The following is a 54,102-nucleotide window of genomic DNA, read 5'->3' as shown; positions in this document are numbered from 1 at the left end:
TGCCCAGCCATTGCAGGTGGTCGAGTTTGTTGATCAGGCCGCGCAGGTCGCCGTAGCCGTCGCCGTTGGAATCGGCGTAGCCCCGGACCGACACCTCATAGAACACCGCCGTCTTGAACCAATGCGGATCACGCGGGGTCTCGGTGCGGAATGCGTCCGCGACCGGTTCGGAGAGGGTGGGCAGGGCCTCCTGCGGGATCTCGGAGGGAGGGTGTGGCTCGTGGGATCCGCTCAACTCTCGTCACTCTCCGAAGGTGAGGATGTGGGCGGGCTGTACGTGTGGATCCAGCCGGACGTAGTTGGATCGCCGCCAGGTGTAGGCGGCGCCGTCCAGTTGGTCTGTGACGGTGAAGGAATGGTCGGGGTCGTCGGGGAGTCCGAGTGCGGGCAGATCCAGATGGACGGTCGCCTCCCGTGCCTGGTGGGGGTTGAGGTTGACGATGACCAGGACCACGTCGCCCGCGTGCCGTTTGGAGAACGCGAGGAACTCGGGCTGGTCGATCGTGTGGAAACGCAGATTGCGGAGCTGCTGGAGCGCGGGGTGGGTGTTGCGGAGGGTGTTGAGCCGGGTGATGAGGGGCGCCAGGGTGTCGGCGGTGTCCCAGTCGCGGGGGCGGTACTGGTATTTCTCCGAGTCGCGGTATTCCTCGCTGCCGGGGCGGACGGGGATGTTCTCGCAGAGCTCGTAGCCGGAGTAGACGCCCCAGGTCGGTGAGAGCAGCGCGGCCAGGACCGCGCGGATGACGAAGGCCGGGCGGCCGCCGTGCTGGAGGTATTCGTGGAGGATGTCGGGGGTGTTGGTGAACAGGTTGGGGCGCATGTAGGCGGCGGCGGGGCCGGCGAGTTCGCTCATGTATTCGCGGAGTTCGTCGGCGGAGTTCTTCCAGGTGAAGTAGGTGTAGGACTGGTGGAACCCGATTTTGGCCAGGGTGTGCATCATGGCGGGCCGGGTGAACGCCTCGGCCAGGAACAGCACGTCGGGGTGGGTGGCGTGCACGTCGGCCAGCAGCAGTTCCCAGAACGGGACGGGTTTGGTGTGGGGGTTGTCCACGCGGAAGATGCGGACGCCGTGGTCGATCCAGTGGTGCACGATCCGCCGCACCTCGGCGGCCAGCCCCTCGGGATCGTTGTCGAAGTTCAGCGGATAGACGTCCTGGTACTTCTTCGGCGGGTTCTCGGCGTAGGCGATGGTGCCGTCGGCGCGCGTGGTGAACCATTCGGGATGCTCGGTCACCCAGGGGTGGTCCGGCGAGCACTGCAACGCCAGGTCCAACGCCACCTCAAGGCCCTGGCCGTTCGCGTACTCGACGAACGCGTCGAAGTCGTCGAGCGTCCCGAGGTCGGGGTGGACGGCGTCGTGGCCGCCGTCGGGGGAGCCGATCGCCCAGGGCGTTCCCGGGTCGTAGGGTCCGGCGTCCAGCGTGTTGTTGGGGCCCTTGCGGTTCGTGGTGCCGACCGGGTGGACCGGCGGCAGGTAGACCACGTCGAACCCCATCTCGGCGATCGCGGGCAGCCGCTTCATCGCCGTCCGGAGCGTTCCGGACATCGGGCCGCGCCGCCCCATCGGGTCGAAGGACGCGCCCTCCGACCGCGGGAAGAACTCGTACCAGGAGCCGAACAGGGCGCGCTGCCGGTGCACGACCAGCGGGAACCACTCGGTGACGGTCAGCAGGTCGCGCAGCGGGTAGTGCTCCAGCGCCTCCGCGACGTCGGGGTCGCGGGCGGCCTCCATCCGCTCCGCCACCGGGGCGGTCCTGTCGGCGAGATGGCGGGCGAGCCGGTCGAGTGTGGCACGGTCCTTGCTCGGGACGCCGTCGGCCGCCCGGGCGAACAGCAGCGCCCCCTCGGCCAGCACCAGGTCGACGTCCTGGCCGCGCGGCACCTTGATCTCCGCGTCGTGCAGCCAGTGGGCGACCGGGTCGCCCCACGCCTCGACCCGGAACGCCCACGTCCCGGGCTCGGTCGGCGTCACCCGCGCCGTCCAGCGGTCCAGGCCCTCGCCGGTATCGCTCATCCGGACGCCGGGCAGCTTCTCGCCGTCCGGGGTCCGCAGGACCACGGCCGCGCCCAGCATCTCGTGCCCCTCGCGGAACACCGTGGCGCTCACATCGATCGTCTCGCCCGCCACCGCCTTGGCGGGCCAACCACCGCCCCCCACCACGGGGAAGACGTCGAGGATCGGTACTCGACCGAGCCTCGGAATGCCGGTTTTCTGGGAGTTTCCGGACTCGCCGCGCATGTGCCATCCCCTACCCGACCGGGACGCGTGAAACGTCCGGAGCGCGTGAACCCAGGTCTCACCGCCTCGCACTCTCCGCCGCCTCGTACTTTCCACCGGCTCGTACTTTCCACCGGCTCGTACTTTCCACCGGCTTGGGCGAACGACCCGCCGATCGGGCGCCAGGGTCGGCGGACGGTCGAGCGCGGGCAAACGGCCGGCAGTGGAACGGGCCACCGGGTGAGGCTCGGGTCCCCGCCTCGCGTCCACCGGGGTGCCTCGCCTAGCGTGGAGTCGCGTGAAGGCAATCCGACGTTTCACGGTACGCACCGTCCTTCCCGAGCCGCTCAGGCCGCTTGAGGAGCTCGTCCTCAACCTGCGCTGGTCGTGGCACCACGAGACGCTCGACCTGTTCCGCGACGTCGATCCGGCGCTGTGGGAGGCCGTGGGCCGCGACCCGGTGCGGCTGCTCGGCGAGGTCGCGCCGGAGCGGCTCGCGCGGCTGGCCGCCGACCGCCGGTTCCTGCGCCGCCTCCACGACACGGCCGAAGATCTCCGCGAGTACCTGACCGCCCCGCGCTGGTACCAGGCGCGCGGCGCGGCGCCCGCCTGCGTCGCCTACTTCTCGCCCGAGTACGGGATCGCCGCCGCGCTGCCGCAGTACTCCGGCGGGCTCGGCATCCTGGCGGGCGACCACCTCAAGGCCGCCAGCGACCTCGGCGTCCCGATCATCGCGGTGGGGCTGCTCTACCGGCACGGCTACTTCTCGCAGTCGCTGTCGCCGGACGGGTGGCAGCTGGAGCGCTACCCGCCGCTCGACCCGAACGGGCTGCCGCTGACGCTGCTGCGCGAGCCCGACGGGACGCCGGTGCGGGTCCGCGTCGGCCTGCCGAAGGACCGCGAACTGCGCGCGCAGGTGTGGCTCGCGCGGGTCGGCCGCGTCCCGCAGCTCCTGCTCGACTCCGACGTCGAGGACAACGACCCCGAGGCCCGCGAGGTCACCGACCGGCTCTACGGGGGCGGCGGCGACCACCGGCTGCTCCAGGAGATGCTGCTCGGCATCGGCGGGGTGCGGGCGATCCGCGCGTACTGCCGGATCACCGGGCACGCCGAGCCCGAGGTGTTCCACACCAACGAGGGCCACGCCGGGTTCCTCGGCCTGGAGCGCATCCGCGAGCTGGTCACCGGGCACGGGCTGGGGTTCGGCGAGGCGCTGGAGGCGGCCCGCGCCGGGACGGTGTTCACCACGCACACGCCCGTCCCGGCGGGCATCGACCGGTTCCCCCGCGAGCTGGTCGCCCGCTACTTCGGCGGCGCGAACGAGGATCCGGACGTCCCCGTCGAGCACGTCCTCGCGCTCGGCGCCGAGGACTACCCCGGCGGCGACCGCACCGTGTTCAACATGGCGGTGATGGGGATGCGGCTCGCGCAGCGGGTGAACGGGGTCAGCGCGCTGCACGGCCGGGTCAGCCGCGAGATGTTCGGCGGCCTGTGGGGCGGGTTCGACACCGCCGAGGTCCCGATCGGGTCGGTCACCAACGGCGTGCACGCCGGGACGTGGGTGGCCCGGGAGGTCTTCGACCTCGCGGCCCGCGAGGTGCCCTCGGTGGTGGAGTCCTCGCGCGGCTGGGAGGGCGTGCTGGAGGTCGAGGGCGGCGAGATCTGGCGGGTGCGGCGGCTGCTGCGCGAGCGGCTCGTCGTGGACGCGCGGCGCCGGCTCCGCGAGGCGTGGCGGCGGCGCGGCGCGAGCGAGGCCGAGCTGTCCTGGACCGAGGACGCGCTCGACCCGGACGTGCTGACGATCGGGTTCGCGCGGCGCGTCCCGTCCTACAAGCGGCTCACGCTGATGATGCGCGACGAGCGGCGGCTGCGCGCGCTGCTGCTCGACCCCGACCGGCCCGTGCAGATCGTCATCGCCGGGAAGGCGCACCCGGCGGACGAGGGCGGCAAGCGGCTCATCCAGGACATCGTGCGGTTCGCCGGGGACGAGGAGGTCCGGCACCGCATCGTGTTCCTGCCCGACTACGACATGGCGCTCGGACGGCTGCTCGTGCAGGGCTGCGACGTGTGGATGAACAACCCGCTGCGGCCCCTGGAGGCGTGCGGGACGTCCGGCATGAAGGCGGCGCTGAACGGCGGTCTGAACCTGTCGATCCTCGACGGCTGGTGGGAGGAGTGGTACGACGGGCGGAACGGCTGGGCGATCCCGTCCGCCGACGGCCTCGCGAGCCCCGAGCGCCGCGACGAGCTGGAGGCCGCGGCGCTGCACGGGCTGATCGAGGACCAGGTCGCCGTCGCCTTCTACGACCGGGACGCGGCGGGCCTGCCGCGCCGCTGGCTGGAGATGGTCCGGCACACGATCGCGACGCTCGGGCCGAAGGTGCTCGCGTCCCGCATGGTCCGCGACTACGTGGAGGGCTACTACGGGCCCGCCGCCGCGTCCGCCCGCGCGATGGCCGCCGACGGCTTCGCCGGGGCGCGCGGGCTGGCGGCGTGGAAGCGGCGGGTCCGGGAGGCGTGGCCGCGCGTCGCCGTCGAGCACGTCGAGGGGAGCGGTGAGGAGTCCCCGCAGGTGGGGGCGCGGTTGGCGGTGCGGGTCGTCGTGGACCTCGGCGCCCTCGACCCCGGCGACGTCGCGGTGGAGGTCGCCTACGGCCGGGTCGATGACACCGACGCGCTGGTCGAGCCGTCCTACCTGGAGCTGGAGGCGGCCGGGCCCGCCGGGGACGGCAGGGTCCGCTACGCCGGGGAGGTGCCGCTGGCGCGCAGCGGCGCGTTCGGGTACGGGGTCCGGGTCGTCCCGAGCCATCCGGCGCTGCCGGTGCGCGCCGAGCTGGGCCTGGTCGCGCTGCCGCCCGCGCCGGAGGGGATGACGAACGGCGACCTGCGCTAGTCGTCGCGGTCCGGGGTCTCGGCGGCGAGGGCCTCGTAGGCGGGGGCCAGCACGTCCGGCAGGTCGCGGCGGCGGATCCGCACCGGCGGCGGCGTCGCGACCTGGAGCACGAACCCGGGCGGCACGGGCACGGCGCGGCGGCGCTCCCGCAGCCGCGCCAGCCCGGACGGCGGCGTCCAGAACCCGGTGGCCGACAGCGGCTCCGCTTCCATCTCGAACGGGTCGGGCTCCACCGCCGACTCCCGCCGCAGCGCCGCCAGCAGTTGCTCGCGGGGGCGGCCGTTCCACTCCAGCACGAGGAACGGGTCGTCGTCGAACGCCTCGGCCAGCAGGTACAGCACGGCCGCCGCGTGCTCGCACGGGTCGCCCCAGCCGGGGCAGCCGCACATCAGGTGCAGGTCGGCGGCCGTCTCGGGGAACAGCGCCAGCCCCAGCTCGGCGAACTGCCACTCGATCTCCGGCGGCAGCTCGCCCGCGAGCAGCCGCGCCCGGAACACCGCGTGGGAGGCGAGCCTCGCCTCCGCCGCGCGCCATCCCAGCGTGTCGATGCCCTCGGTGCCGACCGCCACGTCGTAGGGCTCGCCGTCGGGCCCGCGCACCTTCGCCGTCACCTCGTAGGGCCCGACCCGCAGCCCGGCGACCTCGCCGGTGCGCGCCAGCTCGCGTCCGGCCCGCAGCCGCTCCGGGTCGGCGCCGGTGTCCAGCAGCGTCGTGAACCGCCGCGACCACCAGCGCAGGCCGATCGGCACCTCGCCCATCAGTCGCTCACCGCCTCGGGGGAGAGCCGCAGCACGTCGCGCAGCTCCGCCACCGACAGCTCGGTCAGCCACTCCTCGCCGGTGCCGACGATCGTGTCGGCGAGGGCCTTCTTGCGCTCGATCATCTCGTCGACCCGCTCCTCCATCGTCCCGACGCAGATGAACTTGCGGACCTGGACGTCGCGGGTCTGCCCGATGCGGAACGCCCGGTCGGTCGCCTGGTCCTCGACGGCCGGGTTCCACCACCGGTCGACGTGGACGACGTGGTTCGCGGCCGTGAGCGTCAGGCCCGTCCCCGCGGCCTTCAGCGACAGCAGGAAGACCGCGGGCTCCGGGTCGCCCTGGAAGTGCCGGACGAGGTCGTCGCGCGCCTGCTTGGACGTGCCGCCGTGCAGCCACAGGACGGGGCGCTCCAGCCGCGCCGCCAGATACGGCTGGAGCATCGAGCCGAACTCGGCGTACTGCGTGAACACGAGAGCCTTCTCGCCCCGCGCGACGACCTCGGCGCAGATCTCCTCCAGCCGCTCCAGCTTCCCCGAGCGGCCGGGCAGCCGCGAGCCGTCCTTGAGGAGCTGCGCCGGATGGTTGCAGACCTGCTTGAGCCTCGCCATCGTCGCCAGCACGAGCCCGCGCCGCTTGCGCGGCTCGGCCTCGGCGATCCGCGCGAGCATGTCGTCGACCGTGGCCTGGTACAGCGACGCCTGCTCGGTGGTCAGGTTGCAGTAGACCTTGATCTCCTGCTTGTCGGGCAGGTCGGAGATGATCGACCGGTCGGTCTTCAGGCGCCGCAGCACGAACGGCTGCGTCGCCCGCTTCAGCGCCAGCGCGGCCTGCTCGTCGCCCTCCCGCTCGATCGGGATCGCGAACCGCTCCCGGAACGCGGCGCGCGGGCCGAGCAGCCCCGGGTTCGCGAACTCCATGATCGACCACAGCTCGGTCAGGTGGTTCTCGACCGGCGTGCCGGTCAGCGCGATCCGGCTGCGCGCCGGGATGCTCCGCACCGCCCGCGCCTGCCGCGTCCCGCTGTTCTTCAGCGCCTGCGCCTCGTCGCAGACGACCCGCCCCCAGGTGAGGGCGGCGAGGTCATCGGCGTCGCGCGCCGCCGTGCCGTAGGTGGTGAGGACGAGGTCGGCGCCCGCCACGGCCCGCGCCAGCTCCGCGCCGCGCGGGCGGCCCGCGCCGTGGTGGACGTACACGCGCAGCTTCGGCGTGAACCGCGCCGCCTCCCGCTGCCAGTTCCCCACCAGCGACATCGGCAGGATCGCCAGCGTGGGGTCGGGGCGCGCGCCGCCCTCCCGCTCGTGGACGAGCAGCGACAGCACCGCGAGCGTCTTGCCGAGCCCCATGTCGTCGGCGAGCAGCGCGCCGAGGCCGAGGCCGTCCATGAACGCCAGCCACGCCAGCCCGCGCTCCTGGTAGGGGCGCAGCTCCGCGTCCAGCTCCTCGGGCGTCGCGAGCGGCGCGAGCCGCCGGTCGGCCTCGCCCGACAGCAGGTCGCCGAGCGTGCCGCCCGCGTCGACCTCGACCAGGGGCAGCGCGGCCTCGCCCGCGTGCAGGACCGCGCGGACCGCCTCGGCGGCGGGCATCCGGCCCCGGCGCGGGCGGCGCAGGAAGTCGAGCGCGGCCTCCAGCTGCTCCTCGTCCAGCTCGACCCACTGGCCGCGCAGCCGGACGAGCGGCGTCTTCAACCGGGCCAGCTCCTCCAGCTCCGCCTCGTCGACGCGTTCGTCGCCGATGGCGAGGTCCCAGCGGAACTTGACCATGCCCTTCAGGTCGAAGCCCGAGGGCGCGGCGGCGCCGGACGAGGCCTCCGGGTCGTCCGGGCGGGTGGTGAACCGCATGCCGAGCCTGGCCCTGCCCGCCCACTGCGGGAGCAGGACGCCGAACCCGGCGGCGGCCAGCATCGGCGCCGCGCGCCGCAGGAACCGGAACGCGCCCGCCGTGTCGAGGAGGAGCCCGCCGGGCTCGGGGTCGTCGAGCGCGGGCGCGAGGTCGGGGAACAGCCGCAGCGCGCGGCCGAGGCCGTCGAGCAGCGTCTCCTCCGCGCCTGTGACCGACGTTGCCTCGCCCGCCCACACCGTCGCGGCGGGCACGTACAGGCTCGGGTCGTCGATGCCCTGGAGCGCGAACTCGACCCGCCAGGCGTCCTGTTCCTCGGCGCCCTTCGCGCCCTTCTCGCCCGGCTCGGGCTCGAACTCCTCCGCGCCCGGCTCGGCGAGCCGGAAGCACACGCGCAGCGGGCCCGACGGGCGGCGCGCGGCGGCGGCCCACGCGTCCAGCTCGGCGATCAGTTCGGCGGAGTCGTCGCCGGGCTCGCGCGCCACGTCCGGCGCCGGGCCGGTCAGCGCCTCCACCCAGCGTTCGGCGAGCGGGATCCGCTCGGGCGCCCTGCCCCGGCGCGGCGGCAGCAGCGGGTGCGGCACCACGCCGCGCACGGCGGTGTCGACCAGGCCGTGCAGCGCCTCGCGCAGCACCTCGGCGGCGGGCCGCCCGCCGTCGGCCGCGCGGCACGCGGCGGGCATCGCGGCGGCCAGCTCCCGGAAGCGCGGCGGGTCGTCGATGACGGGACGCCAGCGGGCGACGAGGTCGCCGTCCTCGCGCAGCAGCGCGGGCAGGACCTGGCCGCGCCCGGTCAGGTGGACGGCCTCATCCGCGAGCAGGCACAGGAACCGCAGGTCGCCGCCGGGGACGACGTCGCCGCTGTGCTCGGCGGCCTGGAGCAGCGCCATCGCGGGGAACGGCTCAAGCACGAGCGCCGGCACCCTCCAGGGCCGCAGCTCCGGCTCGCCGTCGATGGGCTCGGGCCCGAGTTCGGCGGACGGCAGCGGGTGATCGCCGTGTTCCCGGTCGACGCGGGTCGGGAGCGACATCGTCAGCTCGACGCGGGCCGCGCCGCGCACGAGCGGCTCGTAGGAGGTGCCGGAGAAGTCGCGGGACGCGAACGGATGGACACCGGGGACGGGATCACGCGCAGGTGCTGCCTGCGGGGGGACGCCCCCCGGCTCCTCCCGGAGCCGCCTGGTGCGTTCGGCCCACAGACAGAGCGCACCGCCGTGCCAGGTGGCGTGGGCGACGAGCATGGTCCCCGAAGCTACCAGCAGCCTCGGACGTTTCCGCGCGTCACCGTGGCCCGCCCCTCCTCCGGCGCCCCCGTGGATCACGCGGACGCCCGCTGGTTAGGCTCGGTGCGTTCGCCGCCGAGTTCGAGGAGGGTCGCCGTGGGCGAGTTCGTACGGGTCGAGGTCGAGGACGGGATCGCGACGATCAGGCTGGACCGCCCGAAGATGAACGCCCTCAACTCGGCGGTGCAGCGCGAACTGATCGACGCGGCCCGCCAGGTCACGGCGGACGACGCCGTCGCGGCCGTCGTCCTGTACGGCGGGGAGCGGGTGTTCGCGGCGGGCGCGGACATCAAGGAGATGGCGCCGATGTCGTTCCCGGAGATGTCGGCGGGCCTCTCGCACCTCCTCCAGGACTTCGCGAAGGCGCTCGCCGCGATCCCGAAGCCCGTCATCGCCGCGATCACCGGGTACGCGCTCGGCGGCGGCCTGGAGCTGGCGCTGACCGCCGACTTCCGGGTCGCGGGCGAGGGCGCGAAGGTCGGGCAGCCCGAGATCCAGCTCGGCGTGATCCCCGGCGCGGGCGGCACGCAGCGGCTGGCCCGGCTGGTCGGCCCGGCCAAGGCCAAGGACCTGGTGTTCTCCGGACGGCACGTCGCGGCCGAGGAGGCGCTCGCGATCGGGCTCGTCGACCGGGTCGTCCCCGACGCCGAGGTCTACCCGGCGGCGCGGGAGTGGGCGGCGACGTTCGTGGGCGGCCCCGCGGTCGCGCTCGCCGCCGCCAAGCGGGCCATCGACGCGGGCCTGGAGGTCGACCTCGACACCGGCCTGGAGATCGAGCGGCAGCACTTCGCCTCGCTGTTCGCGACCGAGGACCAGGCGAACGGCATGAAGAGCTTCATGGAGGAGGGGCCCGGCAAGGCGACCTTCACGGGCCGCTGACCGCCGCGCCCTCCCGCTACCGGCCGCGCTCCTGCGCGGCCAGTACCTCGTCGGCGTGCCGTTCGGTCCAGCGGCCGAGGGCCGACAGCGCCTCCAGCAGCCCCCGCCCCGGGCCGGTCAGCTCGTACTCGACGCGCGGCGGCGCCTCGGCGTAGCGGCGTCGGGTGACCAGGCCGTTCTGTTCGAGGCGCCGCAGCGTCCCGGTGAGGACCTTGTGGCGGATGCCGCCGATCCGCGCCTGCAACTCGCCGGGGCGCAGCGGGCCGTCGCGCAGCGTCCAGAGCACGACGCCCGTCCAGGTGCCCGACAGCACGTCGAGGGCGAGCCGGGTCTGGCAGTCGGCGCCGAACGCGCTCGTCGGGAGATCTGTGGTTCGCATGGGTATCGCCGACATCCTGCCCTCCCCGATACGCACCGGGCGGTGCGGAACGGACCGCCTAGCGTCCCGTCCGACGGTAATCGAACGGGAGGTCGTCATGCGTATCGGAGTACTCGGCGCGGGCAACATGGCGGACGCGCTCGCCACGCGGTGGGCGCGCGCGGGCCACGAGGTGCGGATCGGCGCGCGGACGCCCGCGAAGGCGGTCGCGCTGGCGGAGCGGATCGGCGCCGGGGCCGCCGGCGGCGGGATCGCGGAGGCGGCGGCGTTCGGCGAGGTGGTGCTGCTCGCCGTCTGGTACGAGGGCGTCCAGGACGTGCTGCGCGAGGCCGGGCCGCTCACGGGACGGGTGCTGATCGACTGCGTCAACCCGATGGAGCCGCCGTTCGAGCGGCTGAAGACGGGCGAGGGCCCCTCGGTGGCGCGCCGGATCGCCGACGCGAGCGGGGCGCGCGTGGTCAAGGCGTTCAACCTGGCCCACGAGAGCGTGTGGCGGATGGCGCCGCCGTCCTTCGGGGGGCGCCCGCTCGGCGTCCCGCTGTGCGGCGACGACCCGGCCGCGCTGGCCGCCGCGCGCACGCTCGTGGCCGACCTCGGCTGCGTCCCGCTGGACGGCGGGGGCCTGGAGCGCGCCGCGCTGCTGGAGGCGACGGCCGCGTTCCTGGTCGGCCTCTGGTCGGCTGGCGAGGACCCGGCCACGATGATCACGCCGGTCGAGTACGCGGGCGGGGACCCGCGGCGCACCTCGGAGCCCGCGGACGCGTAGGCGCCTCGCGAACCTCCTTCACGATTTGGTCGAGCGGCCGTGGCGGGCGGGGCGCCGCGGCTAGCATCGGCCGCCATGCGAGCGGCCACGAGACAGGCGTACCGATCCGCGCTGGTGACCGGCGCGTCCGGCGGGATCGGCGCGAGCTTCGCCCGGCTCCTCGCGGCCCGGGGCGCCGACCTCGTGCTCGTGGCGCGCCGCCCCGGACCGCTGGAGGAGCTGGCGCGCGAGCTGGTCGAGCGGTACCGGGTCGCGGTGGAGGTGGTCGCCGCCGACCTCACCGACGGCGCGCGGTGCGCGGAGGTCGAGCGGCGGCTCCGCGCCGACCCGGTGGAGCTCCTGGTGAACAACGCGGGACGCGGCGCGCCCGGCGCGTTCGCCGGCCTGCCGCTGGAGGACCACCTCGCCGGGATCGAGCTGAACGTGACCGCGCTCGTGCGGCTCACCCACGCGGCGCTGCCCGGCATGGTCGGCCGGGGCCGGGGCGGTGTGCTCAACGTCGCGTCCATGGCGGGGCTCGCGCCGTCCCCGGGCGGCGCCAGCTACGGCGCGACGAAGGCGTTCGTGATCGCCTTCTCCGAGAGCCTGCACGCGGAGGTCGCGGCCGAGGGCGTGCACGTGACCGCGCTGTGCCCCGGCTTCACCCACACCGACGACGGCGCGCCGCCCCATCCGCTGTGGCTGCGCCGCGACGCCGTGGCCAGGGCGGGGCTGGACGCGGTCGAGGCCGGACGCGCGCTGTCCGTCCCGGGAGCCCAGTACAAGGCGGCGCTGCCCGCGCTGCGGCTCGTCCCGAGACCGCTCCTCAGGGCGGCGGCCGGACGCGTGTGGCAGCAGGTCGCGGGCGGAGGGTGACGGCCGGGCGCCGCGGTCTTCGCCCCGATCTACAAAACAAGCACGGTCCCGCTTGTGAGGCCGCCGCCTTGACGGGGTCCCGCCCCGCTGGCGACGATCGAACCTACGCTTGAGTAGGTTGCGTGTCGGGCCTGCTCGGCGAGCTGATCAGCGCGCCGCGGGCACGGCGGCGCGCCCGGTAGTCCCGTCGTCCAGTGAAGGAACGGTATGTCCGTCACCCCCGAAGACAAGTTCCAGACCGGCCTGCTGCTCGACCTGGAACAGGTGGTCGAGAAGGAGCTCGACCGGCACATGTCGATGGCCAAGGAATGGTTCCCCCACCAGTACGTGCCCTGGGGCCAGGGACGCGACTTCGACGGCCCGCTGGACGGCGAGGCGTGGTCGCTGGAGCAGTCCAAGCTGAGCCTGGAGGCGCGCGAGTCGCTGATCGTCAACCTGCTCACCGAGGACAACCTCCCCGGCTACCACAACGCGATCGCCACCGTCTTCGGGCGCGACGGCGCCTGGGGCACCTGGGTCAACCGGTGGACGGCCGAGGAGAACCGGCACGGCATCGTCATCCGCGACTACCTCACCGTCACCCGCGCCGTCGACCCGATCGCCTTGGAGCGCGCCAGGATGCTCCACATGGAGACCGGCTACGAGCCGACGCACGGCGACTCGTTCCTGCACGGCGCCGCGTACGTGGCGTTCCAGGAGCTCGCGACCCGCGTCTCGCACCGCAACACCGGCCGGGCCTCGGGCGACCCGATCTGCGAGCAGATGATGGCGCGCGTCGCGGCCGACGAGAACCTCCACATGATCTTCTACCGGAACCTGCTCGGCGCCGCGCTGGAGCTGGCGCCGAACGAGACGATGCGGGCGATCACCGACGTCGTCAAGGCGTTCGAGATGCCCGGCGCGGGCATCGAGGGGTTCATGCGCAAGTCCGTCGTGATCGCCAACGCGGGCATCTACGACCTGCGGCTGCACCACGACGACGTCCTGACGCCGGTCCTGCGCAAGCTGGGCGTGTTCGAGCTCACCGGCCTGGACGGCGGCGGGGAGAAGGCGCGCGAGGAGCTGGGCGAGTTCCTGGCCCATCTCGACGCGTCCGCGACCAAGTTCGAGACCCGCCGCGAGGAGCGCCGCGCCCGGAAGGCCGCCCGCGAGGGCTGATCCGGGGCCGTTCGCGATCCTTTCGTGACCGTTCCGGGGGAACGGGAACGCGCTGGGTGACGTCAAACGGGGCTCGGCCACGGGGAACGCGAGCCCGATTTCCGGCGTCAAAAGGGTCATGGGAACGCATCGGCGGCTGGCCGGGTATCGGTTGCTGGACGAGATCGGCCGGGGGAGCACCTGCGTCGTCTACCTGGCGATGGACGCGACCGGCCGCGAGGTCGCGGTCAAGGAGCTGCTCCCCGGCCTCGCCGCCGAGCCGGAGGCGATCGCGCGGCTGGCGCGCGAGATGTCCGCGCAGGCGCGGGTGCACAGCGACCACGTGGCCCGGCTGCTGGACGGCCGGGTCACCGCCGACCGGCCCTACGTGGTCATGCAGTACGTGCCCGGCTGCCCGCTCGGCGACCTGGTCTCCGACTACGGGCCGCTGGAGGGGGACCGGCTCGCCCGGTTCGCGCGGCGGCTCGCGCTCGCGCTCGCCGACGTGCACGACGCGGGCGTCCTGCACCGCGACGTCGCGCCCGGCAACGTGATCGTCCTGGGCGACCGGCCGACGCTGATCGACTTCGGCATCGCGCACGAGTCGGGCATGGAGCAGATCACCCGGCGCGGCATGGTGGTCGGGACGCCCGCCTACCTCGCGCCCGAGCTGATCGAGGGCGAGCGCGCCACCACCGCGTCCGACGTGTTCTCCTGGGCGTCCACCGTGGCCTACGCCGCGACCGGCCGGCCGCCGTTCGGGCGCGGTTCGCTGCACGGCGTCTGCTTCCGGATCCTGCGCGGCCAGGTCGACCTGGACGGCGTGCCCGAGCCCGTCGCGGGCCTGCTGCGGCTCGCGCTGCGGCGCGACCCGTCCCGCCGTCCCGCCGCGCGGTGGTTCGCGGGCGCGCTCGCGCCGCGTCCCGGCGACGCGGCAGGCGGTGCGCACAGGGGTGCGCACAGGGGTGCGCACAGGGGTGCGCACGGCGGGGGGCAGGCCGGAGGCGGAGGCGGGCGCCAGGGTGGCCGAGGGCGGGCGGCCTGACATGCTCCTGGGGTCCTGTTCGCCCGGTTGGCGGAGGGTAGGGTTTCGTAAACGATGAAGGGGGTTGTCACGTCCGGGGACCGTATCGGCCGCTACAGCGTGCTCCAGACCCTGGGTGAGGGGGGCATGGGCGTCGTCTACCTCGGCGCCGACGCCGAGGGGCGCAAGGTGGCCATCAAGGTGCTGCGGCCGGCCGTCGCCGGGGACGCCACGGCGCGCCGCCGGCTCGCGCGCGAGGTCGACTCGATGCGGCGCGTGCACAGCAGGCACGTCGCCGAGATCCTCGACGCCGACGTCACCGCCGACCAGCCCTACATCGTGACCCAGTACGTCCCGGGGCGCACGCTGGAGGAGATCGTCGAGGAGTCCGGCCCGATCCACGGGCAGGCGCTCCAGCGGCTCGGCGTGGGGCTCGCCTCCGCGCTGTCGGCTATCCACGGCGCCGGGATCATCCACCGCGACATGAAGCCCGGCAACGTCATGCTGGTCGACGGCGAGCCCGTCGTGATCGACTTCGGCATCGCGCAGGGCGCGGACGCGACCCGGCTGACCGCGACCGGCATGGTGATCGGCACCCCCGGCTACCTCTCCCCGGAGATCATCGAGGGCGAGGACGCGGGCCCGCCGTCCGACGTGCACGCCTGGGCCGGGACCGTCGCCTACGCCGCGACCGGGCGGCCCCCGTTCGGCTCGGGCACCTTCGAGTCGATCTTCTACAAGATCATGCAGGGCACGCCCGACCTGGACGGCGTCCCGGCCGCGATGCTGCCGGTGCTGCGCTCGGCGATGGCCCGCCACCCGGCCGAGCGCCCGACGGCGGTCAACCTCGTCCAGCTCACCCGGCGCATCCACTTCGAGGCGACGCTCACCGACCAGACGCGGATCGACCAGCACCACACCCGTCCCGACAGCGCGTCCCAGCCGCTGGACCGGCCCGACCCGCCGCTCGGGGAGCCCGACCACGCGCGGCAGTTCTCCATGCCCGCGCCCGCGCCGCTCACCTCGCAGGAACCGGCCACGCGCACCGACACGCCGCCGCCGACGCCGATGCCGGCCCCGGCTCCGGCCCCCGCGCGGACGCCGACGCCCCCGCCGACCCCGGCGCCCGCGCCGGCGCACGCGCAGCCCAAGGACTTCGTCGGGCAGCTCCCGCCCGCGGCGCCGCCGCCCGTCCCGCCGCCCGCGCCCGGCCCCTACGACTCGCCGAGCTACTCGCAGGGCGGCTACGCCCCCTACAACACCCGGTCGCAGGCCGGTTACCCGCCGCCCTACGGCCCGCCCCCGCCGGGCTCCCTGCATCGCGGGCCCGAGCCGGGCGGCCCGCCCGCGGGGCACGGCAGCCCGTACGAGGATCCGCGCGTCGACGAGGTGCGGCGGCAGGCCGAGCGCACCCGCGACGAGCGCGACAAGGAGGCCCGCAAGCCCTACGGCCTGTACCGGCTGCTCAGCCTCGTCGTCCTGGCGGCGCTGCTGGCGTTCGCCAACATCGCCCCGCTGCTCGCGGTCGGCGTCACGCTCGTGGGCGTCGCCGTGCTGCGGATGGCCGACAAGGCCGCCAAGGGCATGGAGGACAAGCGGACCCGCCGGGGCCCCCGCTCGGGCGACGCGGTCGCGGCGGCGTTCAGGACCCCGCTGCACCTGCCGGGCGCCGTGCTGGTCACCGTGCTGCTCGCGGGGCTCAGCGTCGGCGCCGGGCTGATCCTGCTGGGCGCGCTGATCTTCACCAAGTCCGACATGTCGGCCTCGCGGGCCGTCGCCTACTCCGCGATGGCGGTGATCGGCCTGCTGTGCCTCGCGCCGGGCAGCGGAGCGCCGCGGCGGCAGCTCGCCCGGGTCTGGGGCGCGGTCCTGCCGCGCACCGAGGCGGCCCTGGCCGGGGCGCTCGTCCTCGGCGTCTTCGCCGCCGTGCTGGCCGTGCTGTCGCTGAGCCGGCCGCCCGACACCACGCCGCTGAACGGCATGAGCACGGACCTGGAGGGCGTGCGCTCCGACGTCCACGACCTCATCGACCGCGTCCCCGGCATGTGACCGCGCCCGCGCGGGCGGGCGCGGCCGATCCGGCGCGGCGGGGCGCCGCCGATCGATAGGGTGGCCACCCATATGAGCGGTGAGACGAGCCACCAGGAGCACATCGGGCCGTACCGGTTGCTGTCCCGGCTGGGCGGCGGCGCGGGCACCGCCCACCGCGCGGCGGGCCCCGACGGGCGCGACGTGGCGATCCGGCTGCTGCCCCCCGGCGCCGTCCCCGACATCGCGCGGATGCGCTCGGTCCTCAGCCCCTACGTCGTCGACGTCCTCGGCGGCGAGCCCGGCGGCACGCGCCCCTACGTCGTCTCGCGGTTCGTCCCGGGCAGGCCGCTCGCCGAGCACGTCGCCGCGCACGGCCCGATGGGCGGCGCCGCGCTCGGCCGCATGGCGCTCGGCCTGGCCAAGGCGCTCGCCGCCCTCCACCAGGCGGGCCTCACTCACGGCGACCTCGGCCCCGGGACGGTGCTGGTCGTGGACGACGCCCCGGTCGTCGTCGACTTCGCCCTCACCGGACGCGCCGGAACGCCGGGCGACGTCCCCGCCGACGTGCGCGCCTGGGCCGTGACCCTGCTCTTCGCCGCCACCGGGCGCCCGGACGAGACCGCCGTGTCCTCCTCCGGCGAGCTGCCCGTCGGCCCGGCCCCCGAGCTGCCCGCCGGGCTGATCGCGGCACTGCCCGAGGGGCTGCGGCCGCTGGTCGCGGCGGCGGCGCGCCCGGACGCCTCCGCCCGTCCGTCGGCGGCCGACCTGGCCGAGGCGGTGGCGAGGCTGGACCTCCCGCCGTCCCCCGCGAGGCCCCCGGCGACGGCGCACACGGCGCACACCGCGCACACGGCACCCCCGTCCCCGTCCCCGCCCGCGGCCCCGGCCCCGACCCCGGCCCCGGAGCCTCCGGCGGCGTCCGGTGCCCGGGGGAGCGCGGCGCGGGCGCACGAGCTGGCCGTCGCGCAGGGCTGGGCCCGGCTGCTGGCCGCGATGGTCGTGGTGGTCGGCGTGGGCGTCGCGGTCATGATGCCGATCGTCGGGCTGCTGGCCTCGCTCGCGGCCGTCACGCTGCTGCGGGCGGGCGCCGCCTCGACCGTGCGGGGCCGGGCGTGGGCGCTCGGCCGGACGCTGCTGACCGTCCCCTACGCGGCGGCGTTCACGGTCGCGGTCCCGCTCGGGCTGGTGGCGGCCGCGGCGGTCGGCGGCGAGATCGACCCGCTCGCGGCGTGCGCGTTCGGCGCGGGCGCCGGGGCCGCCGTGCTGTGGAGCGCTCCGGGCGTCACCGGCCCGCGCCGCCAGCTCGAACGGATGGCGCTCGCCGCCGCGCGGCGGCCGGGCGGCATCGCGGCCGCGGGCGTGCTGCTCGGCGCGCTGGCGCTGTTCGCGGTGGTCGGCGCGATGTCGCTGACCCCGAGCTTCGCGCCGATGTACGGGTTGCAGAGCTCGCTGGAGGCCACGCTCGACCGGCTCCAGAACGCCCTCAACGGGACGTGAGGTCCGCCGGGCGCTCCCACCCCGGGATTTTGCCGCCCGGCTACTCACGGGTAACATTTGGCGGGCACGGCCGAACCGGGGACCCGGATCCGAAACCCGTTCGGGCCTTTGGCAGGCTGTTGCAGCGAGAAAGGCGTTTCCCGCGTCGACCCGCCAGGGGCGGCGCCCCTCTGTCCGCTCACCCCAGCGGCCAACCGAGTGCAGGGAGGTCGGTCACCGGCCATGAACATCGTCGTCCTGGTGAAGCAGGTTCCCGATACCGAGAGCCCCCGCAAGCTGAAGTCCGATGACAGCACGCTCGACCGCGCCGCCGCGGACGGTGTCATCAACGAGCTCGACGAGTACGCCATCGAGGAGGCGCTGCGCGTCAAGGAGGCCCACGGCGGCGAGGTCACCGTCCTCACCCTGGGTCCCGACAAGGCCACCGACTCCATCCGCAGGTCGCTCGCGATGGGCGCCGACAAGGCCGTCCACCTGGTGGACGACGCGTTCGCCGGGTCCGACGCGCTCCAGACCTCCTACGTGATCGGCCAGGCGCTCGGCCACACCGGCTTCGACCTCGTGATCCTCGGCTCGGAGTCCACCGACGCGCGCACCGGCGTGCTCGCGGCGATGCTCGCCGAGCGGCTCGGCGTCCCGCAGCTCTCGCTGGCCAACAAGGTCGAGATCGACGGGACCGCCATCACGATCCAGCGGCAGACCGACTACGGCCACGACCGGGTCGAGGCGACCCTGCCCGCCGTGGTCAGCGTCGTCGAGAAGATCAACGAGCCGCGCTACCCCTCGTTCAAGGGGATCATGGCGGCCAAGAAGAAGCCGGTGGAGACGCTCGGCGCCGGCGACGCCGGTATCGACGCGGGGCGGGTCGGCCTGGCCAACGCCGCCACCGAGGTGGTGGACTTCGCCGAGGCGCCGCCGCGCGAGAAGGGTCAGATCGTCACCGACGAGGGCAGCGGCGGCACCGCGATCGCCGACTTCCTCGCGTCGAAGAAGTTCGTCTGACCGGGGAAGGGACACATTCCGATGGCTGAGATCCTCGTCCTCGTCGACCATGTCGACGGTGAGGTCAAGAAGGTCGCCCTCGAACTGCTGACGCTGGCCAACCGGCTGGGCGAGGCCGCCGCCGTATGGGTGGGCCCGGGCTACGAGGGCGCGAAGGACAAGCTCGGCGAGTACGGCGCCGGCAAGGTGTACGTCGCCGACGACGAGGAGCTGACCTCCTACGTCGTCGCCCCGAAGGCCGCGCTGCTGGCGCGGCTCGTGGGCGAGGGGTCGCCCGCCGCCGTGCTGGTGTCGGCGACCGCCGAGGGCAAGGAGATCGCCGGGCGGCTCGCCGTCAAGACGGGCTCGGGCGTCCTCACCGACGTCGTGGACGTCGCCGACGGCCTGGTCGCCGAGCACTCCATCTTCGGCGGCGCGATCATCGCGCACGCCCGGGTGCGGACGGGCACGCCGATCATCGCCGTCCGGCCGAACTCCGTCGCGCCCGAGGCGTCCCCCGCCACCCCCGTCGAGGAGCGGGTCGCGGTGACGCTGTCGGACGCCGACAAGGGCGCGCGGATCGTCGAGCGGGTCGTCCAGGAGAAGGGCGAGCGCCCCGACCTGACCGAGGCCGCGATCGTCGTCTCCGGCGGGCGCGGCGTCGGCGGCGCGGAGAACTTCGCGATCATCGAGGGGCTCGCGGACTCGCTCGGCGGCGCCGTCGGCGCCTCGCGCGCCGCGACCGACGCGGGCTGGTACCCGCACTCCTTCCAGGTCGGCCAGACCGGCAAGACCGTGTCGCCGCAGCTCTACGTCGCGGTCGGCATCTCCGGCGCGATCCAGCACCGGGCCGGCATGCAGACCTCGAAGACGATCGTCGCGATCAACAAGGACGCCGAGGCGCCGATCTTCGACCTCGTCGACTTCGGCGTCGTGGGCGACCTGTTCCAGGTCGCGCCGCAGCTCACCGAGGAGATCCAGAAGCGCAAGTGAGCGTGTCGCGGCGCCCCGTCCGGATCCTGCTCCGGACGGGGCGTCCGCGTTCCAGGGCCTCGTTCAGGCGGCCAGGGGCTCGGTCTCGGCGCCCGCCACCGCCGCCTCGGAGGAGTGCGAGGCGACGTCCACGTTCATCCGCAGCGGGACGAACCGGGCCCCCGCGGAGATGAGCAGCGCGAGGACGACCACCACGCCGACGCCGACCCGCAGCGACGTCGCGTCCGACAGGAACCCGACGACGACCGGGCCGAGCAGCAGCCCGCCGTAGCCCATCGCGCCGACCTGCGCGACCGCCGCGCCCGGACGCTCGGGGTCGGCGGTGCCCGCCAGCGAGATCGTGGTCGGGACGACCGTGCAGACCACCAGGCCGGTGAAGAAGAACCCGGCGATGGCGACCTGCGGCGCGGGCGCGAGCACGACCACGGTCATGCCGAGCGCGGTGCCGAGGCCGGCGCCGACCAGCAGCCGCCGGGTGCCGAGCCGCATCCGGACGCGGTCGCCGACCAGGCGCCCGAGCAGCATCGCCAGCTCGAACATCGGGTAGCCGAACGCGGCCACGGCCTGCGTCGCGCCGAGTTCGTCGTGCAGCAGCAGGCCGCTCCAGTCGGCGATCGAGCCCTCGGTCATGAACGCGATGAACCCGAGGATCCCGATCAGGTAGACGGCGGCGGGCATCCGGCGCCGGGCGCGGCCCGTCCCGGACGCGGCGGGGGACACGGGGTCGGGCAGGTAGGTGCGGCCGAGCGCGAGGCCGGCGGGCAGCGACAGCGCGGCGGCGGCGAGGACGGTCGCGGTGAAGCCGAGCCCGGCGGCGGCGGTGGCGACGCCGAACAGCCCGCCGCACATCGCGCCGACGGACCAGCCCGCGTGCATCCCGCTCATGATCGACCGCCGGTAGGCCCGCTCGACGACGCTGCCCTGCGCGTTCATCGCGATGTCGGTGATCCCGAACGTCATGCCGAACAGCGCGACCGCGCCGAGCAGCACCGTGTAGGTCGGGGCCAGCGCGACACCGGCGTAGGACAGCGCGGTCAGCGGCAGCGCCAGCCGCAGCGTGGCGCGGCTCCCGGCGCGCGCCATCACCGCGCGCAGCGCCTGCATGGCGATGATGGCGCCGACGCCCCAGACGAGGACGACGATGCCGATCTCGCCCTCGTTCGTCCCGAACTTGTCCGCCAGCGCGGGCATGCGGGCGACCCACACCCCGGTCAGCAGGCCGGCCAGCGCGAACGTGAGGAACGTTCCCGTGCGGGCGCGGAACAGCATTGTTCACCTCTTTCTGGGCTCGTGGGGGGCAGCAGGGCCCCGGGGGATGGAGAGGTCGTGACGGGCTCCGGCGGATGCCGTGGAGCGCTCCAAAAACGGACGGGCCGGACGGCGCCGAAACGGTCAGGCGCGGTCGGGCGCGGGCTGCTCCAGCATGGCCAGCAGGTGCGTCCTCAGCTCCGCGAGCTGGGCCTCGTCATAGAGGTCGGGAACGTGGCTCACCACTTCCCACAGCCCCTCGACCGCCAGCCGGACGACCTGCGCGGCGCACGGGTCGGGGTCCTCGCCGGGATCGCGGCCGTGCCAGCGGCGCATGGCCTCGTTCATCGGCTCGGCCTGCCCGGGGTCGGCGGCGGCCGCGCTGATCGCCGACCACCGCCGGTGGGTGCGCGCCTCGCCGCCGAGGATCTCGAACGTGACCTCGACGTGGGCGCGGGTGTAGGAGCCGGGGGAGCCGTCGTCGTAGGAGTCGATCAGGGCGTCGAACTCCTCGATGGTCCGCGCGACCATCGCCGCGACGAGCGCGTCCTTGGTGGGGAAGTGGTAGAGCAGCCCGCCCTTGCTGACGCCCGCGCGGTCGGCGACCGCGGCGAGCGTCAACGCCTGCGATCCGTGCTCGAAGAGCACGGATTCGGCGGCGTCGAGCAGAGCTTCCCTCGTCATGGCGCCCTACTGTACCGGCTGGACGGTACAGCTGTCGAGCCGCGGCCGGAGCGGGCCCCGAGCGCGGCTACTGTTGGGGTCGTGGTGACCTACCTCGACCATGCGGCGACGACCCCGATGCTGCCGGAGGCCATCGAGGCGATGACGGCGGAGCTGTGCGAGCTCGGCAACCCGTCCTCGCTGCACGCGGCCGGCCGCCGTGCCCGCCGGGTGGTGGAGGAGTCCCGCGAGATCATCGCCGAGGCGTTCGACGCGCGGCCGAGCGAGGTCGTGTTCACCTCGGGCGGCACCGAGGCCGACAACCTCGCCGTGAAGGGCGTGTTCTGGGCGCGCCGCGGCGCCGACCCGGCCCGCACCCGCGTGCTGGTCGGGGCCGTCGAGCACCACGCCGTGCTGGACGCGGCGCGCTGGCTCGCCGACCACGAGGGCGCGCGGGTCGAGTGGATCCCCGTGGACGGGCTCGGGCGCGTCCGCCCCGAGGCGCTGCGCGAGGCGCTCGGCACCGGCGCGGACGTGGCGCTCGCCACGGTCATGTGGGCGAACAACGAGGTCGGCACCGTCCAGCCGGTCGCCGAGTTGGCGGCGCTCGCGCGCGAGCACGGGGTGCCGTTCCACACCGACGCCGTCCAGGCGGCCGGGACGCTGCCGGTCGGGTTCGCGGCGAGCGGCGTCCAGTCGCTGGCGATCACCGGCCACAAGATCGGCGGCCCGATCGGGGTCGGCGCGCTGCTGCTGGCCAAGCCCGCCGAGCCGCTGTTCCTCGACCCGGTGCCGCTGCTGCACGGCGGCGGGCAGGAGCGCGACGTCCGGTCCGGGACGCTCGACGCCCCGGCCATCGCCGGGTTCGCCGCCGCCGTCCAGACCGCCGCCCGGCGCCGCGACGCCGAGGCCGCGCGGCTCGCCGAACTGCGCGACCGGCTCGTCGAGGCCGTCCGCGCGGCCGTCCCCGGCGCGGTCCTGAACGGCGACCCGGGCGACCGCCTCCCCGGCAACGCCCACTTCTCCTTCCCCGGCTGCGAGGGCGACGCGCTGCTCATGCTCCTGGACGCGCAGGGCATCGCGTGCTCGACCGGGTCCGCGTGCTCGGCCGGGGTGTCGCAGCCCAGCCACGTCCTCATGGCGATGGACACCGGCGCGGAGCGCGCGCGGGGCTCGCTCCGCTTCACCCTCGGCCACACCTCCACCGAGGCGGACGTCAAGGCCCTCGCCGAGGCCATCGGGCCCGTCGTCGAGCGCGCCCGCCGGGCCGGTCTGACCTAGACGCTGGTTTTACCTTTCCGTGGGCGGGGACAGATCTGCCGTTCCTGAGGAGGGCGGCGATGGGCGAGACCACAGTAGAGCGTGTCGGACGGAAGGCCGCGGGCCATCCGGGGTTCCACTACATGACCCGGGGCGGGCTCGTGGCCCGAGGGCTCCTCTACCTTCTGATCGGCTGGCTGGCGCTCCAGGTCGCGTTCGGCGACGGCGGCGGCAAGGAGGCGGACCGCACGGGCGCGCTCCAGGCCGTCGCGGAGAAGCCGGGCGGCCCCGTCGTCCTGTGGCTGATGGCGGCCGGGTTCGTGGCGATCGCCCTCTGGCAGGCCGCCGAGGCGCTGTACGGGCGCCCGGTCCCGGACGGGGACAAGCCGACCAAGCGGCTCTCGTCGGCCGCCCGCGCCGTCATCTACCTCGCCGGGTTCGCGGCGACGATCGCGTTCCTGGCCGGGAACTCGGGCCAGTCCAGCGACAAGCAGTCCAAGACGTTCACCGCGCGGGCGATGGCCGAGCCGGGCGGCCGCTGGCTGATCCTGGCGATCGGGATCGGCTTCCTCGTCTGGGGCGCGGTCGTGGTGGCGGGCGCCGTCCGCCGCTCGTTCCTGAAGGAGCTGACCGGCATGGGCCCGGCGGCGCGGCGGGTCGTCCAGCCGGTCGGGGTGGTCGGGAACCTGGCGCGCGGCCTGGTCGGCGGCGCGGTCGGGGTGTTCCTCGGCTACGCCGCGCTCAGCTTCGAGCCGGACAAGGCCCAGGGCCTGGACGGCACGCTCCGCGAGTTCGCCGAGACCCCCGCCGGGGTCTGGGGGCTGGTCGCCGTCGCCGTGGGCGTCCTGGTCTTCGGCCTCTACTGCTTCTGCGAGGCGCGCTGGCGCAAGGTCGAGGCCGTCCGCAGGCACGGCTAGGGCGCGCTCGGAGCCGGTAGGGCGCGCTTAGGGCTGGTAGGGGGCGTCAGGGCTGGTAGGGGGCGAAGGCGCGCCAGCCGGGGTCGTTTGTGGAGGCCACCTTGGCCTTGCCCTCCGTCCAGGCGGCGGCGAGCTGGTCCAGCTCGCCGATCACGCCGGAGTCGGGGTCGGCGTACAGGTGGAACACGCGCAGGCCGTCACCGGTCTCGCGCACGGCCAGCACCGCCCGGTCGCCGAGCTTGGCCAGCTTCTTCTCGAACGCGCGCAGCGCCCCCGCCGACGGCTCCACCGGGAGCCGGTCGGGGTTGCTGTTGGCGTACGGGACGGTGATCGCCACATGCAGGTCGCAGAGCGGGTAGTCCTGCCGGTGCAGCGGGAACCGGGCGCCGAGCCGCTTGGGGTGGCCGCGCGGCGTCCGGCCCTCGCCGGTCAGCCAGGCGGGCTCGCCGAACGGCTCGGCCACCTGCTCGACGACGGCGGGCAGCATCGAGGGCGGCAGCGAGTCGATCGGGGTCTCGATCGCGATCGAGACCTCGCCGATCCAGCGGGCGACGTCGTCCTCGCCGAGGGCCCAGTCGAGGACGTGCAGCGCCACCTGGAGCTGCTGCTCCTCCGACACGAACAGGAAGTCGGGGTGGTAGGCGCTGATGTGGACGCGGGCCCGGTCGGTGTCGGCGCGCATGCCGAGCCGCACGTACTCCAGGTCGAACTCGTGGTCGCCGAGGACGAGGTCCTGCGAGAGCATCTCGGGGTCGGCCTGCCGCGCGGGGTGGAACCTCCAGCCGCCCGCCGCCGCGCCGGACGGCGCGGCGCGGAACCAGCGCTCGGCCACGCCGCGCAGCTCGGGGTCGCCCCCGCCGGTCACGGTCAGCGACGGCGCGCGGTCGTCCGAGCCGCCGATCTCCCACTGCAACTCGGAATGGATCTTGCGGACGCGGCGCGACAGCTCCTCGATCGTGTCGGCCGAGAGCCCCTCGCCGGGCACACCGGGCTCGGGCTGCTCGGGCCCGGCCGCCAGCGACGCCTCGATCGTCGGGCGCGCCTGGCCCCACCAGTCCCAGAACTCGGCGATCGCGGGCGGTACGGCGGCGGGCGTGTCGCGCGGACGGCGGAAGATTCCCACCTGTCGTCTCTTCCTTGTCGTGGCGTCAGCGGGCTCCCTCTCCGGAGCCCGCTCCGTCACCTTACGCGAGCCGCCGCACGCGCGCGCCCGCCGCGGGCAGCGGCCTCGATCCTCGACGCGGACGTCGCGCGATACCGCGTCGCAATGGCGGGTCGGCGGCGCGTAGGCTCGAAGCACTATGACTTTGCGCGTACTCGCCGCCATGTCGGGCGGCGTCGACTCCGCCGTGGCCGCCGCACGCGCCGCCGAGGCGGGGCACGACGTCACGGGCGTCCACATGGCGCTGTCCAGCAATCCGCAGTCCTACCGGACGGGCGCGCGCGGCTGCTGCACGCTGGAGGACTCCCGCGACGCGCGCCGCGCCGCCGACGTGATCGGCATCCCGTTCTACGTGTGGGACCTCGCCGAGCGCTTCCACCGGGACGTCGTCGAGGACTTCGTCAGCGAGTACGCGGCCGGCCGCACCCCGAACCCGTGCCTGCGCTGCAACGAGAAGATCAAGTTCGCCGCGCTGCTGGACCGCGCGCTCGCGCTCGGGTTCGACGCCGTCTGCACCGGCCACTACGCCCGGCTCGCGGGCGGCGTCCTGCGGCGCGGCGTCGACCAGGGCAAGGACCAGTCCTACGTGCTGGCCGTCTGCACGCCCGAGCAGCTCGCGCACGCGCTGTTCCCGCTCGGCGACACGACCAAGGCCGACATCCGGCTGGAGGCCGAGCGGCGCGGCCTCCAGGTGGCCGACAAGCCCGACAGCCACGACATCTGCTTCATCGCCGACGGCGACACCCGGGGCTTCCTCGCCGGGCGGCTCGGCGCGTCCCCCGGGCCGATCCTCGACACCGCGGGCAACCGGGTCGGCGACCACGACGGCGCCTACGCCTACACGGTCGGGCAGCGCAAGGGCCTGCGGCTCGGCACCCCGGCGCCGGACGGGCGCCCCCGCTACGTCCTCGACATCTCCCCGGTGGACAACACCGTGACCGTCGGGCCGCGCGAGGCGCTCGATGTGCACGAGATCACCGGCGAGCGCCCGGTGTGGCTGGCCGAGGCGCCCGGCGGCCCGGTCCCTCGCGGGACCGGCCCCTTCTCCTGCCACGTCCAGCTCCGCGCGCACGGCGAGGTGCACGCCTGCACCGCCGAGCTCGACGGCGACGTCCTGCGCATCCGCCTGGAGCGCCCCGCGCGCGGCGTGGCGAGCGGCCAGGCCGCCGTCCTGTACGCGGGCGACCGCGTGCTGGCCTCCGCCACGATCGCCGCGACCGCCGGCGCCGCCGTGTGATCGCACGCCGATAGGGTTCGGCCTGTGACGGACTATCCCTGGCAGATCGGTACGGCGACCGGGATCGGCTCCTACCCGGGCGAGGACCCCGCCGAGGCTCTGCGGGTCGTGCTCGGCGAGCTGCCCGAGCTGCCGCACCTGCCCGAGCTGCCCGCGCGCGGCCCCGGCGCCGACCTCACCGGGCGGACGGCGGGACTGCTCGTCGAGCTGCCCGTCCACCTGGAGCCGTCGGGCTGGCGGTTCTCCGACCGGCCGGGCCGCGACACGCTCCGCTCCCGCGACCACCTCGCCCGCGACCTGGACGTGCTGGAGGAGGTCGCGGCCGGGCACGACGGGCCGTTCAAGATCCAGGTGTGCGGGCCGTGGACGCTGGCCGCCACGATCGAGCTGCGGCACGGCGACCGCGCGCTGAAGGACCCGGGCGCCGTCCGCGACCTGACCGCGTCGCTCGCCGAGGGCGCCGCCGCGCACGTGGCCGACGTCCGGCGCCGCCTGCCGGACGCGCGGATCCTCCTGCAGATCGACGAGCCGGGGCTGCCCGCCGCGCTCGCCGGGACGGTCCCGACCGCCAGCGGCTTCTCCCGGCTGCGGGCGATCGAGGCGCCGGTCGCCGAGGACGCGCTGCGCACCGTGATCGAGACCGCCTGCGCGGACGACGCCGCGTACCCGGTCGTCCACTGCTGCGCGCGGAACGTCCCGTTCGGGCTGCTGCGCGGCGCGGGCGCCAGGGCGGTCGCGGTCGACCTCGCGCTCGTGCCCAAGCGGGACGACGACGCGGTCGGCGAGGCGATCGAGGCGGGGACCGGGCTGTTCCTCGGCGCGGTGCCCGCGACCGACGCCGCGCTGCCGCCGCTGAAGGCGACGGCGGAGCCGGTGCGGGCGCTGTGGAACCGGCTCGGCTTCCCGCCCGCGCGGCTGGCCCGCCAGGTGGTGCTCACGCCCGCGTGCGGGATGGCGGGGGCGTCGCCGCGCCACGTCCGCGCGGCGCTCAGGCGCTGCCGCGAGGCCGCCCGGATGCTGCACGAGGCCGACTAGACCGGGGCGCGGCGGGTCGCATTGTCGGTGGTGGCGGCCACAATAGGCGCATGACCACGAGCGATGGGGTGCCCGCCGAGGCACGGCAGCGTCATCTGGAGTTGAGCGAGCGGATCGACGAGGGCAACTACCGCTACTACGTCCTCGACCAGCCGACGCTCACCGACGCCGAGTACGACCGGATGATGCGCGAGCTGGGGGGGTTGGAGGAGCGGTACCCGGAGCTGGTCACCCCGGACTCCCCCACGCAGAAGGTCGGCGCGCCGATCGAGACCGACTTCGCGGAGGCCGCGCATCTGGAGCCGATGCAGAGCCTCGACAACGCGATGAACGCCGACGCGCTGCTGTCCTGGGACGAGCGGGTGGTCAAGGAGGTCGGCGAGGTCGCCGGCTACCTGTGCGAGCTGAAGATCGACGGGCTGGCCATCGCGGTGACCTACGAGCGGGGCCGGCTCGTGCGCGGGGTGACCCGGGGCGACGGGCGCCGCGGCGAGGACGTCACGAACAACATCCGCACGATCGCCGACATCCCCACCCGGTTGGAGGGCGGGGGCTGGCCGGACGTCCTTGAGGTGCGCGGCGAGGTCTTCCTGCCGGTCGAGGGGTTCGAGCAGGTCAACGCCGCGCAGGTCGAGGCCGGCAAGGACCCCTTCGCCAACCCCCGCAACGCGGCGGCGGGCTCGCTGCGGCAGAAGGACCCGCGCGTCACCGCGCGCCGCCCGCTCGGGATGCTCGTGCACGGGTTCGGCGCCTGGCGGGGCGGCGAGCAGCCCGAGAGCCAGTCCGGCGCCTACGAGCTGATGCGCGGCTGGGGCCTGCCGGTCAGCGACCGGTACGAGGTCGTCGGCGGGCTCGACGCCGTCCGCGCCTACATCGAGCGCTACGGCGAGAACCGGCACGACACCGCCTACGAGATCGACGGCGTGGTCGTGAAGGTCGACCAGTTCGCGCTCCAGCGGCGGCTCGGGTCGACCAGCCGCGCGCCGCGCTGGGCGATCGCGTGGAAGTACCCGCCGGAGGAGGTCAACACCAAGCTCCTCGACATCAAGGTCGGCGTCGGCCGGACGGGGCGCGTCACCCCCTACGGCGTGATGGAGCCGATCGTGGTCGCCCAGTCCAAGGTCGACCGGGCCACCCTGCACAACGCGGGCGAGGTCGCGCGCAAGGGCGTGCTGATCGGCGACACCGTCGTGCTGCGCAAGGCGGGCGACGTCATCCCGGAGATCGTCGCGCCGGTCACCGCGCTGCGCGACGGCACCGAGCGCGCGTTCGAGATGCCGACGCACTGCCCCGAGTGCGGCACGGAGCTGGCGTACGAGAAGGAGGGCGACGCCGACATCCGGTGCCCGAACGCGCGGTACTGCCCCGGGCAGCTGCGCGAGCGGCTGTTCTTCGTGGCCAGCCGGAACGCCCTCGACATCGAGGCCCTCGGGTACGTCGCGGCGGTCGCGCTCACCCAGCCGCTGGAGCCGAGCGACCCGCCGGTCAAGAACGAGGGCGACCTGTTCCATCTCAGCGTCGAGCAGCTCCTGCCGATCCGCAGCCTCGTGATGGACCAGAAGACCGGCACGCCCAAGACCGACCCGGAGACCGGCGAGCCCAAGGTCGTCTCGTTCTTCGCCAACAAGGAGGGCGAGCCGAAGAAGACGGTCTCGATCCTGTTCGAGGAGCTGGAGAAGGCCAAGACGCAGCCGCTGTGGCGGGTGCTGGTGGCGCTGTCGATCCGGCACGTGGGGCCCGCCGCGTCCCGCAACCTCGCCCGCGAGCTCGGGTCGATGGACGCGATCGCGAACGCGACCGAGGAGGAGCTGGCGGCCGTGGAGGACATCGGCCCCACGATCGCGGCCTCGATCAGGGCGTGGTTCGAGGTCGACTGGCACCGCGAGATCGTCGAGAAGTGGCGGGCCGCCGGGGTCCGGATGGAGGACGAGGGCGCGGGCGGGCCGCGGCCGCTGAAGGACGTCACCGTCGTGATCACCGGTTCGCTGGAGGGGTACAGCCGCGACTCGGCGAAGGAGGCCGTGCAGCGGCTCGGCGGCAAGGTGTCCGGATCGGTGTCGAAGAAAACGGACTTCGTGGTCGCGGGGGAGAACCCGGGGTCGAAGTTCGACAAAGCCGTCAAGCTGGGCGTGCCGATCCTGGGGGACGACGGGTTCGCCGTCCTGCTGGCCGACGGGCCAGATGCGGCCAAAAGCGCCGCTTTGCCCACCGAGGAATGACGAGGTGTGAGTGAGGGGCCCGTCACCAGCGTCGCGTCACTCAGCGGTACGGCACGGCTACGTAGTCGCCGGGGACCGCGACGCGACGGGCATAACGGAACGTGCGCAACCGGTTTCGCGAAGTTGAGCAAAGGCCGTACTCTCCCTCTCATCACGACCCACCTGAATGTTCGGACGAATCGCCCGGGGGCGTCCCCGAGGTACGGGGCGTCCGCTCCCGGGGGACGGCCCCCCGAACCCCCCGAGGATGTGATGAAGGACCCGAACAACACGCGGAACACGGCGCCACGCCGCGGCTCCCCGTTGTGGATCTACTTCGTCGTCGTCATCCTGCTCGGCGTCGCCGCGTGCGGCACGGCGTTCGCCGGGCTGACCGGCGCGGACCTGGACGCCCTCGCGCGCCAGCCCGTCTTCTGGATCCTCGGCTGCTTCATCGTGTTCGGGGAGCTGCGGCCGATCATCACGCCGGGGTCCACCGAGAACAACGGCGCCACCACCTCCACCACGTTCGCGTTCGCCGCGCTCCTGTACGCCGGGCTGCCGGTCGCCGCGACCCTCCAGGTCGTCGCCGTCATCACCGCCGGGATCTTCCGCGGCCGCACCCCGCACCGCATCGCCTTCAACGCCGCGCAGTACACGCTCAGCCTCGCCGCCGCCCAACTCGTCCTGGCGCTGGCGGGCGACATGGCCACCCCGACGCGGCTGTGGGTGCCCGACGGCGGCGACCTGCCCCTCATCGCGCTCGCCGGAACCGTCTACTTCTGCGCCAACGACACCCTCGTCGGCTCCGCGATCGCGCTGCACGAGCGGGTCCCGCTGCTCAAGGCGCTGCGCTGGGACCTCGCCTACCAGGTCCTCGTCCACCTGGCGCTGCTCGGGCTCGCCCCGCTGATGGTCGTCGCGATGGACAGGTCAGCGGTGTTCGTCCCGCTGATCGTCCTGCCGTTCATCGCGGTGTACCTGAACGCGTCGGTGTCGGTGCGGCGCGAGCACCAGGCGCTGCACGACGTCCTGACCGGGCTGCCCAACCGCAAGCTGCTGACCGTCCGCACCGAGGAGGCCCTCGCCGAGGCGAGCGGCGCCGACAAGCGGCCGGGGCGGTTCGGGCGCGCCGGTGCCCGCGCCCGCCGGGGCGCGGCGGCCGCCGCCGCCGAACCCGAGCACCGCCGGGCCGGGCTGTTCCTGCTCGACCTCGACCGGTTCAAGGAGGTCAACGACACCCTCGGGCACGCCACCGGCGACCGGCTGCTCCAACTCGTCGCGCACCGGCTCACCCACAGCGTCCGTCCGGGCGACCTCGTGGCGCGGCTCGGCGGCGACGAGTTCGCGGTGCTGCTGCCCACCGTCCGCGACGAGGCCGCCGCCCGCGAGGTCGCCGCCCGGCTGCGCGCCGCGCTCGGCGAGCCCGTCCGGCTGGACGGCATGTCGTTCGACCTGGAGGGCAGCGTCGGCATCGCGCTGTTCCCCGACCACGCCCAGGACTTCGAGCTGCTCCTCCAGCGCGCCGACGTCGCGATGTACAACGCCAAGGAGGGCCGCACCGGCGTCGAGGTCTACTCGCCCGGCAAGGACCGCAACTCCCCGGACCGGCTCAGCGTGCTCGGCGACCTGCGCCGCGCCATCGACCGCTCCGAGCTGGAGCTGTTCTACCAGCCCAAGATCTCCCTGCGGGACGACCAGCTCGTCGGCATGGAGGCGCTGCTGCGCTGGCGCCACCCCGACAAGGGCCTGCTGGAGCCCGAGGCGTTCCTGTCGATCGCCGAGCAGACCTACCTGATGCGCTCGATCACCCACTACGTCGTGGAGGCCGCGCTCGCGCAGACCGCCGCGTGGTGGCGCGAGGACCTCGCCGTCCAGGTCGCGGTGAACGCCTCCGGGCGCGACCTGCTCGACACCGGCCTCACCGAGACGATCGAGGAGGGGCTGCTCTCGCGCGGCCTGCCCGCCGCCGCGCTCCAGTTGGAGATCACCGAGCGGATCCTCATGAACGAGCCGGCGTACGCGTCCGAGACCGTCCGGGCGCTCGCCGAGCTGGGCATCCCGCTCAGCCTGGACGACTTCGGCACCGGCTACTCCTCGCTCGTCCGGCTCAAGCGGCTCCCGGTCGAGGAGATCAAGATCGACTCCTCGTTCGTGCGGCGGCTCACCGGCTCCTCCGACGACGCGGTGATCGTCCGCTCCATCGTCGACCTCGTCCGCACCCTCGGGCTGCGCTCGGTCGCCGAGGGCGTCGAGGACCCGCAGACCGCCCGGACGCTCCGCGAGATGGGCTGCGACGCGGCGCAGGGCTGGCACTTCGGCCGCCCCATGGACGCCGCCACCGCCACCGACTGGCTGCGGCGCCGGATGGAGCGCGCACCCGAGCCCGCCGCCTGACAATCCACCTTACAATCGGCAAACCGCCCGCTAAGATCACTGTCCATGAACAATGCCGCGCGCGGAGTGGTCTTCGCCGTTTCCTTGCTGGGGATGGCGTTCATATTGTTCGGGACGCTGGAGTCCATGCCGGACGAGGACCAGTTCAGGGCCTACGACCTCGCCGGAGTGATCTTCGGGGGGTTCCTCATCCTGTCGTGCGCGGTCTTCGGCGCCGCGGCGCTGGCCAGTATGAAGCCCGCGGAACCGAAGACGGTGACGTTCCCGCAGCGGCAGGGCGCCGTCCCGCCGCAGGGCCTCCCGTATCCGCAGCAGGCCCCGCCGCAGTACGCGCCGCCCCCGCAGCAGTACGGGCACCACCCCCGGCCCGAGTGACGCGCCGCGCCGCGGGCGGCGGCGGGCACGCGGCCCATAGGATGGCCGGTGAACCCACTTCATCGCAGGAACGGTTTCCCACATGTCCGCCATCACCCGTGACGAGGTGTCGCATCTCGCCCGGCTCTCCCGGCTGGCGCTCGGCGACGACGAACTCGACCACCTCGCCGCCCAGCTCGACCAGATCATCTCCGCGGTCGCGCGCGTGCAGGAGGTCGCCGCGGAGGACATCCCGCCCTCCTCGCACGCGCTGCCGCTGACCAACGTCTACCGGGCCGACGAGATCCGCCCCTCCCTCACGCCCGAGCAGGCCCTGGCCGCCGCGCCCGCCGCCGAGGAGCAGCGCTTCCGCGTCCCGCGGATCCTGGACGAGGAGGCCTGATCATGGACCTGGTCAGAAAGGGCGCGGCGGAGCTCGGCGAGCTGATCGCCGCGGGCGAGACGTCCGCCGTCGAGGTCGCGCGGGCCCACCTGGACCGCATCGCGGCCGTGGACGGCGAGGTGCGCGCGTTCCTGCACGTCGACCGCGACACCACGCTCGCGCAGGCCCGCGAGGTCGACCGGCGCCGCGCGGCCGGGGAGGACCTCGGCCCGCTGGCGGGGGTGCCGATCGCGCACAAGGACGTGTTCACCACCCGCGACATGCCCACCACCGCCGGGTCGAAGATCCTGGAGGGCTGGCGCCCGCCCTACGACTCGACGGTCACGGCGCGGCTGCGCGCCCGCGGCCTGGTGATCCTCGGCAAGACGAACATGGACGAGTTCGCGATGGGCTCCTCCACCGAGAACAGCGCCTTCGGCCCCTCGCACAACCCGTGGGACCTGCGCCGCGTCCCGGGCGGCTCGTCCGGCGGCAGCTCGGCGGCGGTCGCCGCCTACCAGGCGCCGCTGTCGACCGGCACCGACACCGGCGGCTCGATCCGCCAGCCCGCCGCGGTCACCGGCATCGTCGGCATGAAGCCCACCTACGGCGGCTCGTCCCGCTACGGCGTGATCGCGTTCGCGTCCTCGCTGGACACCCCGGGCCCGTTCGCCCGCAACGTCCTGGACGCCGCGCTCCTGCACGAGGTGTTCAGCGGCCACGACGCGATGGACTCCACGTCCGTCGACGCGCCGGTGCCGCCCGTCGTCGAGGCCGCGCGCCGCGCCGACGTGAACGGCCTGCGCGTCGGCGTCGTCAAGCAGTTCGCGGGCGAGGGCGCCGAGCCGGGCGTCGCGGCCCGCTTCGACGAGGCCGTGGAGCTGCTGGAGTCGCTCGGCGCGAAGGTCGTCGAGGTCTCCTGCCCGCACTTCTCCTACGCGCTGTCGGCGTACTACCTGATCGCGCCGTCGGAGGCGTCGTCCAACCTGGCCCGCTTCGACGCCATGCGCTACGGCCTGCGCGTCGGCGACGACGGCACCCGCAGCGCCGAGGAGGTCATGGCGCTGACCCGCGCCGAGGGCTTCGGCCCCGAGGTCAAGCGGCGGATCATGCTCGGCACCTACGCGCTGTCCTCGGGCTACTACGACGCCTACTACGGCAAGGCGCAGCAGGTCCGCACGCTGGTCAAGCGCGACTTCGACACCGCCTTCGAGCAGGTGGACGTGCTGGTCTCCCCGACCACCCCGACCACCGCGTTCCCGATCGGCGAGCGCGTCGACGACCCGATGGCGATGTACCTCGCGGACCTGTACACGATCCCCGCGAACCTCACCGGCAACGCCGCGATCTCGGTGCCCTGCGGGCTCGCCGACGGCCTGCCGGTCGGCCTGCAGATCATGGCCCCGGTCCTCGGCGACGACCGCGCCTACCGCGTGGCCGCCGCCGTCGAGCGCGCCCTGGAGGACCGCTGGTCGGGCCCCCTGCTGGCCCAGGCACCGGAACTGTAGGCGGCGGGGACGGCGGCACGCGGTGATCACCCGGATCGAGATCGACGGCTTCAAGTCCTTCCTGGACGTCGAGCTGGACGTGCCGCCGTTCCTCGCCCTCATCGGCCCCAACTCCAGCGGCGAGAGGCGGTGCCGGCCCTCGCCGAGGACTGCCATCCGGTCCGCGTCCACAACGACCGCGACGACCGCGACGAGACCAAGACCGTGCGGGCCCTGCTGGAGGGAAGGGGGCTCGCGACCCCGGTCATCCCGCTGGTGCCCGTGCGGGGGAGCGACCCGTCCCGGCTCCCGAGGCATCCGCGGGACGTGGAGCGGCCGCGCGGCGGCCGCCGGTCCGGCGCCGACCACTTCGATTACATAGGACAGAACGTCAGCCTCGACGCGCTGGCCCGGATTCCGGCGTACGCCGACCGGGTGGCCGAGACCGAAGAGGCGTTGAAGGGACTGGGATACCTGTGAGTGTGAACACGCTGATGGACTTCGACGAGGCGCTCGGGAAGTACGAGCCGGTCCTCGGCATCGAGACGCACATCGAGCTGGGCACGGCGTCCAAGATGTTCTGCGGGTGCCGGACGGAGTTCGGCGCCGAGCCGAACACGCAGGTGTGCCCGGTGTGCCTCGGGCTGCCGGGCGCGCTGCCGGTGACCAACCACGCCGCGATCGAGGGCATCATCAAGATCGGGCTGGCGCTGAACTGCGACATCGTCGAGTGGTGCAGGTTCGCCCGGAAGAACTACTTCTACCCGGACATGCCGAAGAACTTCCAGATCTCCCAGTACGACGAGCCCCTCTGCGTGGACGGGCACCTGGACGTCGAGGTCGAGGGCGAGACGTACCGGATCGAGATCGAGCGCGTCCACATGGAGGAGGACACCGGCAAGTCCCTGCACGTGGGCGGCGCGACCGGCCGCATCCACGGCGCGGAGTTCTCGCTGGTCGACTACAACCGCGCCGGGATCCCGCTGGTGGAGATCGTCACCAAGCCGATCCCGGCGACCGGCGCGAAGGCGCCGCTGGTGGCCCGCGCCTACGCGACCGAGCTGCGGGAGCTGGTGCGCTCGCTCGGCGTGTCGGACGTGCGCATGGAGGAGGGCTCCATGCGCTGCGACGTGAACGTCTCGCTGATGCCGCGCGGCGCCTCGGAGTGGGGCACGCGCACCGAGACCAAGAACGTCAACTCGCTGCGCTCGGTCGAGCGGTCCGTCCGGTCGGAGATCGAGCGGCAGGCGGGCGTGCTGTCGGCGGGCGGCCGGATCGTGCAGGAGACCCGCCACTTCCACGAGGACACCGGCCGCACCACCAGCGGGCGCAGCAAAGAGGAGGCGCAGGACTACCGCTACTTCCCCGAGCCGGACCTCGTGCCGATGGCGCCGTCCCGGGAGTGGGTGGAGGAGCTGCGCGCGTCGCTGCCCGAACTCCCCGCCGCGCGCCGCCGCCGCATCCAGGGCGAGTGGGGCCTGTCGGACCTGGAGCTGCGGGACGTCGTCAACGCGGGCGCCGTCGACCTCATCGAGGCGACGATCGCGGCCGGGGCGGACGCCGGCGCGGCCCGCAAGTGGTGGATGAACGAGCTGTCGCGCCGCGCGACCGCGCAGGGCGCCGAGCTGGCCGACCTGCCGATCACCCCCGAGCAGGTCGCCCGGGTGCAGGCGATGATCACGGCGGGGGAGCTGAACGACAAGCTGGCCCGCCAGGTCTTCGAGGGCGTCCTCGCCGGTGAGGGCACGCCCGACGAGGTCGTCGCCGCGCGCGGGCTGAAGGTCGTCAGCGACGAGGGCGAGCTGGCCTCGATCGTGGACGAGGTGATCGCGGGCAACGCCGCCGTCGCCGACAAGGTCCGCGCGGGCAAGGTCGCCGCCGCGGGCGCCCTGGTCGGCGCGGTCATGAAGGCCACCCGCGGGCAGGCCGACGCGGGCCGCGCCCGCGAACTGATCCTGGAGAGGCTCGGCGCGTCCTGAGCCTGACCTCCCCGCCCGCCGGCCGCGAGAGGTCAGCGGGCGGGGAGGACGATGACGCGGTCGTCGTCCGGCTTCGGGTCGCCCCGGCCGTCCTTGTTGCTCGTGGTGACCCAGAGGTCGCCGGACGGGGCGCGGACGACGGCGCGGAGGCGGCCGTAGGCGTCCTGGTAGCGGGGGACGGGGCGGCCGGGCACGCCGTCGCGGAGGGGGACCTGCCACAGGCGGGTGCCCTGGAGGGCGGCGGCCCACAGCGAGCCGTTGGCGTAGGCGAGGCCGGACGGGGACGCCTGGTCGGTCGGCCAGGTGACCAGTGGGTCGGTGAATCCCCTGCGGTGTCCGATTCCTTCTACGGTGGGCCACCCATAATTGTCACCTTTCACAATGCGGTTGATTTCGTCGAAGCGGACCTGACCGAATTCCGTGGCGTAGAGTCGCTGCTTCTCATCCCAGGCGATGCCCTGGACATTGCGGTGCCCGTAGGTCCATACGGGCGTGCCGAAAGGGTTGCCCGGGGCGGGACGGCCGTCGGGGGTGACGCGGAGGATCTTGCCGCCGAGCGAGCCGCGCTCCTGGGACTTCTCGGGCGCGCCGCTCTCGCCCGTGGTGGCGTAGAGCATGCCGTCGGGGCCGAAGGCGAGGCGGCCGCCGTTGTGGTTGTCGCCCTTGGGGATGCCGGTGACGATGGGGCGCGGGGTGTCGAGGCGGCCGTCGTAGGTGGCTCTGACCACGCGGTTGTCGTCGTCGGCGGTGTAGTAGAGGAAGATCTGGTGGTCGCGCGCGTAGCCGGGGGAGACCGCGACGCCGAGCAGACCGCCCTCCCCGGACGGCCGGACGTCCGGCACCGTTCCCACCACGGTCCTCTTCCCGGCCGGGGTGACCCGCAGCAGGCGGGCGGAGTCACGCTCGGTGACGAGCGCGTCGCCGCCGGGCAGGAACGCGACGCCCCAGGGGACCGACAGGCCCGTGACGAGTACGCGGGCCGCGCCGGTGCCGGCGGTGGCCGTGGGCGCGGCCGTGCTCGCGGGGGCGGGCGTGCCGGGTCCGCCCTCGGGCTTGCCGCCGTCGGACGACGAGCAGCCCGCGAGCAGGGCGGTACAGGCCGCGACCAGCGCGGACGTCAGGGTGATCGCGTGCCGTCGCATGAGAGTGCCTCCCGGGTGGTTCCGCCCCCGTTTCTACTACGACCGCCGCGGACGCGGCCCGGTTCGCGGCCCCGGCGCGCCGTTCCGGGGGAGGCGGACATCACACGCCTTTCAGGAGTGAAAATGGTCACTCAACGTGATGCGGACGAAGGTGATGATCGCGTTTCGGACGGACCAAGAAGGTCGATAACCCGGTCGTTCGTCGCCGGGAGGACGCTCAGCCTCAATCGCTCCGTGACCTACGGAACGTACATTGAGCGACACGGTGAACCCGCAGTGCAGCAACGTCGCTGATCTCCGGCCCGCGCAGGCGTTGCGCGGGCCGTCCGCTCCGCGCCGACCCCGCGCGGGGCACGATCCATGACCTTCCGGGCGTTACCCGAGCGACCGGTGAGGTATCCGGACTCATGTCCCCTCTCGGCGCGGTGCCCGCGTCCGCGAGGGCCGGACGCTCCCATCGGGGCAGGAAGGGACACGGCGCGATGAGCGGCGAGATCGCCAGGCGCAGGCCCGCGCGGACGCTGCCGGTCGCCCTGGCCGCGGTCGTGGGCGTGCTCTACGCCACCGGCTCGCTGCTGGGCTGGGGCGGCACGGCCTTCATCGCCTGGGCGGAGGCGGGCGCGGCCGGCGCGGCCGCCGTCTCGCTGCTGGCGTCGGTGCGCGGCTCCGGCGGCCGGGCGGCGGGCGGGCCCGACGGCGCGGTGTGGCGGACGTCATGGCGCTGGTACGGCATCGCCGCGACCTGCTGGTTCGCGGGCGCGGTGACGAGCGCGGCGGCGGGCAACCTCAGCCGCAGCGCGCTGTCGCTGTCGGTGCCCGACCTGTTCTACCTGGTGGCCGCCGCCGCGCTGGTGACGGGCCTGGTGGTGCCGGTGCGGCTGCCCCGCGACGCCCGCACCTGGCTGCGGTACGCCGCCGACACCCTCGTGTGCGCGTGCGGGCTGTTCCTGCTCGGCTGGGTGGCGCTGTTCTCCTCGCTCTACCACCAGACCCAGGAGTCGCCGCCGGAGTTCTTCCTCGAACTGCTGTACCCGCTCGTCGACACCGTGCTGGTGTGCGGGGCGCTGCCGTTCGCGCTCGGCGCGGCGCGCGGGCCGAGCGCCCCGGCCAGGCGTCCGGCGTGGATGGGGTACGGGGCGCTCGTCGCGTTCGCGGTCGCCGACATCGTGACCACGGTCGTCCGGCTGGACGGCGGGCTGCCCGCCGACGACCCGGCCGACATCCTGCGGCTGGCCGGGCTGCTGCTGCTCATGCTGGTGCCCTGGACGGGCCCGGCCCAGGTGCCCGCCGCCGAGACCGACGACATCCCCGAGGACGCCGTCCCCGACGCCCCCGGCGCGGATGCCTTCGGCGCCGCCCGGCCCGCCGAGGAGTGCGGCCGGATGATCGGGCCGGGCCTCGCGCCCGCCGTGATCGCCGCCGCGGCGGGCGTGTTCGTCGCCGGGCACTCGCTCACCGGCGAGAACGGCCTGGAGCCCGTGGTGGCGATCGTCGCGGGCTCGGCGGTGCTGGTGGTGCTCGCGCGGCTGGCCGGGCTGCTGCGCGAGAACGACGCGCTGCGCCGCGCGGTCGACACCGGCGAGGAGCACTTCCGCGCCCTGTCGGAGAGCATCAACGACGCCGTCCTCATCTGCGACCTGGACGCGACCGTCCAGTACGCCAGCGCGGGCGCGCTGCGCACCTACCGCTACGCCGCCGACGAGCTGCTCGGACGCCCGCTGCACGAGATCATCCACCCGGAGGACCTGCCCCGCGTCCAGGAGGCGTTCACCGAGTTCGCGGGCGAGGAGCCCGGGTCGCTGCGGGTGTCCTGCCGGGTCAGGGCGGCGGATGGGACATGGCTGCCGACCGAGTCGACGATCTCCCGGTACGCGGGCACCGGCGAGGCGCCCGGACGGCTGCTGGTCACCACCCGCGACCTCAGCGAGCAGGCGGCGCTGCAACGCCAGGTCGCGCACCTGACCTTCCACGACGGGCTGACCGGCCTGCCCAACCGCTCCTACCTGGAGGAGCGGACGCGGGAGCTGATCTCGCGCACCCGGGGCGGCGGCCGGGTCGCGGTGGTCTTCGTCGACCTCGACGGCTTCACCGCCGTGAACGACTCGGCGGGCCACGCGGCCGGCGACCAGGTGCTCGCGCAGGCGGCCAGGCGGCTGCGCGCGACCGTCCAGGCCGACGACACCGTCGCGCGGTGGGGCGGGGACGAGTTCGCGGTCCTCGTCCAGCTCCCCTCGGACGAGGGGGAGACGCGGGCGGCGGTCGAGCTGGCCGGACGGCTGCTGCGCGTGCTGTCGGTCGAGCCGTACCAGGTGGGCAGCAAGCAGATCGTGCTGACCGCGAGCGTCGGCATCGCGTTCGCGGGGGACGAGGAGCACCCGGCGGGCACCGCGCCCGCCTCGGGCGGCGAGGCCGGGCGCCGGGTCCGGCGCACCGCCGCCGACCTGATCCGCAACGGCGACCTCGCGATGGCCAGGGCGAAGGAGGCGGGCGGCGGACGGGTGGAGGTGTTCGCGCCGCACATGCACGCCGACGTCGTCCGGCGGCTGGAGCTGGGCAGCGACCTGCAGCGGGCGCTCGCCGAGGAGCAGTTCGCGGTGGAGTTCCAGCCGGTGGTGGACCTCGCGACGTCCCGGGTGACCGGGGTGGAGGCGCTGCTGCGCTGGTGGCGGGGGAGCGAGTCGGTACCGCCCGAGGAGTTCATCGGCCCGGCCGAGGAGTCGGGCCTGATGGTCCCGCTCGGCGACTGGGTACTGCGCGAGGCGTGCCGCGAGGTCGCCCGCTGGCGGCGCGACTCCTGGGACGTCGGCCTGTCGGTGAACTTCACCGCCCGGCAGATCGCCGCGCCCCGGTTCGTCGCCTCGGTCGCGGCGGCGCTCGCCGAGACCGGGCTGCCGCCGCACGCGCTCACGCTGGAGGTGCGCGAGGAGGTGCTCGTCGAGGACGCGGGCCAGAACGTGGAGCGCCTGTCGGAGCTGCGCGACCTCGGCGTCCGGCTCGCGATCGACGACTTCGGCACCGGCTACGCCTCGCTCGCCTACCTCGGGCAGCTCCCGGTGGACGTCATCAAGATCGACCCGTCGTTCGTGGCGGGGCTCGGCTCGGACGAGACGCTGACGCTGCTGACCCGCACGATCGTCCGGCTGGGCCGCGACCTCGGCATCACCGTGGTGGCCGAGGGCATCGAGCGCCCCGAGCAGCTCGAACTGCTGCGCGGGATGGACTGCCCGAGCGGCCAGGGGTTCCTCGTGGCGCGGCCGATGGCGGCGGGGCGGGTGGAGTCGCTCGTCCGGACGAACCTGTCCACGCAGGGCAGGCCGGGCGAGGTGCCGCTGCCCCTTCCAGGCTGACCCCCTCCGCCCGCGGAGTAGGTTTGACCTGGGAGAACGCGGCGTGGCCCGGGTCACCCTGCGGCGTTGTCTTGTCTCAGGGAGTGAGACATTTTGTTCAAGGATTTGACCAGGGGCGCGAAGTCGGCGAAAGTGAGTGCCGTGCAGAGGACTTCCATCATTCTCGTAGTACTTGGTCGGCGCGCAGGCTGACCAAGCTTTCCGACCTGCGCGCCTCCCCTCGACCGCCTCACGGCGGCGGGGGTTTTTTGTTGCCCGGCGAGCCCACACTCCTCTCCCCAAGGAAACGCAGATCATGACGACCGAACAGATGACGGGAGCCCAGGCGCTGGTCCGCGCCCTGGAGAACGTCGGCGTCGACACGGTGTTCGGCATTCCGGGCGGCGCGATCCTCCCGGCCTACGACCCGCTCTACGACTCCGGCAAGCTGCGCCACATCCTCGTCCGGCACGAGCAGGGCGCCGGCCACGCGGCGCAGGGCTACGCGATGGTCACCGGACGGGTCGGGGTGTGCATGGCCACCAGCGGGCCCGGCGCGACGAACCTCGTCACCGCGATCTCCGACGCCTACATGGACTCGGTGCCGATCGTGGCGATCACCGGCCAGGTCGCCTCGTCCCTCATCGGGACCGACGGCTTCCAGGAGGCCGACATCGCCGGGATCACGATGCCGATCACCAAGCACAACTTCCTGGTGACCCGGGCCGACGAGATCGCGCGCACGGTCGCCGAGGCGTTCCACATCGCCGGGACGGGCCGTCCCGGGCCGGTGCTGGTCGACATCGCCAAGGACGCGCTCCAGGCCATGGTCGAGTTCACCTGGCCCGTCCAGCTCCAGCTCCCCGGGTACCGCCCGGTCACCCGGCCGCACTCCAAGCAGGTCCGCGAGGCGGCACGGCTGATCAGCTCGGCGCGGCGGCCCGTCCTGTACGTCGGCGGCGGCGTGCTGAAGGCCGGCGCGTCCGCCGAGCTGCGGGTGCTCGCCGAGCTGACCGGCGCGCCCGTCGTCACGACGCTGATGGCCAAGGGCGCGCTGCCCGACAGCCACCCGCTGCACATGGGCATGCCGGGCATGCACGGCGCGGTCGGCGCGGTCGGCGCGCTCCAGCGCGCCGACCTGCTGGTCACCCTCGGCGCCCGCTTCGACGACCGGGTCACCGGCAAGCTGGACGGCTTCGCCCCCGACGCGAAGATCGTGCACGCCGACATCGACCCGGCCGAGATCTCCAAGAACCGGCACGCGGACGTCCCGATCGTCGGGGACGCGCGGGAGGTCATCGCCGACCTGATCGTCGCCGTCCAGAACGAGCACGCGGCCGGGCGCAAGGGCGACTACGAGGACTGGTGGCGGCAGCTCAACGCCTGGCGCGACACCTACCCGCTGGGCTACGACACGCCCGCGGACGGGTCGCTGTCGCCGCAGTACGTCATCGAGCGGATCGGCGAGCTGGCCGGGCCCGACGCCTACTACGTCGCCGGCGTCGGCCAGCACCAGATGTGGGCCGCGCAGTTCATCAAGTACGAGCGCCCGGGGGCGTTCCTGAACTCCGGCGGCGCCGGGACGATGGGCTACGCCGTCCCGGCCGCGATGGGCGCCAAGGTCGGCGCGCCCGACACGCAGGTGTGGGCGATCGACGGCGACGGCTGCTTCCAGATGACCAACCAGGAGCTCGCGACCTGCGCGATCGAGGGGATCCCGGTCAAGATCGCCGTGATCAACAACGGTAACCTCGGCATGGTCCGGCAGTGGCAGACGCTGTTCTACGACGGGCGCTACTCCAACACCAACCTCCACAGCGCGAAGCGCATCCCCGACTTCGTCAAGCTCGCCGAGGCCTACGGCTGCGTGGGGCTGCGCTGCGACCGGGCCGAGGACGTCGACGCCGTCATCGCCAAGGCCATGGAGATCAACGACGCGCCCGTCGTCATCGACTTCGTCGTCCACCAGGACGCGATGGTCTGGCCGATGGTGGCCGCCGGCACCACCAACGACGACATCAAGATCGCTCGTGACATGGCCCCCGACTGGGAGAACGGAGACTGACCCCGATGAGCCTGCACACCCTCTCGGTGCTGGTGGAGAACAAGCCCGGGATCCTCGCGCGGGTCGCGGCGCTGTTCTCCCGGCGCGGCTTCAACATCGAGTCGCTCGCGGTCGGCACCACCGAGCACCCCGACATCTCCCGCATGACGATCGTCGTGAACGTGGAGGACCTGCCGCTGGAGCAGGTCACCAAGCAGCTGAACAAGCTGATCAACGTCCTGAAGATCGTCGAGCTGGACCGCTCGGCCTCGGTCCAGCGCGAGCTGGTGCTGGTCAAGGTGCGCGCCGACGCCGAGACGCGGTCCCAGGTCCTGGAGACGGTCCAGCTGTTCCGTGCCAAGGTGGTGGACGTCGCGCCGGACGCCGTCACCATCGAGGTCACCGGCAACCGCGACAAGCTCGACGCCTTCATCCGGGTGCTGGAGCCGTTCGGCATCAAGGAGATGGTCCAGTCGGGCATGGTGGCCATCGGCCGCGGCGCCCGGTCCATCACCGACCGCTCGCTGCGGGCCATCGAGCGCAGCGCGTGACCCCGCGGGGAGACCCGCACGCGTCCTCGCGCGATCCACATGATCCATAACACTGAAAGGCAGCAGCACTGTGGCTGAGATGTTCTACGACGACGCCGCCGACCTGAGCGTGATCCAGGGCAGGCACGTGGCGGTCATCGGCTACGGCAGCCAGGGGCACGCGCACGCGCTCTCGCTGCGCGACTCCGGCGTCGACGTCCGGGTCGGGCTCCGCGAGGGCTCGGCGAGCCGGGAGCTGGCCGAGGCCGAGGGCCTGCGGGTCGTCACGCCGGCGGAGGCGGCCGAGGAGGCCGACCTGATCATGCTGCTGGCCCCGGACCACCACCACCGGGAGATCTTCGAGAAGGACATCAGGCCCGCCCTGGTCGAGGGCGACGCGCTGTTCTTCGGGCACGGCTTCAGCATCCGCTACGACCTCGTCCAGCCGCCGGAGGGCGTGGACGTGGCGATGGTCGCGCCGAAGGGGCCGGGCCACCTCGTCCGCCGCCAGTTCGTCGCCGGCCGCGGCGTCCCGGTGATCGTCGCGGTGGAGAAGGACCCGTCGGGCAACGCCTGGCCGCTGGCGCTGTCCTACGCCAAGGCCATCGGCGGGCTGCGCGCGGGCGGTATCAAGACCACCTTCACCGAGGAGACCGAGACCGACCTGTTCGGCGAGCAGACCGTGCTGTGCGGCGGCGTCTCCGAGCTGATCAAGACCGGGTTCGAGGTGCTCACCGAGGCCGGCTACCAGCCCGAGGTCGCCTACTTCGAGGTGCTCCACGAGATGAAGCTGATCGTCGACCTCATGTACGAGGGCGGCGTGTCGAAGATGTACTGGTCGGTGTCCGACAACGCCGAGTACGGCGGCTACAGCCGCGGCTCGCGGGTGGTCACGCCGGAGACCAAGGCCGCGATGAAGAAGATCCTCGGCGAGATCCAGTCCGGCGAGTACGCCAAGGAGCTGGTGGAGGAGTTCGAGGGCGGCCAGACCAAGTTCCGCAAGTACCGCGAGGAGCTGGCCGAGCACCCGATCGAGAAGACCGGCGCCGAGCTGCGTCCGATGATGAGCTGGCTGAACGACTGAGCCTTCGCTGACTTCTCCGGAACCGCCCCTGGACGGGCCGTGCCCGTCCAGGGGCGGTTCCGCGTTCAGCGCAGGAGGCGGCGCAGGACGCGGGTGTGCAGCGGGACGCGGCGCGCGCCCGCGGTGACCAGCAGCGCCAGGTGGCCGCCCTTGGTGAAGTAGAGCGTGGCCTCCCTGGGTTCACGGCCCTGGATCGTCCTGCGCTGGGGGACGGGTTTGAGGCGCGGCGCGCGCACCGAGCCGAACCGCGCCTCCCGGGTCACGCCGAGGGCCGTGACGGTCACGTGCGCGTCCCAGCGTCCCGGGGCGAGGACGGCGGGGTCGACGAACGACTCGAAGCCGCCCGCGCCCGGCTCGCGGTGCTCGGCGGCGAAGCCGTGCTCCCTGCCGGAGGCCCGCTCGCGCAGCACCACCTCGACGGCCGTCCGGTGCGTCTCGACGCGTTGCAGGACCGCCGCGCCGCGCAGCCGCACCCTCCCGCCCTGCCAGGACGCGGCGTCCAGCCGGTGGTCGACGCCGACCTCGCCGGTGATGTCGGCGTCCTGCCGGGAGACGCCGCGCAGGTAGGGGTAGAGCGCGTAGATCCGGCCGCCGACCACGACGGCGCCCGCGGGGCTGCCCTCCGCCTCGTCCCGGATGAGGCGCTCCAGCTCGTCGCGCAGGCCGTTCTGGATGCAGAACGCGCGGAGCCGGACGGAGGCGGGCAGCGCGGCGCGCGCGGCGTCGCTCAGCCCCTCCTCGCCGAGGACGTGCCGGGTGCCCTCCACCAGCCGGTCCCGCTGGACCCGGTCCAGGTCCAGGTAGCGGTGGTCGTAGACGCGCAGGACGTCGCGCAGGACGCTGATCGTGCTGTCCGAGGTCACGGCTCTCTCCCGGTGGTCGCTCGCTCCGGTTACGGTAAGGCTCGCCGTGATCGCGGGCGGTGAAATCCGGGGAGCGTGTCTCCGCGGCTGCATACCCGGTATTGCCAGCGACATACGCGGTATGCATACTTGGTAGGTATGTCGATCCGTCATGGCCTGCTCGCGCTGCTGGCCCAGGGCCCCCGCTACGGCTACCAGCTGCGCGCCGAGTTCGAGACCTCTACAGGGGCCACCTGGCCGCTCAACATCGGGCAGGTGTACTCGACGCTGTCCCGCCTCGAACGGGACGAGATGGTCACCCGGGTCGGCGCCGACGACGAGGGGCGGTTCGTCTACCGGATCACCCCGGCGGGCGAGCGGGACGTGCTGCGCTGGTTCGCCACCCCGATCGCCCGCGGCGACCGGCCCCGCGACGAGCTGGCGATCAAGCTCGCGATGGCCGTCACCACGCCCGGCGTCGACGTCCGGCAGGTCGTGCAGACCCAGCGCACCGCGTCCCTGCGCGCCCTCCAGGATTTCACCCGGCTGAAGGCCGAGGCGCCGCGCACGCCCGCCGACCAGGGCGACACCGCGTGGCGGCTCGTCCTGGAGTCCATGATCTTCCAGGCCGAGGCGGAGGTGCGCTGGCTCGACCACTGCGAGAGCTTCGTCGCGCGGGCGCTGCCGCCGGCCGCCCCGCCCGGGACCGCCGCCGACGTGGCGGACCTGCCCTCCGGCAGCGAGGAGGCGCGGCGATGAGCGTACTGGCGATGACGTCGGTCTCCCGCGACCACGGCGCCGGCGCCGGCCTCGTGCACGCCCTCGCCGAGGTCAGCCTGGAGGTCCGGGCAGGCGAGTTCGTCGCCGTGATGGGGCCGTCGGGGTCGGGCAAGTCGACGCTGCTGACGCTCGCGGGCGGGCTCGACACCCCCACCTCCGGGCAGGTCGTGGTCGAGGGCGCCGACCTCGGCGCGATGCGCGCCGCCGCGCGCTCGGCGCTGCGGCGCCGCAGTGTCGGCTACGTCTTCCAGGACCTCAACCTCATCCCGAGCCTCACCGCCGCCGAGAACGTGATGCTGCCCCGCGAGCTGGACGGCGTCCGCGCCAGGCGGGCGCGCGAGGAGGCCGGGCGGGCGCTCCAGGAGGTCGGCGTGGCCGACCTCGCCGCAAGGTACCCCGACGAGATGTCCGGCGGCCAGCAGCAGCGGGTCGCGATCGCCCGCGCGCTGGTCGGCGACCGGCGGCTCGTCCTCGCCGACGAGCCGACCGGCGCGCTCGACAGCCACACCGGCGAGGACGTCATGCGCATGCTGCGGGCCCGCTGCGACGCGGGCGCCGCCTGCCTGATGGTCACCCACGAGTCCCGGCACGCCGCCTGGGCCGACCGCGTCGTGTTCCTGCGCGACGGGCGGATCGTGGACGCCACGCCCGGCCGCCCCGGCCCCGAGACGCTGCTGCAGGAGGCCCGGTGAGGGGCTACCTGCCCGTCCTGCGCATGGCGCGGCGGGACGCGCTGCGCGCCAAGGGGCGCACCGCCCTCGTCACCTGCATGATCGGGCTGCCCGTCGCGGTCATCGTGGCGGTCGCCGTGCTGGTCCCGACCATGGAGTGGTCGCAGCGGGAGGCGCTGCCCTACGAGCTCGGCGCGGCCGACGCCCGGCTCACCGGCACCGGGCACGGCGCGCTCAGGCAGGACCCGCTGGAACCCGCGCTGGGCTACTCCTACGCCCCGCCGGCGAAGGACACCCCCTGGACCACCGAGGAGATCACCGAGCGGGTCAAGGCCGTGTACGGGCCGGGCGCCCGCGTCCAGCCCTACGCCCAGGGGCGGGCGCTGGAGCTGCGGACGCCGCGCGGCTACCGCGAGGCCCAGCTCACCGAGCTGGACATCCGCGACCCCATGACCCGGGGGATGTACGACCTCGTCGAGGGCCGGGCGCCCGCCGCGGCCGACGAGATCGCGCTGTCGCCCTCGCTGGCCGGGCGGGAGTTCCCGGTCGGCGCCACCGCGCGGGTCGGCCGCGACGGCGCCGCCAGGCGCGTCGTCGGCCACGTCCGGGACCCGCGCGACCTCGACCGCCCGGTCGCGCTCGCCCTCCCCGGGGCGTTCCCCGGCGCCGCGCCGCGCGCCGACCAGGAGTGGCTGGTCAGCGCCGGCCGCCCGGTCACCTGGGCCGACGTCGGCGAGTTCAACAAGACCGGCATCGGGGTGCTCTCCCGCGAGGTGGTGCGCCATCCGCCGCAGGTGTCCGCCGCCACGGGCGACTCGGACGGCGCCGGGGACGGCGCGTGGCTGGCGATCACCGCGATGGTCGTCGCGATGATCGTCCTGGAGATCGTGCTGCTGGCCGGGCCCGCGTTCGCCGTCGGGATCCGCCGGCAGCGGCGCATGCTCGCGCTGGTCGCGGTGGCCGGCGGCGGGGCGCGGCACCTGCGCGCCGTCGTGCTCGCGAGCGGCCTGGTGATCGGGTGCGCCGCCGCCCTCGCGGGCGCCGTGCTCGGGATCGCCGCCGCCGTCGCCGCGCGGCCCGTCGCCAAGGCCGTGGAGCACACCGTGATGGGTCCGCTGGAGGTGCCGTGGACGCTGGTCGCGCTGACGATGGCGCTCGGCGCGGGCAGCGGCCTGCTCGCCGCGTACGTGCCCGCCAGGCAGGCCGCCCGGCTGGACGTCGTCGCCGCGCTGGCCGGACGCAGGGACCGGGCCCCCGCCCGCCGGGGCTGGCCGATCGCGGGCGGCGCGGTGGCCGGCGCCGGCGTCGTGCTGTGCCTGGCCGGTGCCGGCCCGCTCCACGAGTTCGGCCCCGCGCTCGGCGCGGTCTGCATCATCGTCGGCCTCGTCATGGCGGGGCCGTGGCTGGTGGGCGCCGCCGGGCGGGTCGCCGGCCGGCTGCCGGTGCCGCTGCGCCTCGCCGTCCGCGACAGCGCGCGCAACCGCGGCCGGTCCGCGCCCGTCGTCGCCGCGATCATGGCGGCGGTGGCCGGGATCACCGCGCTCGCCATCGCCGACGCCAGCGACCTGCGCCAGGAGCGCGTGGAGTACCTGGCGCAGATGCCGATGGGCTCGGCGCTCGTCCGGCCCCCGCTCGACCGGGCCGACGCCGTGCGCGGCGCCGTGGCGCGGGAGCTTCCCGGCGTGCCCCTCGTCGACGTGCGGGTCCTGCCGGGGGAGAACTCGGTCTGCCAGGGAGGGGAGACCGCCGACTGCCCGTCGGTGGGCTTCAGCTCGAACGGCGCCGGAGGCGCCGCCCGCATGTTCTATCTCGACGGCGTCGTCGGCGGCGCGCGGGAGGCGCGGCTGCTGCTCGGGCGCGACGACCCCGCCGTCGCCCGCGCGCTCGCCGAGGGCAAGGTCGTCCTTTTCGGCTCCGGTTCACCCGCGGACGGCACGACGACCGCCACCGTCTCGGTGTGGAAGGACGACCGGCGGCATGTGCTGCGGAAGGTGCGGCTGCCCGCCGTGGGCGTGGCGGCCGACCCGCACGTCCCCGCCCTGGTGCCGCCGTCGCTCGCCTCGAAGGTCGGCGTGCCTGCCCGGGTGGAGGGGTTCGGCGTCGACCGCGCCGACCACCGGGTGAGCAAGGCGGAGGAGGGGCGGCTGCGGGAGGTGGTCGCCGGGTTCGGCGAGCGCCAGGGGGAGGGCGGGGTCTACGTCGAGCGCGGCTTCAACCGCTCCAACACCGGGCTCATGGTGCTGCTCGCGGTGGCGGGCGGCGCGCTGGCGCTCGGCGGCTCGCTGATCGCCACCGGCCTGTCGGCCGCCGACTCCCGGCCCGACCTCGCCACGCTCGCCGCGGTCGGCGCGCGCCCGCGGACGCGCCGGCTGCTGATGATGGGCCAGGCGGGGTTCGTCGCCGCGCTGGGCTGCTGGCTCGGGCTCGCGGCGGGCATCGTCCCGGGCATCGCCGTGGCGCGCCCCCTCACCGAGGTGCCGCAGGGCGACGGCAACCCCACACCGCACGGGACGATCGTCGAGATCCCCTGGGGAGTCCTCCTGCTCATCGGCGTGGTCGTCCCCCTGGTGGCCATGGCCGCGGCGGGGCTCCTCACCCGCAGCCGCCTCCCGATGTCCCACCGCCTGGCGGGCTGACCTCGCGGCGCCCCGTCCCGCGGCGGGCCGACACCCCGATGGCGGTTGCCGGCTCCGGGGCGGGGCATCGGTCCTCCCGGGGGCGGCGCCGCCCCCGCGTGCGAAGGGCCGTCGGGAGGTGTTCGTGGGGATCGTCGTGGCCGGTCGCGGCGGGCGACAACCCGCCGCGAGTCAGCGCGGGGGGCGGGCGGCTGGTAGCGTCCGGCGCGTGGCTGAGGCGGTTGTGGTGGAGGGGCACGTGGACGAGGCCCCGACCGGCCGCGTGGGGGGGACGCGGCAGCGGCGGCGGCGCGCCGCGCTCTGGGCGCTGGTCGCGGCGTGCGCCGCGGTGTACGCGTCCTACTCGCTGATGCGGCTGCGCGCCTTCCGCGCGAGCAGCTACGACCTGGTGATCTTCGACCAGGCGATCCGCTCCTACAGCCGCTTCGAGCTGCCGGTCGCGATGGTCAAGGGCGTCCACAACGGCTTCGGGCCGCACTTCGCGATCCTCGGCGACCACTTCTCGCCCGTCCTCGCCCTGCTGGCGCCGCTGTACTGGATCCACGACGGGCCGGGGACGCTGCTGGTCGCCCAGGCCGTGCTGTTCGCGCTCGCGATCGTCCCGATCTGGCGGTACACCGAGCGCCGGTTCGGCGCGGGCGCCGCCTACTGCGCGGCCGCCGCCTACGCGCTGTCGTGGCCGGTCGCCGAGGCCCTCGCGTTCGACTTCCACGAGGTCGCGTTCGTGCCGGTGCTGTCGGCGCTCATGGTGGAGCGCTACGACGCCGGGCGGCGCGGCTGGGCCGCCGCCGCCGCGCTCAGCCTGCTCCTGGTCAAGGAGGACATGGGGCTCCTGCTCGTCGGCTTCGGCTTCTTCCTGCTCACCCGGCACGACCCCGAGCCCGGCGCCGACACCCGGCGCCACCGGCGGGAGGCGGGCGAGGAGGGCACCGGGCACGGCGGGTGGCTGCCGCGCGGCGACCGGCGCGCCGGGCTCGCCTACATCGTGGGCGGGCTGGTCGCGACCTGGGTCAGCTCCCGGCTGATCATCGCGGTCTTCGGCGGCGACAACGACTACTACTGGGCCTACGGGTCGCTCGGCCCCGACCTGCCGCACGCCGCCGTCCACGCGCTCACCAACCCGTGGGACGTGCTCGCGGTCCTCGGCACGCCCCCGCACAAGCTCGGCACGATGGCGCTGCTCGTGCTGCCGCTGCTGCTGCTCCCGCTGGCCTCGCCGCTGACGCTGACCGTACTGCCGCTGCTGGCCGAGCGGATGCTCGCCAGCCGCTTCGGCAACTGGTGGGAGCCGCACTACCACTACAACGCGTTCATCATCGCGGTGCTGGTCATGGCGTCGGTGGACGGCGCGGCCCGGCTGCGGCGCAGGCTCTGGCCCCGCGCGCGGGCGCGGCTGCCCGCCGCGCTCCCGGCGGCGGCGATGCTGACCGCGGCGGTCGTGTGCGTGCCGTTCTTCGCCTTCGTCCACCTGGCCGACCCCGCGCTGTGGCGGCGCAACGACCGGGCCCGCGCCGCCGCCTCGGCCGCGGCGCGGATTCCGGACGGCGCGCTCGTCGAGTCGGCGAACGCGATCGGGCCCGCGCTGTCGCCGCGCGCCCGCGTCCTGCTGTGGGACGGCCAGCCGCGCCGGGCGCCCTGGGTGATCGCCGACGTGGAGCGGCTGGAGTTCCCGTTCCGCACCCTGGCCGAGCAGCGCCGCAGGGTCGAGTCGCTGCTCGCGGGCGGCTACCGGGAGGTCTACCGCGCGGACGGCTACATCGTGCTGCACCGCGACGTCGCCGACCCCTGGTGACCGGACCCGGCCACCGATCAGCACCGGCCGCCGGGGCGGCCGGTGCGATGACCCGGTGCGATGACCCGCCTGGCGCGGATGGGTCGAAACGCCGGTGAAGGTCATCGACTTGACAAGACGTGCTACCTTTTCCGGCCACTTTGCTGGATACTTGAGGAAAGTCGCGACGGCCGCGGCCGAGCCAGGGAAACTGCGCGAACACCCGTGTGACCGCTGCCGGAACGGCGTTGGGGCGGAGCGCATGAGCGGTGTCAGGCTGATCGGGAAGACGGCAGGGCGGCGATCCGGCCGGGGCGCGGAGTTCATTTCCGGCACGGCATCGCCGAGGGCGAATGACCCCCCGTTCCGCGCAGCGGAGCGCCGGGCGGAAATCGGCGGGGAGTCGTGACGTGGCTCCGGGACGGGAGCACGACGTCCGGCGCTTCGAGACGTGCGGGCAGGCGTGGATCGGCGCGCTGCGGCACGTGTGGACGGCCGGCGTGGCCGGCCTGGACGACTCCGGGCCCATCATCGAGGGCCCGCCGGTGCTGTTCGAGGTCGCCTCACTGAGCTGGGAGGACCCGCTGCTGCGCGAGCACGGCGACCGGGTGGGGCTCGCCCGCCGGGCGCGGGAGCGCACCCGGCCGGGCGCCCAGGAGCGGGACGGCCCGGGGCTGCGCGGACCAGGGCTGTGCGGCCCGGGGCTGGGCGGAGCGGGCGGCGTGGACCGGCTCGGCTGGGTCGTGGACCTGCTGCGGGCCCGGCCGTGGACGACGAGCGCGTGGATCCCGCTGGCGCTGCCGGGCGAGCCCGCCGAGGGCCTGCCCTGCGTGACCGCGCTGTCGTTCCGCATCCGCGGGTACCGGCTGATCATGACCGGGATGTTCCGCTCGCAGGACGTCTACGGCGGCTACCTGACCTACATCCCGCTGCGCGGCGTGCAGCTCCAGGTCGCCGAGGAGCTGGGGCTCCCGGCGGGGCCGCTGCGGGTGTTCGTGGACGTCCCGCACGTCCGGGTCGCCGACGCCGAGCGCGTCGCGGCCGTGCTGACCGCCTTGCCGAAACCCAGTGCGGCCTAGATCACCCTGGGGTGTCCCTAGGGAAACCCTAGAGAGACCCTAGGGAACCGGCGCCCGGGACGGAGCGCCGGCCGTACCGGCCCAGGCCAGGGACCTGCGGCGGAGGCGGCATCAGCGACAAACCGGTACCGCCCGGTCACGCCGCTGTCACCCGCGAGCCGCCCGGCCCGCCGCCGACCCGGCGTTCCGCGCGAGATAGACTCGCCTGCGGGGGCGAGGGCACGACGAGGTGACTCGCGACTTCACCTGCACTCCGCATATCCGCACCGGGCGCAGAATCCCACCCATCCGGCGCACATCCGACTTCCGAAGGACTGTTCCCTTTGAGCAAGCCCGTCGTCCTCGTCGCAGAAGAGCTCTCCCCGGCCGGCATCGCCGTGCTGGAGTCCGATTTCGAGGTCCGTCACGTCGACGGCAGCGACAAGGCGCTCCTGCTGCCCGCCGTCGCCGACGTCGACGCGCTGATCGTCCGCAGCGCGACCAAGGTCACCGCCGAGGTCTTCCGCAACGCCAAGCGGCTCCGGGTCGTCGCCCGCGCCGGCGTCGGCCTCGACAACGTCGACGTGGAGTCCGCCACCAAGGCCGGCGTCATGGTCGTCAACGCCCCGACCTCCAACATCGTCACCGCCGCCGAGCACGCGCTCGCGCTGCTGCTGGCCACCGCGCGGAACGTGCCACAGGGCCACGCCGCGCTCAAGCAGGGCGAGTGGAAGCGCTCCAAGTACACCGGCGTCGAGCTCCAGGGCAAGACCGTCGGCGTCCTCGGCCTCGGCCGCATCGGCGTCCTGGTCGCCCAGCGCCTCGCCGCGTTCGACATGAACGTGATCGCGTTCGACCCCTACGTGCAGGCCGCCCGCGCCGCGCAGCTCGGCGTCCGGCTCGTCACGCTCGACGAGCTGCTCGCCGAGAGCGACTTCATCACCGTCCACCTGCCCAAGACCCCCGAGACCCTCGGCCTCATCGGCGACCGCGAGCTGCACCTGGTCAAGCCGAACGTGCGGATCGTCAACGCCGCGCGCGGCGGGATCGTCGACGAGGAGGCGCTCGACCTCGCGCTCAAGGACGGCCGCGTCGCCGGCGCCGGCATCGACGTGTTCAGCACCGAGCCGTGCACCGAGAGCCCGCTGTTCCACCACGACGCCGTCGTCGTCACCCCGCACCTCGGCGCCAGCACCCACGAGGCGCAGGAGAAGGCGGGCACGCAGGTCGCGCGGTCGGTCAAGCTGGCCCTGTCGGGCGAGTTCGTCCCGGACGCGGTGAACGTCCAGGGCGGCGCCGTCGCCGAGGACGTCAAGCCCGGCCTGCCGCTCGCCGAGAAGCTCGGCCGGATCTTCACCGCGCTCGCCGGCGGCGTCCCCGTCCGGCTCGACGTCGTCGTCCGCGGCGAGATCGCCGAGCACGACGTCAAGGTGCTGGAGCTGGCCGCGCTCAAGGGCGTGTTCGTGGACGTGACCGAGGAGGCCGTGACCTTCGTCAACGCGCCCCTGCTGGCCCGCGACCGCGGCGTCGAGGTCACCCTCACCACCAGCGAGGACAGCCCCGACTGGCGCAACGTCGTGCAGGTGCGCGGCACGATGTCCGACGGCACCGTGGTGTCGGTGTCCGGCACGCTCACCGGCCCCAAGCACGCCGAGCGGATCATCGAGATCAACGGCTACAACATGGAGCTGGTCCCGACCGCGCACATGGCGTTCTTCTCCTACGTCGACCGGCCCGGCATCGTCGGCGCCGTCGGCAAGCTGATCGGCGACGAGCAGGTCAACATCGCCGGCATGCAGGTCGGCCGCGACGCCAAGGGCGGCCGCGCGCTGATCGCCCTCACCGTCGACTCCGCCATCGCCCCCAAGCTCGTCGACGCCATCTCCGCCGAGGTCGGCGCCGACATGGGCCGCCGCGTCGAGCTGAGCTGAACTCGTGAGATCACGGCCCGAGGGGACCTGCCTGGCGGCTCGTCCCCTCGGGCCGCGATCGTGCGGACGCGGACATGTTGACTTCAATCCCGGCCCAGGCGGGCTCGCCTAGCGGTTCGCCCACCTGACCGGTCTTATGCGAGCGCGGCTGTTTGTGTCGCGATCCCGGCCCGGCGTGCTCTCTGAGGGCCCGCATGCTGAGCGATCTCGTGCGAGCGCGGCTGTTTCGTCGCGATCCCGGCCCGGCGTGCTCGCCTGGCGGCGCGCACGCTGACCGCCCTTGGGCGAGCGCGGTTTTCTCGCGATCGCGGCCCGGCGTGCTCTCTGAGGGCCCGCATGCTGAGCGATCTCGTGCGAGCGCGGCTGTTTCGTCGCGATCCCGGCCCGGCGTGCTCGCCTGGCGGCGCGCACGCTGACCGCCCTTGGGCGAGCGCG

Annotated in this window: 40 protein-coding genes and 1 pseudogene; 31 read left to right on the top strand and 10 right to left on the bottom strand. The window is 74.1% G+C overall.

What is annotated here, in order from left to right; genetic code table 11:
• Positions 1-184: pseudogene (locus tag GNZ18_RS40305) on the bottom strand (trehalose synthase); the annotation flags it as partial.
• A gap of 57 nt (positions 185-241) precedes the next feature.
• The gene (locus GNZ18_RS40300; protein ID WP_156222805.1) at positions 242-2,239 is read right to left on the bottom strand and encodes an alpha-1,4-glucan--maltose-1-phosphate maltosyltransferase; all 1,998 of its coding nucleotides are present in this window, start codon (positions 2,237-2,239) and stop codon (positions 242-244) included.
• A gap of 277 nt (positions 2,240-2,516) precedes the next feature.
• On the opposite strand from GNZ18_RS40300, the gene glgP reads away from it, so the two are divergent.
• Complete coding sequence (glgP, locus tag GNZ18_RS40295; protein WP_312875020.1) at positions 2,517-5,111, top strand: alpha-glucan family phosphorylase; 2,595 nt, start codon at positions 2,517-2,519, stop codon at positions 5,109-5,111.
• Here the strand turns inward: glgP and GNZ18_RS40290 are convergent.
• Complete coding sequence (locus GNZ18_RS40290; protein ID WP_156222803.1) at positions 5,108-5,869, bottom strand: SWIM zinc finger family protein; 762 nt, start codon at positions 5,867-5,869, stop codon at positions 5,108-5,110. The two genes, glgP and GNZ18_RS40290, sit on opposite strands and share 4 nt — an antisense overlap.
• Positions 5,869-8,949 carry a DEAD/DEAH box helicase gene (locus GNZ18_RS40285; RefSeq protein WP_156222801.1) on the bottom strand — a complete coding sequence of 1,027 codons (3,081 nt, stop codon included), beginning with the start codon at positions 8,947-8,949 and terminating at the stop codon, positions 5,869-5,871. The genes GNZ18_RS40290 and GNZ18_RS40285 overlap by 1 nt, the downstream gene beginning before the upstream one ends.
• A 138-nt stretch (positions 8,950-9,087) precedes the next feature.
• On the opposite strand from GNZ18_RS40285, the gene GNZ18_RS40280 reads away from it, so the two are divergent.
• The gene (locus GNZ18_RS40280) at positions 9,088-9,870 is read left to right on the top strand and encodes an enoyl-CoA hydratase/isomerase family protein (protein ID WP_214620673.1); all 783 of its coding nucleotides are present in this window, start codon (positions 9,088-9,090) and stop codon (positions 9,868-9,870) included.
• Between the two features lie 16 nt (positions 9,871-9,886).
• Here GNZ18_RS40280 and GNZ18_RS40275 read toward each other — a convergent pair whose 3' ends face one another.
• Positions 9,887-10,249 (bottom strand): winged helix-turn-helix transcriptional regulator, encoded by a 363-nt coding sequence (locus tag GNZ18_RS40275; RefSeq protein WP_214620674.1) that lies wholly within the window; start codon positions 10,247-10,249, stop codon positions 9,887-9,889.
• 97 nt (positions 10,250-10,346) lie between these two features.
• Between GNZ18_RS40275 and GNZ18_RS40270 the strand changes: the two genes are divergently transcribed.
• The 8 genes from GNZ18_RS40270 (at position 10,347) to GNZ18_RS40235 (ending at position 19,533) form a co-directional block, all read left to right on the top strand.
• On the top strand, positions 10,347-11,015 hold the full coding sequence (locus GNZ18_RS40270; RefSeq protein WP_156222797.1) for an NADPH-dependent F420 reductase: 669 nt from the start codon (positions 10,347-10,349) through the stop codon (positions 11,013-11,015).
• A 75-nt stretch (positions 11,016-11,090) separates the two neighbouring features.
• Entirely contained in the window at positions 11,091-11,870 is a 780-nt protein-coding gene (locus tag GNZ18_RS40265; RefSeq protein WP_156222795.1) for an SDR family NAD(P)-dependent oxidoreductase, read from the top strand.
• A gap of 207 nt (positions 11,871-12,077) precedes the next feature.
• Positions 12,078-13,028 (top strand): acyl-ACP desaturase, encoded by a 951-nt coding sequence (locus GNZ18_RS40260; RefSeq protein WP_156222793.1) that lies wholly within the window; start codon positions 12,078-12,080, stop codon positions 13,026-13,028.
• 118 nt (positions 13,029-13,146) lie between these two features.
• On the top strand, positions 13,147-14,052 hold the full coding sequence (locus GNZ18_RS40255; protein ID WP_156222791.1) for a serine/threonine-protein kinase: 906 nt from the start codon (positions 13,147-13,149) through the stop codon (positions 14,050-14,052).
• A 54-nt stretch (positions 14,053-14,106) separates the two neighbouring features.
• The gene (locus GNZ18_RS40250; RefSeq protein WP_156222789.1) at positions 14,107-16,080 is read left to right on the top strand and encodes a serine/threonine-protein kinase; all 1,974 of its coding nucleotides are present in this window, start codon (positions 14,107-14,109) and stop codon (positions 16,078-16,080) included.
• 72 nt (positions 16,081-16,152) lie between these two features.
• Positions 16,153-17,559, top strand: coding sequence for a serine/threonine-protein kinase (locus GNZ18_RS40245; protein WP_156222787.1), 1,407 nt, complete (start codon positions 16,153-16,155; stop codon positions 17,557-17,559).
• 222 nt (positions 17,560-17,781) lie between these two features.
• Positions 17,782-18,561: an electron transfer flavoprotein subunit beta/FixA family protein gene (locus GNZ18_RS40240; protein WP_156222785.1), complete on the top strand. Its 780-nt coding sequence runs from the start codon at positions 17,782-17,784 to the stop codon at positions 18,559-18,561.
• Positions 18,562-18,582: 21 nt separating this feature from the next.
• Positions 18,583-19,533: an electron transfer flavoprotein subunit alpha/FixB family protein gene (locus GNZ18_RS40235; protein WP_156222783.1), complete on the top strand. Its 951-nt coding sequence runs from the start codon at positions 18,583-18,585 to the stop codon at positions 19,531-19,533.
• 63 nt (positions 19,534-19,596) lie between these two features.
• Here GNZ18_RS40235 and GNZ18_RS40230 read toward each other — a convergent pair whose 3' ends face one another.
• A complete protein-coding gene (locus GNZ18_RS40230; RefSeq protein ID WP_156222781.1) occupies positions 19,597-20,802 on the bottom strand; it encodes an MFS transporter in 1,206 nt (401 codons plus the stop codon).
• A gap of 123 nt (positions 20,803-20,925) precedes the next feature.
• Complete coding sequence (locus tag GNZ18_RS40225; RefSeq protein ID WP_156222779.1) at positions 20,926-21,465, bottom strand: TetR/AcrR family transcriptional regulator; 540 nt, start codon at positions 21,463-21,465, stop codon at positions 20,926-20,928.
• An 84-nt stretch (positions 21,466-21,549) separates the two neighbouring features.
• Here GNZ18_RS40225 and GNZ18_RS40220 point away from each other — a divergent pair, with 84 nt between their 5' ends.
• Both GNZ18_RS40220 and GNZ18_RS40215 read left to right on the top strand, forming a co-directional pair.
• Positions 21,550-22,725 (top strand): cysteine desulfurase family protein, encoded by a 1,176-nt coding sequence (locus GNZ18_RS40220; protein WP_214620806.1) that lies wholly within the window; start codon positions 21,550-21,552, stop codon positions 22,723-22,725.
• Positions 22,726-22,784: 59 nt separating this feature from the next.
• Entirely contained in the window at positions 22,785-23,621 is an 837-nt protein-coding gene (locus GNZ18_RS40215) for a DUF1206 domain-containing protein (protein ID WP_156222777.1), read from the top strand.
• A gap of 46 nt (positions 23,622-23,667) precedes the next feature.
• Here the strand turns inward: GNZ18_RS40215 and GNZ18_RS43945 are convergent, their stop codons facing one another.
• Positions 23,668-24,744: a DUF695 domain-containing protein gene (locus GNZ18_RS43945; RefSeq protein ID WP_308166471.1), complete on the bottom strand. Its 1,077-nt coding sequence runs from the start codon at positions 24,742-24,744 to the stop codon at positions 23,668-23,670.
• 178 nt (positions 24,745-24,922) lie between these two features.
• On the opposite strand from GNZ18_RS43945, the gene mnmA reads away from it, so the two are divergent.
• The 9 genes from mnmA (at position 24,923) to gatB (ending at position 35,852) form a co-directional block, all read left to right on the top strand.
• On the top strand, positions 24,923-26,020 hold the full coding sequence (gene mnmA / locus GNZ18_RS40205) for a tRNA 2-thiouridine(34) synthase MnmA (protein WP_156222773.1): 1,098 nt from the start codon (positions 24,923-24,925) through the stop codon (positions 26,018-26,020).
• Positions 26,021-26,044: 24 nt separating this feature from the next.
• On the top strand, positions 26,045-27,055 hold the full coding sequence (locus GNZ18_RS40200) for a methionine synthase (RefSeq protein ID WP_214620684.1): 1,011 nt from the start codon (positions 26,045-26,047) through the stop codon (positions 27,053-27,055).
• Positions 27,056-27,105: 50 nt separating this feature from the next.
• A complete protein-coding gene (gene ligA / locus GNZ18_RS40195; RefSeq protein WP_156222771.1) occupies positions 27,106-29,274 on the top strand; it encodes an NAD-dependent DNA ligase LigA in 2,169 nt (722 codons plus the stop codon).
• 252 nt (positions 29,275-29,526) lie between these two features.
• A complete protein-coding gene (locus GNZ18_RS40190; protein ID WP_156222769.1) occupies positions 29,527-31,650 on the top strand; it encodes a putative bifunctional diguanylate cyclase/phosphodiesterase in 2,124 nt (707 codons plus the stop codon).
• Positions 31,651-31,695: 45 nt separating this feature from the next.
• Positions 31,696-32,025, top strand: a complete 330-nt coding sequence (locus tag GNZ18_RS40185; protein ID WP_156222767.1) for a hypothetical protein — start codon at positions 31,696-31,698, stop codon at positions 32,023-32,025.
• Positions 32,026-32,107: 82 nt separating this feature from the next.
• Positions 32,108-32,407, top strand: a complete 300-nt coding sequence (gene gatC / locus GNZ18_RS40180) for an Asp-tRNA(Asn)/Glu-tRNA(Gln) amidotransferase subunit GatC (RefSeq protein ID WP_156222765.1) — start codon at positions 32,108-32,110, stop codon at positions 32,405-32,407.
• Positions 32,408-32,409: 2 nt separating this feature from the next.
• The gene (gatA, locus tag GNZ18_RS40175; protein ID WP_156222762.1) at positions 32,410-33,894 is read left to right on the top strand and encodes an Asp-tRNA(Asn)/Glu-tRNA(Gln) amidotransferase subunit GatA; all 1,485 of its coding nucleotides are present in this window, start codon (positions 32,410-32,412) and stop codon (positions 33,892-33,894) included.
• 129 nt (positions 33,895-34,023) lie between these two features.
• On the top strand, positions 34,024-34,353 hold the full coding sequence (locus GNZ18_RS40170) for a hypothetical protein (RefSeq protein ID WP_156222760.1): 330 nt from the start codon (positions 34,024-34,026) through the stop codon (positions 34,351-34,353).
• Between the two features lie 14 nt (positions 34,354-34,367).
• Entirely contained in the window at positions 34,368-35,852 is a 1,485-nt protein-coding gene (gatB, locus tag GNZ18_RS40165) for an Asp-tRNA(Asn)/Glu-tRNA(Gln) amidotransferase subunit GatB (RefSeq protein WP_156222815.1), read from the top strand.
• A gap of 32 nt (positions 35,853-35,884) precedes the next feature.
• On the opposite strand, the gene GNZ18_RS40160 is transcribed toward gatB, so the two are convergent.
• Positions 35,885-36,994: a PQQ-dependent sugar dehydrogenase gene (locus GNZ18_RS40160; protein ID WP_156222758.1), complete on the bottom strand. Its 1,110-nt coding sequence runs from the start codon at positions 36,992-36,994 to the stop codon at positions 35,885-35,887.
• Between the two features lie 482 nt (positions 36,995-37,476).
• On the opposite strand from GNZ18_RS40160, the gene GNZ18_RS40155 reads away from it, so the two are divergent.
• From GNZ18_RS40155 to ilvC, 4 genes are all read left to right on the top strand, one after another.
• The gene (locus GNZ18_RS40155; RefSeq protein WP_156222756.1) at positions 37,477-40,341 is read left to right on the top strand and encodes a putative bifunctional diguanylate cyclase/phosphodiesterase; all 2,865 of its coding nucleotides are present in this window, start codon (positions 37,477-37,479) and stop codon (positions 40,339-40,341) included.
• Between the two features lie 172 nt (positions 40,342-40,513).
• The gene (locus GNZ18_RS40150; protein WP_281378267.1) at positions 40,514-42,385 is read left to right on the top strand and encodes an acetolactate synthase large subunit; all 1,872 of its coding nucleotides are present in this window, start codon (positions 40,514-40,516) and stop codon (positions 42,383-42,385) included.
• Between the two features lie 5 nt (positions 42,386-42,390).
• Positions 42,391-42,915 carry an acetolactate synthase small subunit gene (gene ilvN, locus GNZ18_RS40145; RefSeq protein WP_156222752.1) on the top strand — a complete coding sequence of 175 codons (525 nt, stop codon included), beginning with the start codon at positions 42,391-42,393 and terminating at the stop codon, positions 42,913-42,915.
• Positions 42,916-42,994: 79 nt separating this feature from the next.
• Entirely contained in the window at positions 42,995-43,978 is a 984-nt protein-coding gene (gene ilvC / locus GNZ18_RS40140) for a ketol-acid reductoisomerase (RefSeq protein ID WP_156222750.1), read from the top strand.
• A gap of 65 nt (positions 43,979-44,043) precedes the next feature.
• Here ilvC and GNZ18_RS40135 read toward each other — a convergent pair whose 3' ends face one another.
• Positions 44,044-44,841, bottom strand: coding sequence for a Slp family lipoprotein (locus tag GNZ18_RS40135; RefSeq protein ID WP_312875019.1), 798 nt, complete (start codon positions 44,839-44,841; stop codon positions 44,044-44,046).
• Positions 44,842-44,979: 138 nt separating this feature from the next.
• Here GNZ18_RS40135 and GNZ18_RS40130 point away from each other — a divergent pair, with 138 nt between their 5' ends.
• From GNZ18_RS40130 to serA, 6 genes are all read left to right on the top strand, one after another.
• A complete protein-coding gene (locus tag GNZ18_RS40130; RefSeq protein ID WP_156222748.1) occupies positions 44,980-45,579 on the top strand; it encodes a PadR family transcriptional regulator in 600 nt (199 codons plus the stop codon).
• A complete protein-coding gene (locus GNZ18_RS40125; protein ID WP_156222746.1) occupies positions 45,576-46,292 on the top strand; it encodes an ABC transporter ATP-binding protein in 717 nt (238 codons plus the stop codon). The genes GNZ18_RS40130 and GNZ18_RS40125 overlap by 4 nt, the downstream gene beginning before the upstream one ends.
• Positions 46,289-48,907 carry an FtsX-like permease family protein gene (locus GNZ18_RS40120; protein ID WP_156222744.1) on the top strand — a complete coding sequence of 873 codons (2,619 nt, stop codon included), beginning with the start codon at positions 46,289-46,291 and terminating at the stop codon, positions 48,905-48,907. The genes GNZ18_RS40125 and GNZ18_RS40120 overlap by 4 nt, the downstream gene beginning before the upstream one ends.
• A gap of 208 nt (positions 48,908-49,115) precedes the next feature.
• A complete protein-coding gene (locus tag GNZ18_RS40115) occupies positions 49,116-50,699 on the top strand; it encodes a DUF2079 domain-containing protein (RefSeq protein WP_156222742.1) in 1,584 nt (527 codons plus the stop codon).
• A gap of 389 nt (positions 50,700-51,088) precedes the next feature.
• Positions 51,089-51,757 (top strand): thymidylate synthase family protein, encoded by a 669-nt coding sequence (locus GNZ18_RS40110; RefSeq protein ID WP_312875018.1) that lies wholly within the window; start codon positions 51,089-51,091, stop codon positions 51,755-51,757.
• A 323-nt stretch (positions 51,758-52,080) separates the two neighbouring features.
• Entirely contained in the window at positions 52,081-53,667 is a 1,587-nt protein-coding gene (gene serA, locus GNZ18_RS40105; RefSeq protein ID WP_156222740.1) for a phosphoglycerate dehydrogenase, read from the top strand.
• The last annotated feature ends 435 nt before the right edge of the window (positions 53,668-54,102 follow it).

Source organism: Actinomadura litoris (genome assembly GCF_009733595.1).
Taxonomy (GTDB): Bacteria; Actinomycetota; Actinomycetes; order Streptosporangiales; family Streptosporangiaceae; genus Spirillospora; species Spirillospora litoris.
Note: the sequence above shows the minus strand (reverse complement) of the source record. Positions and strands in the feature narration are given on the sequence as shown.

What these genes read in the sequence shown, in the direction of transcription:
- GNZ18_RS40215 (WP_156222777.1), top strand. Translation starts at nt 22,785, where the DNA reads ATGGGCGAGACCACAGTAGAGCGTGTCGGACGGAAGGCCGCGGGCCAT.
- ilvN (WP_156222752.1), top strand. Translation starts at nt 42,391, where the DNA reads ATGAGCCTGCACACCCTCTCGGTGCTGGTGGAGAACAAGCCCGGGATC.
- GNZ18_RS40225 (WP_156222779.1), bottom strand. Translation starts at nt 21,465, where the DNA reads ATGACGAGGGAAGCTCTGCTCGACGCCGCCGAATCCGTGCTCTTCGAG.
- GNZ18_RS40285 (WP_156222801.1), bottom strand. Translation starts at nt 8,949, where the DNA reads ATGCTCGTCGCCCACGCCACCTGGCACGGCGGTGCGCTCTGTCTGTGG.
- mnmA (WP_156222773.1), top strand. Translation starts at nt 24,923, where the DNA reads ATGACTTTGCGCGTACTCGCCGCCATGTCGGGCGGCGTCGACTCCGCC.
- GNZ18_RS40240 (WP_156222785.1), top strand. Translation starts at nt 17,782, where the DNA reads ATGAACATCGTCGTCCTGGTGAAGCAGGTTCCCGATACCGAGAGCCCC.
- GNZ18_RS40245 (WP_156222787.1), top strand. Translation starts at nt 16,153, where the DNA reads ATGAGCGGTGAGACGAGCCACCAGGAGCACATCGGGCCGTACCGGTTG.
- GNZ18_RS40260 (WP_156222793.1), top strand. Translation starts at nt 12,078, where the DNA reads ATGTCCGTCACCCCCGAAGACAAGTTCCAGACCGGCCTGCTGCTCGAC.
- gatB (WP_156222815.1), top strand. Translation starts at nt 34,368, where the DNA reads ATGGACTTCGACGAGGCGCTCGGGAAGTACGAGCCGGTCCTCGGCATC.
- GNZ18_RS40130 (WP_156222748.1), top strand. Translation starts at nt 44,980, where the DNA reads ATGTCGATCCGTCATGGCCTGCTCGCGCTGCTGGCCCAGGGCCCCCGC.
- GNZ18_RS40255 (WP_156222791.1), top strand. Translation starts at nt 13,147, where the DNA reads ATGGGAACGCATCGGCGGCTGGCCGGGTATCGGTTGCTGGACGAGATC.
- GNZ18_RS40230 (WP_156222781.1), bottom strand. Translation starts at nt 20,802, where the DNA reads ATGCTGTTCCGCGCCCGCACGGGAACGTTCCTCACGTTCGCGCTGGCC.
- GNZ18_RS40190 (WP_156222769.1), top strand. Translation starts at nt 29,527, where the DNA reads ATGAAGGACCCGAACAACACGCGGAACACGGCGCCACGCCGCGGCTCC.
- GNZ18_RS40155 (WP_156222756.1), top strand. Translation starts at nt 37,477, where the DNA reads ATGAGCGGCGAGATCGCCAGGCGCAGGCCCGCGCGGACGCTGCCGGTC.
- GNZ18_RS40160 (WP_156222758.1), bottom strand. Translation starts at nt 36,994, where the DNA reads ATGCGACGGCACGCGATCACCCTGACGTCCGCGCTGGTCGCGGCCTGT.
- ligA (WP_156222771.1), top strand. Translation starts at nt 27,106, where the DNA reads ATGACCACGAGCGATGGGGTGCCCGCCGAGGCACGGCAGCGTCATCTG.
- GNZ18_RS40235 (WP_156222783.1), top strand. Translation starts at nt 18,583, where the DNA reads ATGGCTGAGATCCTCGTCCTCGTCGACCATGTCGACGGTGAGGTCAAG.
- GNZ18_RS40125 (WP_156222746.1), top strand. Translation starts at nt 45,576, where the DNA reads ATGAGCGTACTGGCGATGACGTCGGTCTCCCGCGACCACGGCGCCGGC.
- gatA (WP_156222762.1), top strand. Translation starts at nt 32,410, where the DNA reads ATGGACCTGGTCAGAAAGGGCGCGGCGGAGCTCGGCGAGCTGATCGCC.
- GNZ18_RS40250 (WP_156222789.1), top strand. Translation starts at nt 14,107, where the DNA reads ATGAAGGGGGTTGTCACGTCCGGGGACCGTATCGGCCGCTACAGCGTG.
- GNZ18_RS40275 (WP_214620674.1), bottom strand. Translation starts at nt 10,249, where the DNA reads ATGCGAACCACAGATCTCCCGACGAGCGCGTTCGGCGCCGACTGCCAG.
- GNZ18_RS40290 (WP_156222803.1), bottom strand. Translation starts at nt 5,869, where the DNA reads ATGGGCGAGGTGCCGATCGGCCTGCGCTGGTGGTCGCGGCGGTTCACG.
- GNZ18_RS40300 (WP_156222805.1), bottom strand. Translation starts at nt 2,239, where the DNA reads ATGCGCGGCGAGTCCGGAAACTCCCAGAAAACCGGCATTCCGAGGCTC.
- GNZ18_RS40265 (WP_156222795.1), top strand. Translation starts at nt 11,091, where the DNA reads ATGCGAGCGGCCACGAGACAGGCGTACCGATCCGCGCTGGTGACCGGC.
- ilvC (WP_156222750.1), top strand. Translation starts at nt 42,995, where the DNA reads ATGTTCTACGACGACGCCGCCGACCTGAGCGTGATCCAGGGCAGGCAC.
- GNZ18_RS40185 (WP_156222767.1), top strand. Translation starts at nt 31,696, where the DNA reads ATGAACAATGCCGCGCGCGGAGTGGTCTTCGCCGTTTCCTTGCTGGGG.
- GNZ18_RS40270 (WP_156222797.1), top strand. Translation starts at nt 10,347, where the DNA reads ATGCGTATCGGAGTACTCGGCGCGGGCAACATGGCGGACGCGCTCGCC.
- gatC (WP_156222765.1), top strand. Translation starts at nt 32,108, where the DNA reads ATGTCCGCCATCACCCGTGACGAGGTGTCGCATCTCGCCCGGCTCTCC.